The 54913-nt window shown below is 71.5% G+C and carries 60 protein-coding genes, 1 tRNA gene and 3 pseudogenes (2 of these 64 running past the window's edge); 28 read left to right on the plus strand and 36 right to left on the minus strand.

Features of this window, described 5'->3' with window-relative positions:
• On the minus strand, positions 1-465 hold the 5' portion of the coding sequence (locus tag ENC19_RS08340; protein ID WP_164446544.1) for a UbiX family flavin prenyltransferase. The gene continues 165 nt to the left of window position 1, outside the view; 465 of the gene's 630 nt are visible here — the first part of the coding sequence; the start codon lies at positions 463-465; its stop codon lies beyond the left edge, outside the window.
• 158 nt (positions 466-623) lie between these two features.
• On the opposite strand from ENC19_RS08340, the gene ENC19_RS08345 reads away from it, so the two are divergent.
• Positions 624-1664 (plus strand): terpene synthase family protein, encoded by a 1041-nt coding sequence (locus ENC19_RS08345; RefSeq protein ID WP_328824182.1) that lies wholly within the window; start codon positions 624-626, stop codon positions 1662-1664.
• Between the two features lie 40 nt (positions 1665-1704).
• Here ENC19_RS08345 and mqnP read toward each other — a convergent pair whose 3' ends face one another.
• Positions 1705-2622 carry a menaquinone biosynthesis prenyltransferase MqnP gene (mqnP, locus tag ENC19_RS08350; RefSeq protein ID WP_164446545.1) on the minus strand — a complete coding sequence of 306 codons (918 nt, stop codon included), beginning with the start codon at positions 2620-2622 and terminating at the stop codon, positions 1705-1707.
• Complete coding sequence (locus ENC19_RS08355) at positions 2622-4082, minus strand: menaquinone biosynthesis decarboxylase (RefSeq protein WP_164446546.1); 1461 nt, start codon at positions 4080-4082, stop codon at positions 2622-2624. The genes mqnP and ENC19_RS08355 overlap by 1 nt, the downstream gene beginning before the upstream one ends.
• A 178-nt stretch (positions 4083-4260) precedes the next feature.
• Between ENC19_RS08355 and ENC19_RS08360 the strand changes: the two genes are divergently transcribed.
• A complete protein-coding gene (locus ENC19_RS08360) occupies positions 4261-5673 on the plus strand; it encodes a hypothetical protein (RefSeq protein WP_164446548.1) in 1413 nt (470 codons plus the stop codon).
• Between the two features lie 177 nt (positions 5674-5850).
• Here ENC19_RS08360 and ENC19_RS08365 read toward each other — a convergent pair whose 3' ends face one another.
• A complete protein-coding gene (locus ENC19_RS08365) occupies positions 5851-6411 on the minus strand; it encodes a carboxymuconolactone decarboxylase family protein (RefSeq protein WP_164446549.1) in 561 nt (186 codons plus the stop codon).
• A gap of 64 nt (positions 6412-6475) precedes the next feature.
• On the opposite strand from ENC19_RS08365, the gene ENC19_RS08370 reads away from it, so the two are divergent.
• Positions 6476-6952: a MarR family winged helix-turn-helix transcriptional regulator gene (locus ENC19_RS08370; protein WP_164446550.1), complete on the plus strand. Its 477-nt coding sequence runs from the start codon at positions 6476-6478 to the stop codon at positions 6950-6952.
• Here the strand turns inward: ENC19_RS08370 and ENC19_RS08375 are convergent.
• Together ENC19_RS08375 and ENC19_RS08380 are read right to left on the minus strand one after the other, a co-directional pair.
• Complete coding sequence (locus tag ENC19_RS08375; RefSeq protein ID WP_164446551.1) at positions 6942-7136, minus strand: DUF397 domain-containing protein; 195 nt, start codon at positions 7134-7136, stop codon at positions 6942-6944. The two genes, ENC19_RS08370 and ENC19_RS08375, sit on opposite strands and share 11 nt — an antisense overlap.
• A complete protein-coding gene (locus ENC19_RS08380) occupies positions 7124-7915 on the minus strand; it encodes a helix-turn-helix domain-containing protein (RefSeq protein ID WP_309246231.1) in 792 nt (263 codons plus the stop codon). The genes ENC19_RS08375 and ENC19_RS08380 overlap by 13 nt, the downstream gene beginning before the upstream one ends.
• 222 nt (positions 7916-8137) lie before the next feature.
• On the opposite strand from ENC19_RS08380, the gene ENC19_RS08385 reads away from it, so the two are divergent.
• The 3 genes from ENC19_RS08385 to ENC19_RS08395 all read left to right on the plus strand — a co-directional run bounded on the left by ENC19_RS08385 (position 8138) and on the right by ENC19_RS08395 (position 9531).
• Positions 8138-8410 (plus strand): hypothetical protein, encoded by a 273-nt coding sequence (locus tag ENC19_RS08385; protein WP_164446552.1) that lies wholly within the window; start codon positions 8138-8140, stop codon positions 8408-8410.
• 220 nt (positions 8411-8630) lie between these two features.
• Entirely contained in the window at positions 8631-9236 is a 606-nt protein-coding gene (locus tag ENC19_RS08390) for an endonuclease V (protein ID WP_235944622.1), read from the plus strand.
• An 85-nt stretch (positions 9237-9321) separates the two neighbouring features.
• Complete coding sequence (locus ENC19_RS08395; RefSeq protein ID WP_164446553.1) at positions 9322-9531, plus strand: hypothetical protein; 210 nt, start codon at positions 9322-9324, stop codon at positions 9529-9531.
• A gap of 74 nt (positions 9532-9605) precedes the next feature.
• Here ENC19_RS08395 and ENC19_RS08400 read toward each other — a convergent pair whose 3' ends face one another.
• The 7 genes from ENC19_RS08400 to hemL all read right to left on the minus strand — a co-directional run bounded on the left by ENC19_RS08400 (position 9606) and on the right by hemL (position 17173).
• Positions 9606-11087, minus strand: coding sequence for an AAA family ATPase (locus ENC19_RS08400; RefSeq protein WP_281602413.1), 1482 nt, complete (start codon positions 11085-11087; stop codon positions 9606-9608).
• A 62-nt stretch (positions 11088-11149) separates the two neighbouring features.
• On the minus strand, positions 11150-12130 hold the full coding sequence (gene ccsB, locus ENC19_RS08405; protein ID WP_164446555.1) for a c-type cytochrome biogenesis protein CcsB: 981 nt from the start codon (positions 12128-12130) through the stop codon (positions 11150-11152).
• Positions 12130-13776, minus strand: coding sequence for a cytochrome c biogenesis protein ResB (gene resB, locus ENC19_RS08410; RefSeq protein ID WP_164446556.1), 1647 nt, complete (start codon positions 13774-13776; stop codon positions 12130-12132). Before resB ends, ccsB begins: the two co-directional genes overlap by 1 nt.
• On the minus strand, positions 13776-14609 hold the full coding sequence (locus ENC19_RS08415) for a cytochrome c biogenesis CcdA family protein (protein WP_164446557.1): 834 nt from the start codon (positions 14607-14609) through the stop codon (positions 13776-13778). Before ENC19_RS08415 ends, resB begins: the two co-directional genes overlap by 1 nt.
• Positions 14609-15184, minus strand: a complete 576-nt coding sequence (locus tag ENC19_RS08420) for a TlpA family protein disulfide reductase (RefSeq protein WP_164446558.1) — start codon at positions 15182-15184, stop codon at positions 14609-14611. Before ENC19_RS08420 ends, ENC19_RS08415 begins: the two co-directional genes overlap by 1 nt.
• A gap of 1 nt (position 15185) precedes the next feature.
• Positions 15186-15833, minus strand: a complete 648-nt coding sequence (locus tag ENC19_RS08425; RefSeq protein ID WP_164446559.1) for a histidine phosphatase family protein — start codon at positions 15831-15833, stop codon at positions 15186-15188.
• Between the two features lie 2 nt (positions 15834-15835).
• Positions 15836-17173 carry a glutamate-1-semialdehyde 2,1-aminomutase gene (gene hemL, locus ENC19_RS08430; protein ID WP_164446560.1) on the minus strand — a complete coding sequence of 446 codons (1338 nt, stop codon included), beginning with the start codon at positions 17171-17173 and terminating at the stop codon, positions 15836-15838.
• A 139-nt stretch (positions 17174-17312) separates the two neighbouring features.
• On the opposite strand from hemL, the gene ENC19_RS08435 reads away from it, so the two are divergent.
• A complete protein-coding gene (locus ENC19_RS08435; RefSeq protein ID WP_164446561.1) occupies positions 17313-17648 on the plus strand; it encodes an STAS domain-containing protein in 336 nt (111 codons plus the stop codon).
• A 115-nt stretch (positions 17649-17763) separates the two neighbouring features.
• On the opposite strand, the gene ENC19_RS08440 is transcribed toward ENC19_RS08435, so the two are convergent.
• Entirely contained in the window at positions 17764-18324 is a 561-nt protein-coding gene (locus tag ENC19_RS08440) for a response regulator (protein ID WP_164446563.1), read from the minus strand.
• Positions 18321-22691: a hybrid sensor histidine kinase/response regulator gene (locus ENC19_RS08445; protein WP_164446564.1), complete on the minus strand. Its 4371-nt coding sequence runs from the start codon at positions 22689-22691 to the stop codon at positions 18321-18323. The genes ENC19_RS08440 and ENC19_RS08445 overlap by 4 nt, the downstream gene beginning before the upstream one ends.
• 154 nt (positions 22692-22845) lie before the next feature.
• Here ENC19_RS08445 and ENC19_RS08450 point away from each other — a divergent pair, with 154 nt between their 5' ends.
• Positions 22846-24927: a SpoIIE family protein phosphatase gene (locus ENC19_RS08450; protein ID WP_164446565.1), complete on the plus strand. Its 2082-nt coding sequence runs from the start codon at positions 22846-22848 to the stop codon at positions 24925-24927.
• Between the two features lie 6 nt (positions 24928-24933).
• Here the strand turns inward: ENC19_RS08450 and ENC19_RS31750 are convergent, their stop codons facing one another.
• The 3 genes from ENC19_RS31750 to ENC19_RS31760 are packed head-to-tail and all read right to left on the minus strand — an operon-like array spanning position 24934 to position 26277.
• The gene (locus ENC19_RS31750; RefSeq protein ID WP_408058060.1) at positions 24934-25260 is read right to left on the minus strand and encodes an FAD-binding oxidoreductase; all 327 of its coding nucleotides are present in this window, start codon (positions 25258-25260) and stop codon (positions 24934-24936) included.
• Entirely contained in the window at positions 25257-25850 is a 594-nt protein-coding gene (locus ENC19_RS31755; RefSeq protein ID WP_408058061.1) for an FAD-binding oxidoreductase, read from the minus strand. The genes ENC19_RS31750 and ENC19_RS31755 overlap by 4 nt, the downstream gene beginning before the upstream one ends.
• Positions 25756-26277, minus strand: coding sequence for an FAD-binding oxidoreductase (locus tag ENC19_RS31760; protein ID WP_408058062.1), 522 nt, complete (start codon positions 26275-26277; stop codon positions 25756-25758). Before ENC19_RS31760 ends, ENC19_RS31755 begins: the two co-directional genes overlap by 95 nt.
• A gap of 82 nt (positions 26278-26359) precedes the next feature.
• On the opposite strand from ENC19_RS31760, the gene ENC19_RS08460 reads away from it, so the two are divergent.
• Entirely contained in the window at positions 26360-28456 is a 2097-nt protein-coding gene (locus ENC19_RS08460; RefSeq protein WP_164446566.1) for a S9 family peptidase, read from the plus strand.
• A 20-nt stretch (positions 28457-28476) separates the two neighbouring features.
• On the opposite strand, the gene ENC19_RS08465 is transcribed toward ENC19_RS08460, so the two are convergent.
• The gene (locus ENC19_RS08465) at positions 28477-29157 is read right to left on the minus strand and encodes a DUF998 domain-containing protein (RefSeq protein WP_164446568.1); all 681 of its coding nucleotides are present in this window, start codon (positions 29155-29157) and stop codon (positions 28477-28479) included.
• Between the two features lie 133 nt (positions 29158-29290).
• On the opposite strand from ENC19_RS08465, the gene ENC19_RS08470 reads away from it, so the two are divergent.
• Positions 29291-30580 carry a sensor histidine kinase gene (locus tag ENC19_RS08470; RefSeq protein WP_164446569.1) on the plus strand — a complete coding sequence of 430 codons (1290 nt, stop codon included), beginning with the start codon at positions 29291-29293 and terminating at the stop codon, positions 30578-30580.
• Positions 30568-31230 carry a response regulator transcription factor gene (locus tag ENC19_RS08475; RefSeq protein WP_164446570.1) on the plus strand — a complete coding sequence of 221 codons (663 nt, stop codon included), beginning with the start codon at positions 30568-30570 and terminating at the stop codon, positions 31228-31230. The genes ENC19_RS08470 and ENC19_RS08475 overlap by 13 nt, the downstream gene beginning before the upstream one ends.
• 4 nt (positions 31231-31234) lie before the next feature.
• Here the strand turns inward: ENC19_RS08475 and ENC19_RS08480 are convergent, their stop codons facing one another.
• From ENC19_RS08480 to ENC19_RS08495, 5 genes are read right to left on the minus strand one after another with little or no spacing between them, the layout of a single operon-like run.
• Positions 31235-32302 carry an FtsX-like permease family protein gene (locus tag ENC19_RS08480; protein ID WP_328824191.1) on the minus strand — a complete coding sequence of 356 codons (1068 nt, stop codon included), beginning with the start codon at positions 32300-32302 and terminating at the stop codon, positions 31235-31237.
• 11 nt (positions 32303-32313) lie between these two features.
• Positions 32314-32658 carry a hypothetical protein gene (locus ENC19_RS29980; protein ID WP_235944547.1) on the minus strand — a complete coding sequence of 115 codons (345 nt, stop codon included), beginning with the start codon at positions 32656-32658 and terminating at the stop codon, positions 32314-32316.
• Complete coding sequence (locus ENC19_RS08485; RefSeq protein WP_164446571.1) at positions 32655-33356, minus strand: ABC transporter ATP-binding protein; 702 nt, start codon at positions 33354-33356, stop codon at positions 32655-32657. Before ENC19_RS08485 ends, ENC19_RS29980 begins: the two co-directional genes overlap by 4 nt.
• Positions 33353-33889, minus strand: coding sequence for a PadR family transcriptional regulator (locus ENC19_RS08490; protein ID WP_164446572.1), 537 nt, complete (start codon positions 33887-33889; stop codon positions 33353-33355). Before ENC19_RS08490 ends, ENC19_RS08485 begins: the two co-directional genes overlap by 4 nt.
• A gap of 58 nt (positions 33890-33947) precedes the next feature.
• Positions 33948-34520: a TIGR03086 family metal-binding protein gene (locus tag ENC19_RS08495; RefSeq protein ID WP_164446573.1), complete on the minus strand. Its 573-nt coding sequence runs from the start codon at positions 34518-34520 to the stop codon at positions 33948-33950.
• A gap of 31 nt (positions 34521-34551) precedes the next feature.
• Here ENC19_RS08495 and ENC19_RS08500 point away from each other — a divergent pair, with 31 nt between their 5' ends.
• Positions 34552-35340: a helix-turn-helix domain-containing protein gene (locus ENC19_RS08500; RefSeq protein ID WP_164446574.1), complete on the plus strand. Its 789-nt coding sequence runs from the start codon at positions 34552-34554 to the stop codon at positions 35338-35340.
• 38 nt (positions 35341-35378) lie between these two features.
• Here ENC19_RS08500 and ENC19_RS08505 read toward each other — a convergent pair whose 3' ends face one another.
• Genes ENC19_RS08505 through ENC19_RS08530 form a run of 6 tightly spaced genes read right to left on the minus strand, consistent with a single transcriptional unit; the run spans position 35379 to position 40961 of the window.
• The gene (locus tag ENC19_RS08505) at positions 35379-36914 is read right to left on the minus strand and encodes a SpoIIE family protein phosphatase (protein WP_164446575.1); all 1536 of its coding nucleotides are present in this window, start codon (positions 36912-36914) and stop codon (positions 35379-35381) included.
• 1 nt (position 36915) lies between these two features.
• Positions 36916-38265 (minus strand): sensor histidine kinase, encoded by a 1350-nt coding sequence (locus ENC19_RS08510; RefSeq protein WP_164446576.1) that lies wholly within the window; start codon positions 38263-38265, stop codon positions 36916-36918.
• On the minus strand, positions 38262-39275 hold the full coding sequence (locus ENC19_RS08515; protein ID WP_164446577.1) for a SpoIIE family protein phosphatase: 1014 nt from the start codon (positions 39273-39275) through the stop codon (positions 38262-38264). The genes ENC19_RS08510 and ENC19_RS08515 overlap by 4 nt, the downstream gene beginning before the upstream one ends.
• The gene (locus ENC19_RS08520; protein WP_164446578.1) at positions 39272-39691 is read right to left on the minus strand and encodes an ATP-binding protein; all 420 of its coding nucleotides are present in this window, start codon (positions 39689-39691) and stop codon (positions 39272-39274) included. The genes ENC19_RS08515 and ENC19_RS08520 overlap by 4 nt, the downstream gene beginning before the upstream one ends.
• Entirely contained in the window at positions 39688-40101 is a 414-nt protein-coding gene (locus ENC19_RS08525; protein ID WP_164446579.1) for an STAS domain-containing protein, read from the minus strand. The genes ENC19_RS08520 and ENC19_RS08525 overlap by 4 nt, the downstream gene beginning before the upstream one ends.
• The gene (locus ENC19_RS08530) at positions 40101-40961 is read right to left on the minus strand and encodes an STAS domain-containing protein (RefSeq protein ID WP_164446581.1); all 861 of its coding nucleotides are present in this window, start codon (positions 40959-40961) and stop codon (positions 40101-40103) included. The genes ENC19_RS08525 and ENC19_RS08530 overlap by 1 nt, the downstream gene beginning before the upstream one ends.
• Before the next feature lie 165 nt (positions 40962-41126).
• On the opposite strand from ENC19_RS08530, the gene ENC19_RS08535 reads away from it, so the two are divergent.
• A complete protein-coding gene (locus tag ENC19_RS08535) occupies positions 41127-41483 on the plus strand; it encodes an STAS domain-containing protein (protein ID WP_093403921.1) in 357 nt (118 codons plus the stop codon).
• A 10-nt stretch (positions 41484-41493) separates the two neighbouring features.
• Here the strand turns inward: ENC19_RS08535 and ENC19_RS08540 are convergent, their stop codons facing one another.
• Entirely contained in the window at positions 41494-42840 is a 1347-nt protein-coding gene (locus ENC19_RS08540; RefSeq protein WP_235944548.1) for a CynX/NimT family MFS transporter, read from the minus strand.
• A 50-nt stretch (positions 42841-42890) separates the two neighbouring features.
• Between ENC19_RS08540 and ENC19_RS08545 the strand changes: the two are divergent.
• From ENC19_RS08545 to ENC19_RS08560, 4 genes and pseudogenes are all read left to right on the plus strand, one after another.
• Positions 42891-43573: pseudogene (locus ENC19_RS08545) on the plus strand (FadR/GntR family transcriptional regulator).
• A 38-nt stretch (positions 43574-43611) separates the two neighbouring features.
• Complete coding sequence (gene mscL, locus ENC19_RS08550) at positions 43612-44073, plus strand: large conductance mechanosensitive channel protein MscL (RefSeq protein WP_164446582.1); 462 nt, start codon at positions 43612-43614, stop codon at positions 44071-44073.
• An 82-nt stretch (positions 44074-44155) separates the two neighbouring features.
• Entirely contained in the window at positions 44156-44389 is a 234-nt protein-coding gene (locus tag ENC19_RS08555) for a hypothetical protein (RefSeq protein WP_164446583.1), read from the plus strand.
• A 184-nt stretch (positions 44390-44573) separates the two neighbouring features.
• Positions 44574-44933, plus strand: a complete 360-nt coding sequence (locus ENC19_RS08560) for a hypothetical protein (RefSeq protein WP_216592757.1) — start codon at positions 44574-44576, stop codon at positions 44931-44933.
• 42 nt (positions 44934-44975) lie between these two features.
• Here ENC19_RS08560 and ENC19_RS08565 read toward each other — a convergent pair whose 3' ends face one another.
• A complete protein-coding gene (locus tag ENC19_RS08565) occupies positions 44976-45791 on the minus strand; it encodes a LuxR C-terminal-related transcriptional regulator (RefSeq protein WP_328824184.1) in 816 nt (271 codons plus the stop codon).
• Between the two features lie 116 nt (positions 45792-45907).
• Positions 45908-46150 (minus strand): annotated as a pseudogene (locus ENC19_RS29985) (ATP-binding protein); the annotation flags it as partial.
• A gap of 62 nt (positions 46151-46212) precedes the next feature.
• Between ENC19_RS29985 and ENC19_RS08570 the strand changes: the two are divergent.
• From ENC19_RS08570 to ENC19_RS08590, 5 genes are all read left to right on the plus strand, one after another.
• Entirely contained in the window at positions 46213-46932 is a 720-nt protein-coding gene (locus ENC19_RS08570) for a PP2C family protein-serine/threonine phosphatase (protein WP_164446585.1), read from the plus strand.
• An 83-nt stretch (positions 46933-47015) separates the two neighbouring features.
• Entirely contained in the window at positions 47016-47354 is a 339-nt protein-coding gene (locus ENC19_RS08575) for a PadR family transcriptional regulator (protein WP_093403911.1), read from the plus strand.
• Positions 47351-48169 (plus strand): ATP-binding cassette domain-containing protein, encoded by an 819-nt coding sequence (locus ENC19_RS08580; RefSeq protein ID WP_164446587.1) that lies wholly within the window; start codon positions 47351-47353, stop codon positions 48167-48169. The genes ENC19_RS08575 and ENC19_RS08580 overlap by 4 nt, the downstream gene beginning before the upstream one ends.
• Positions 48166-48858 (plus strand): ABC transporter permease, encoded by a 693-nt coding sequence (locus ENC19_RS08585; RefSeq protein ID WP_164446588.1) that lies wholly within the window; start codon positions 48166-48168, stop codon positions 48856-48858. The genes ENC19_RS08580 and ENC19_RS08585 overlap by 4 nt, the downstream gene beginning before the upstream one ends.
• A 117-nt stretch (positions 48859-48975) precedes the next feature.
• Positions 48976-50127 carry a hypothetical protein gene (locus ENC19_RS08590; protein ID WP_164446589.1) on the plus strand — a complete coding sequence of 384 codons (1152 nt, stop codon included), beginning with the start codon at positions 48976-48978 and terminating at the stop codon, positions 50125-50127.
• Between the two features lie 94 nt (positions 50128-50221).
• Here the strand turns inward: ENC19_RS08590 and ENC19_RS08595 are convergent, their stop codons facing one another.
• Both ENC19_RS08595 and ENC19_RS08600 read right to left on the minus strand, forming a co-directional pair.
• Complete coding sequence (locus tag ENC19_RS08595; RefSeq protein ID WP_164446792.1) at positions 50222-51271, minus strand: NAD-dependent epimerase/dehydratase family protein; 1050 nt, start codon at positions 51269-51271, stop codon at positions 50222-50224.
• 121 nt (positions 51272-51392) lie between these two features.
• Entirely contained in the window at positions 51393-51878 is a 486-nt protein-coding gene (locus tag ENC19_RS08600) for an anthrone oxygenase family protein (protein WP_164446590.1), read from the minus strand.
• A 172-nt stretch (positions 51879-52050) separates the two neighbouring features.
• On the opposite strand from ENC19_RS08600, the gene ENC19_RS08605 reads away from it, so the two are divergent.
• The 6 genes and pseudogenes from ENC19_RS08605 (at position 52051) to ENC19_RS08630 (ending at position 54430) form a co-directional block, all read left to right on the plus strand.
• Positions 52051-52122: transfer RNA gene (locus tag ENC19_RS08605), tRNA-Lys, on the plus strand.
• 111 nt (positions 52123-52233) lie between these two features.
• Entirely contained in the window at positions 52234-52488 is a 255-nt protein-coding gene (locus ENC19_RS08610) for a FitA-like ribbon-helix-helix domain-containing protein (protein ID WP_164446592.1), read from the plus strand.
• A complete protein-coding gene (locus ENC19_RS08615; RefSeq protein ID WP_164446593.1) occupies positions 52470-52886 on the plus strand; it encodes a type II toxin-antitoxin system VapC family toxin in 417 nt (138 codons plus the stop codon). The genes ENC19_RS08610 and ENC19_RS08615 overlap by 19 nt, the downstream gene beginning before the upstream one ends.
• Before the next feature lie 43 nt (positions 52887-52929).
• Positions 52930-53172: pseudogene (locus tag ENC19_RS08620) on the plus strand (type II toxin-antitoxin system Phd/YefM family antitoxin); the annotation flags it as partial.
• Entirely contained in the window at positions 53169-53423 is a 255-nt protein-coding gene (locus tag ENC19_RS08625; protein WP_164446594.1) for a Txe/YoeB family addiction module toxin, read from the plus strand. The pseudogene ENC19_RS08620 and the gene ENC19_RS08625, both read left to right, overlap by 4 nt.
• Before the next feature lie 404 nt (positions 53424-53827).
• Positions 53828-54430, plus strand: a complete 603-nt coding sequence (locus ENC19_RS08630; protein WP_164446595.1) for a hypothetical protein — start codon at positions 53828-53830, stop codon at positions 54428-54430.
• Between the two features lie 218 nt (positions 54431-54648).
• Here ENC19_RS08630 and ENC19_RS08635 read toward each other — a convergent pair whose 3' ends face one another.
• Positions 54649-54913 carry the end of a sodium:calcium antiporter gene (locus ENC19_RS08635; protein WP_281602435.1) on the minus strand. 761 nt of this gene lie beyond the right edge of the window, so the window shows 265 of its 1026 coding nt (coding positions 762-1026); its start codon lies off the right edge, out of view; its stop codon occupies positions 54649-54651.

The raw sequence follows: 54913 nt of genomic DNA on the forward strand, positions 1-54913 counted from the left end.
GGCGTCATGCAGCGCGATCAGGTGTTCCAGGTGGCTGCGGGTCACCGGCGTCTCCCGGGGCACCACGACCACCCGCCGACGTTCCTTGAGGTTCACCTCGGCGGCCCGCTGCAACAGGTCCTTGGACAGACCGATCGCGATGCCGGCGCAGGCCGCCGTGCTGGCCGGCACCACCACCATCCCGCGTACCGGGTAGGAGCCGCTGCTCGGGCCGGCGGCAAGGTCACCGGCAGGCCAGTGGCGCAGGTCCGCTGTGGCCACCTCCCGCCCCAGCCAGGCGGCCAGGTCTTCGGCCCAGTGAGCGTCCCGGAACGGCCGTCCGGTCTCGTCCAGCACGGTCAGCCGGGCGGCCCGGGAGACGATCAGGTCCACCGGCTCCCCGGCGTCGAGCAACCCGCGTACGACTGCGGCCGCGTACGGCGTGCCGGATGCCCCGGACACCCCGACCACCCATGGTTCGCGCATGCCATCAGCCTGCCTGGTCACCGCGGGCGCCGGACGGGCACCCCGGGAAGCGTGTCCGAGGTGCCCATGATCGTCGAGGCTGCGCCGTTACGCCACCGATGCCCGGCCGGTCTGCGCGGGCCATCGGGAGCTGGCATGCTGCCGGGGACGGAAGCACCGTGGGGGCCGACCGGAAGGATGTGGAGATCATCTCGTCGTCGGCCGGCTCCACCCACCACATCCTGCCGTCGCTGCGTGCCGCCTGCCCGATCGCGCCGCAGCTCTCCCCGTACGCCGATGACGTGCAGGAGTGGCTGGTGTCCGAGCTGCCGCTGGACGCGCCGACGCGGGAGCGGCTGGGGCGGGCCGGTTTCGCCCGCTACGCGGGGCGGCTCTATCCCGATGCCACCGAAGCCGACCTGCGCACCCTGACCGCGCTGTTCACCTGGTTCTTCCTGGTCGACGACGCCTGCGACGGGCCCGAGCGGGTCAGCCTGGACGAGATCCGGGCCTTGCGCGACGGCGCGGTCACGCTGCTGCGCGGCGGTCCCCGGCTGCGGCACCCGGGGTTGGCCGGTCCGCTGCGCCGGCTGCTGGTCGGTGCCTGGCGGGAGCCGCACCGCCGGATGCCGGCCCGCTGGCGGTTACGCTTCGCCGACGCGGTCGCCCACCACCTCGACGGCACCTGGCAGGAGGCGGTCAACAAGGCGACCGGCCACGCGCCCGCCGTCGAGGAGTACGTCGAGCTGCGCCGGGCGACCTCGGCGGCGTACGTGTCGTATCCGCTCGTGGAGTTCGTCGCCGGCCGGTCGCTGCCCGAGCCGGTCTACCACCACCCACGGCTGAGTCAGCTTCGCGACGTCGGCAACGACCTGCTCTCCTGGTACAACGACATCGCGTCGCTGGACCGGGACGTGGCCACCTCCGGCGGGCACAACCTGGTGCTGGCGCTGGCCACGGCACACCGCGTGCCGCTACCCGCCGCCGTCGAGCTGGCGGCGCGGCATTGGCACGAGTCGATGCGCCGCTTCGTCGCCCTGCGCGCCACGATGCCCTCGTTCGGCCCGGCGCTGGACCCTGCCGTCGCCGCCCACCTCGACGGGGTGGCCCGGGCCGTCCGCGGCACCATCGACTGGACCATGGAGAGCGCCCGCTACGCCGTGTCGGGCGGCAGGTCGTCGGGCGCCCACGCCGAGCCGGCCGGCTGCTCCGGCGCGTAGGCCGAGCCGGTCGGCCCGGCGCGTGAGCCGAGCCGGTCGGTCAGGCGCGCAGGCCGAGCCGGACGACCAGGTCGAGCAGGGCGAAGGCGAACAACGCGATGCCGACGAAGCCGTTCGCGGTGAAGAACGCCCGGTTGACCCGGCTCAGGTCGGTCGGCGTGACCACCAGGTGCTGGTAGCCGAAGGCGACCGCGGTGAGGGCCAGTCCGATCCACCAGAGCCAGCCGAAGCCGATGAGCACGCCGAACCAGCCGAACAACGCGAAGGTGACCACGTGCGCGACGGTGGAGGCGTGCAGGGCGAAGCGCAGGCCGTAGCGGGCCGGCACGCTGCGCACGCCGATCTCGCGGTCGACCTCGGCGTCCTGGCAGGCGTAGATCAGGTCGAATCCACCGATCCACAGGCCGACGGCGGCACCGAGCAGCCAGGCCGGTCCCGAGCCGGCGAAGGTGCCGGTCACCGCGAGCCAGGCGCCGACCGGGCCGACCATCTGTGCGACGGCCAGGATGGCGTGCGGCCAGTTGGTGAACCGCTTGCCGTACGGGTAGACCACAAGCGGCACCACGGCCAGCGGCGCGAGCGCCAGGACGAGCGGGTTGAGCAGGGCGGCGGCGACCAGGAAGACCACCAGCGCCACGCCCGCGCCGGTCCAGGCCGTCCTCAGGCTCACCGCCCCGGTCACCAGTTCCCGGTTCGCGGTACGTGGATTCCGCGCGTCGATCCGGCGATCCAGGATCCGGTTCGCGGCCATCGCGAACGTCCGCGCCCCCACCATCGCCACGGTGATCAGCAGCAGGTCCAGCCACCGCACCCGCCCTCCGTTGACCTGCATCGCGGCCAACGCCGACAGGTACGCGAACGGCAGCGCGAACACCGAGTGCTCGATCGCCACGAGCTTGAGGAAGGACTTCACGCGCCCGGGGCGCTCGGTCGGCTGCGCAGCGGCGGCGGTCGCCATCAGATGCCGTACTCCTTCCAGCGCTTGTCGACCAGGGAGACGACCTCGGGGGCCATGGTCATCTCCTCGGGCCAGCCCCGGTGGTAACCCTCCTCCGGGAGCTTGCGGGTGGCGTCGATGCCGGCCTTGCCACCCCAGAACTGCTGGTACGACGAATGATCCAGGTGGTCCACCGGGCCCTCGGTGAGCAGCAGGTCCCGGGCGTAGTCGACGTTGCCGAACGCGCGGAAGGCGACCTCGCGGTAGTCGTGCACGTCGCAGTCCTCGTCGACGATCACGATCAGCTTGGTCAGCGACATCATGTGCGCGCCCCAGATCGCGTTCATCACCTTCTGGGCGTGCTTCGGGTAGCGCTTGCGGATCGACACGATCGCGCAGTTGTGGAAGACACCGGCGGCCGGCAGGTCGTAGTCGACGATGTCCGGGATCAGGAACCGCAGCAGCGGCGCGAAGATCCGCTCGGTGGCCTTACCGAGGCCGTGGTCCTCCTGCGGCGGCTTCGAGGTGACGATCGAGTGGTAGACCGGGTCGCGTTGCGTGGTCATCGCCTCGACGTGCAGCACCGGGAACGGCTCGACCGGGGTGTAGAAGCCGGTGTGGTCGCCGAACGGGCCCTCCGGCAGCCGCTCACCCGGCTCCAGGTAGCCCTCCAGCACCACCTGGGCGTGCGCCGGCACCTGCAACGGCACGGTCAGGCAGTCGACCATCTCCACCCGTTCGCCGCGCAGGAAGCCGGCGAACAGGTACTCGTCGATGTCGGCCGGCAGCGGCGCGCTGGAGGCGTAGCTGACCACCGGGTCGCAGCCGATGGCGATGGCGACCGGCAGCCGCTGGCCGAGCCGCTCGGCGACGGCGTGGTGCGCGGTGGAGTTCTTGTGGATCTGCCAGTGCATGCCGAGCGTGTTGTGGCTGTGCTGCTGGAGCCGGTAGAGGCCCAGGTTCCGCTTGCCGGTCTCCGGATGCTTGGTGTGGGTCAGCCCGAAGTTGTGGAAGGTCCCACCGTCGCCCGGCCACACCTGGAGCCCGGGCAGCCGGTTCAGGTCGACGTCGTCACCCCGGTAGACCACCTGCTGGCAGGGGGCGGTCCTGACCTTCTTCGGCGGCATCGAAGTGAGCTGCATGACCTTGCCCAGGCCGCCCATCATGCCGGAGAAGCCCACCGGCAGTTCCGGCTTGAGCATCTCACCGATCCGGTTGCCGATCTCGTCCAGCGACTCGACGCCGAGCGCCATCGCGGTGCGCTTCTCGGTGCCGAACAGGTTGATCGCCACCGGCATCTCACCCCGGGTGGGCTGCTCGAACAGCAGCGCCGGCCCGTCGGCCCGCACCGTCCGGGTGACGATCTCGCTGATCTCCAGCGTCGGGTCGACCGGGACGCCGACGCGCCGCAGTTCACCCGCGCGCTCCAGCGCCGCGAGGAAGTCCTTCAGATCGGTGTACGGGAAGCCACGAGCCGCCATGCCCGCAAGTCTCCCGCACCGCCCGACCGGCCTGCCAAGCGCGGGCGGACTTTCGGTCGGGGATCACCTCGCACGGGGCATCGGGTGTCGCACTCCAGATCTAAGCTCATGACTCCCGACCGGCCTGGCGCGCAGGGCGCCGGTGTGCCGTCGCGGGTCCCTCGGTTGAAGGAGTCAGATGCGATCTGTGCGTAGTCCGCGCGTCCGGGCGGGGCGGTCCGCCGTGGCGCTGGCGGTCGCCGCCTCGGCCATGGCGTTCGGAGCCCCGGCCCACGCCGAGACCGGGTCCGGTTGGTTCCAGGCCCAGCTCGACGATGTGGTGATCGGGGCCTCCGGGGCTCCGGGCAAGGTCAAGCCCCTCTACGTGTACGCGCAGGACACGGTGAACCCCCGGGTCGTGGTCGACCTGAGCGATCTGGCCGGCGTCGCCACCGCCGAGTTCCCTGCCTGGTGCACCGCCGCCGGCACCCAGATCACCTGCCCGCTCCCGCCGGATGTCGACCCGACCGCCAGCCTCCAGGCCGGCAGCATCCCGGTGCTGTTCCGGCCAGCGGACGGCGCCACCCGGGGCGACAGCGCCAGCGTCGTCTACCAGGCGTTGGCCGACAACGCCGAGCCCTCGGTGGCGACGGCGACGGTCTCCGTCAGCAACGGAGCGGATCTGGTCAACCTGGGCGACGGCCGGGTGGACAGCGCCGCCGTCGGCGACCGGTTGGCCGCACCGATCCGGCTCACCAACCTCGGCAACCGGACCAGCCGGGGAGTCCGGGTCACCTTCACCCTCTCCTCCGGGCTGACCCCGTCCACCTGGTCGAACTGCTGGTACGCGCCGCTCACCGGGCACCGCACCTCGGTCGTCTGCGACCTCACCGGGCGGGTCCGGCCGGGGACGACGATGGAGGTGCCGGGCGGCTTCGGCTTCGAGATCGGCAGCTCGGCGTACGCCGGGGAGAGCCTCGACCAGTTCGTCGAGCCGCTGGCCGGTGCCGCGCCGCTGCCGGAGCAGCTCGGCTACCACCGTCCGGAGGGCGGCACCGAGCTGAAGCTACGACCCAGCCGGACCACGTCCACGGCGGCCCGCGCCCTGACCAGGGAGATCGATCCGAGCGACAACTGGGCGTCCTTCTACGTCGACGACGTGCCGAACAGCCTGGACCTGGCCGCTCTGGCCGAGCCGGTCGTCGGCCCGGTCGACGGTTCGGCGGTCCTGCGGGCCGGAGTTCGCAACAACGGTGCCGGCAGCCTCGACGACTTCCGCAGCGGCGGAGGCGAGGTGGCGCCCTTCTACCTGAAGGTGCCGGCCGGGGTGACCGTGGAGTCGGTGCCCGCGTCCTGTTTCGCCCTGTACGAGTCGGAGGACGGTTGGTACGGCGGCGAGCCGCTGCTCGGTGCCACCCGGTACCGCTGCGCGGTGCCCAGCTCGGTATTCGCCGCCGGCGAGACCTACCAGGTGGACTTCGGTGTCCGGATCACCGCCGCGGGCGGCGAGGCCGGCGCGGTGAGCCTGAACGCCCCCGGGCCGTACCGGTCCTGGTGGGATGACGACGCCGACAACGACGAGGCCCCGGTCGTCGTGTACGCCCAGTCCTGAACGTGCTGGTTCGCGCCCCGCGACCGGGCCGCGGCGGACCCGGCCCAGGCGAGGCTCGCCTGGGCTGGGTCCGGGCCTGTCGAGCTGAGAGCGTGAACGGATCGCGGGGGCACCGCCATCCGGCAGATTTCGCGATGCTTGCTCCGCCCAGCCGGGCGCACCCCCGTCCCGCCCCGGTCAGGCAGCCGGCTGCCACGCGTACGCGGTCAGGGGCGGGTCGATCGGTGCCCGGGTGAGGCGGTTGGCGAAGGTGGAGATGGTGTACGTGCCGACGCCGAGCACCACGTCCAGGGCGTGCCGGGGCTGGTAGCCGGCGGCCAGGAAGGCGGCCAGCTCCTCGTCGGGCACCGCACCCCGGTTGTCGAGCACGGCCAGGGTGAAGCACCGCAGCGCCTCCAGCCGCTCGTCGGGCAGCGTCGCTCCCACGCGCAGCGCGTCGATCAGCTCGGCGGCGGCGCCGTGCCGGACGAGGGTGGCGGTGTGCATGACCACGCAGAGGTGGCATTCGTTGCGGCCGGCGACCGTGAGCACCACGACCTCCCGCTGGATCGGGTCCAGCCCGCAGCTCTCGAAGCTGGCGTTCGCGGTCAGGAAGCCGGTGAGCAGTTCGGGCGACTCGGCCATCAGGCCGACCGCGCCGGGCAGGTAACCGATCCTGCGGTGCACCCCGGCCATGGTGGGCCGGGCGGCCTCCGGAGCGGTGTCGACGGTGTGGGTGGTGAAGGCGTACGTGGACATGGTGACACCCCTTGCCGTAGTTTGGTCAACGTGGTTGACCAAACCGTAAACCAGGTTGTCGAAATTGCCAACGCCTGATCCCCCGCGCCCCGGCTTCGTGCTGCCGCTGCTGCTGCTTGCCGGTTTCCGGACGCTCATCGACGACCTGCACGCCGAGCTGGCCCGGCAGGGCCATCCGGAGTTGCGTCCGCTGCACGGTTTCGTGCTCCAGGCCGTCGGCACCGACGGCACCACCGCCTCCGAACTGGGCAACCGACTGGGCGTCTCCAAGCAGGCCGCCGGCAAGACCGTCGACCGACTGGTCGCCCTCGGCTACCTGGAACGCGCCGACGACCCCCGCGACGCCCGGCGCAAGCTGGTCCGGCTGACCCCGTACGGGCTCGACGGGCTGCGCCGGTCGGCGGTCGTCTTCGACGAGCTGCGGCAGCGCTGGACGGAAGCGCTCGGCGCGGATCGGGTGGCCGCCATCGAGGACGACCTGCGGAGAGTCACCCCCGCCAACTGGTTCCGGCTCGACATCCCGGGGTGGTTCACCGGCTGACCGGGAGCACCTCCAGGAACGCCCGCCAGGCCGCCGGGCCGAAGGTCAGCACCGCGCCGTCGCGGTCCTTGCTGTCCCGGACCGCGACCAGGCCGGGCAGGTTGTCGGCCACCTCGACGCAGTCTCCGCCGTTGGTGCTGCTCCGGGTGCTGGTGCGCCACCGGGCGTCGGTCAGCTCCGCCATGACTCCGCCACCTCCGTCAACAACTCGATCGACTGCCGGGGCGGCAACGCCTCGCCCTGGATCGCCTCCCAGGAGGCCCGGATCGCCAGCACGTCCTCGGTGTGGTCGATCACCTGCCCCTTGAGCTGATCGTCCAGATAGGCCACATCCTCCCCACCCGGAAGGGTAGCCAGCACGAACGCCCCGGCGACACCCGGATACGCGCCGACCGAGGCGGGCACCACGTGCAGCCGTACCCGGGCGTGCTCGGTGGCCAGCTTGACCAGCCGCCACAGTTGCTCGCGCATCACCACCGGCCCACCGACCGGCCGGCGCAGCACGTGCTCGTCGAGCACGGTGACCAGTTGCGGCGGTCGCTCGCCGGCGAGCACCGCCTGCCGGGCCAGTCGCGCCTCCACCCGCCGCTCCACCTCCGCGTCGTCGTAGAGGCCGACGCTGCGGAACAGCGCGCGGGCGTACGCCGAGGTTTGCAGCAGCCCCGGCACCACCGTGTTCTGGAACGAGCGCAGCACGGTGGCCTGCCGCTCGTTGGCCTCCCACTCCCGCATCCACTGCGGCGAACCGAGCCGGGCCAGCATCCGGACGAACGCGCCACCGGTGTCGAGCGCCGCGTCCGCCCGCTCCCAGAAGTCGGGTGGCGGCTTGCGCGCCTCGGTCTCCACCATGGCCACCGTGGACGGCGAGTAGTTGATCGCCCGAGCCAGCTCCTCCTGGGTCACCTTGCGCGCCGCCCGCATGTGCCGTAGCTCCTCGATCAGCACCCGCGACCGCTCGTCCACCCGCACCACTCCTCACCCACGTGTCCCGCGTTCTCACCGCCCTCACCGGCGGCCACGCCAGGCACACAGGGCGATCGATTGCCTTCCGAGCGTAGTCGGCATCTGGCCAGACTGTCCCCATCGGAACCGCCCGGATCCGACCCGAAAAGGACGGGCGCGACCGAAGCGGGGCCGTCCGGCACGTCGGCGACGGACGGCCCCGCCTCCAGAGGAGGTAGGCAGATGACCGCGCGGTTCCACGTACCGCTCCGGCCGCTCTGGCTGTGTCGAGCCTGCGCCGCACCGTGGCCCTGCGCCACCGCCCGGCTGGCCCTTCTCGCCGAGTACCGGGACAGCCACGTGGCCCTGTCGATCTACCTGGCCGGGATGCTGTACGACGCCGTCGACGACCTGTACCGCCTCAACCCGCACGACGCACCGAAGCCGGCCGCGCTGCACGACCGATTCCTCGGCTGGGCCGCGCCCCGCGCACCCCGCCCACAACCCACCGACTGACCGCCCGGCCGCCCGGCCGTCGGGCCGTCGGCGACGACCTGTCAGGTACCGATTGGTCGTACGCTCGCACCTCATGACGACCGTCCCCGCCGACCGGCCTTGCTCCGACGACGAGCCGGCGGTGGTCGAGGAACTGGGCGCAGCGGCCACCGCCGAGGAACTGGGCGCAGCGGCCACCTCCCCGGAGTCTGTGGCGGAGGCGGAGCGGATCCAGCAGGAGTTGCGGCAGCGCCTCGACCTGGATGACTGCGTGGACGTCGCGCCGAGGCTGGTCGCGGGTGTGGACGTGTCGTACCACAAGGACTCGCCCCGGATCGTCGCCGCCGCTGTGGTCATCGACCTGGCCGACGGTGCCGAGGTGGAGTCAGCCGTGGTACCCGGCCAGGTGAGCTTCCCGTACGTGCCGGGGCTGCTGGCCTTCCGGGAGGTGCCGATCCTGTTGACGGCGCTGGGCCGGCTCGACCACCAGCCCGAGGTGGTGGTCTGCGACGGGTACGGCGTCGCCCATCCCCGGCGGTTCGGGCTCGCCTGCCACCTGGGCGTGCTGACCGGGCTGCCCACCTTCGGGGTGGCGAAGACGCCCTTCGTCGGTGCGTACGACGAGCCGGGCACCCGGCGGGGCGACTGGTCGCCGCTGCGCGAGGGCGACGAGGTGCTGGGTCGGGTGCTGCGTACCCAGACCGACGTCAAGCCGGTGTTCGTCTCGGTCGGTCACCGCACCAGCCTCGACCTGGCGACCACGATCACGCTCGATCTGAGCCGCCGCTACCGCCTGCCCGAGGTGATCCGCCGAGCCGACTTCCTCTCCCGCCAAGCCCTCCGCTGACCGGGAAATGTCCAAGATCTCGACGCACCTGGGGGAAATCTCACCAGCAGTGGACCGGGACGGCGGGCGACGACAGCATTACGGCATGTCGGATGCGTACGTCGTGGGCCAGCCGGACGGGCTGTCGCCGCTACAGGTCGAGCTGCGCGACGCCATCGCCCGCGAGTTGCACGCACAGCTCGCACTGCGGTCCGAGCGCATCGAGCTGTCCGATGTACCGGAGGTCGCCTACCAGGTCACCCTGCGGGTGAGCGACACCCTGCACCGGCCGCTGTCGGCCCTAGATCCAAGCTGAGACGGCAGCATGGTGGCCATGGGTGCGCGCCTCACCGCAGCATCGGCGGAACATCGACAGATCCAGGTCACGGGTCAGTCTGCGGTGTAGAGACGCGTGGGGTCGGCGAGGATCACGTCGGACCGGTGGCGGCTGGCCGCCCACAGGTCATCGGTGAACCCCGCGCCACTGGCCAGCAGCAACCGGGTGTCCCGGGCGTCCAGACCAGGACGAGCGACGAGCAGGTCTCGCGCCCGGGCGAGCCGGTCCAGGTCAGCCAGGCCCAACATCCGCCCCCACTTGACTTCGCCGACGGCGAGCAGCGGGCGTGGCCCGTCGCCGAGTGGCGGCTCGCCGAGCGCGACGAGGTCCAGTTCCAGACTGGTCCGGCTGACCTGATCGACGAGAACGGCGGGACTCGCCTCGGCGGCGATGCCGCCAAACGTCTCGGGAGCGGCGAAACGTACTGCCCACTGCCGGACCACCTCTTCGAACGACGGACCGAGCACCGCGCTGGCGTACCGCCGCTGGGAACGTCGCCAGACCTCCGGGCCCCGCCGCTGCTCCAAGGCCGTCCAGGCCGGCCGCATGACCGCCTGATAGAAGGTAATCAAGGGCTCGTTGATGCGGTAACGGCTACGGCCGCTACGCAGCGGGTCCGGCTCCCGAACCAGGAGACCGGCATCCTCCAGCACGGTGAGCGGGTGGTGCAGGTCAGTGCTCTTGCGCCCGATGAAGCCAGCGATCCCGCCGCGCGTGCCGTTCCCCTCGGCCACCGCCGCGAGAACGGAGTGATAGAGCGCCGCGTCCCGCAGATCCGGATCCTCAGCGAGGAGGTACCGCGCCTCGCGGAAGAGCGGCCGGGCGGGATTCAGCACGGCACGCACCACCCAGTCATCGAAGTCGTCAGGCCCTTCCGGTGCGTCGTCCTGGACGTACTCCCGGCGATAGGCCGGTGTGCCACCCACGATTGCGAACACCTTGGCCGCGAGCAACGGATCACTGACCTCCCAGAAGGCCGCGGCCGCCCGATAGTCGAGGGGAGCGACCGGCAGTTCGAGCCCGGCCCGCCCCCGGAGCGGCGCGGAGCCGGCCAGCAACCCGCCCATGAAGGAAAGCGCGGAGCCGCACAGTAGAAGGCGGGTATGCGAGCCGGTCCGCTCGGGTCGGCCCGGCGTGAACGCATGCTGGATCACCGACGGCAGGTCGCGACTCGCCCGAGCCAGGTAGGGGAATTCGTCGATCACCACCGGGACCGGCCGAGACCGGCCCAGGGCCAACAGCGCGTCGACAGCACTCGACCAGTCCGCCAGGTGCACCGGACCTGGACTGTCCGTGTACCGGCCAAGCGCCTCCCCGAGCCGCCGAAGCGATTCCGTCGAAGTCGCCTCGGTAGCCCCGAAGTAGAAGCCGCCCGTGGCGCGAGCCAACTCGTACAGCAGGAGGGTCTTCCCTTGCCGGCGGCGTCCGCTGACCACGCCCAACGTGGCGCCGGGCCGTTCGTCGGTGGCGAACCGGGCCAACTCGGCCCACTCGACTTCTCGATCGAAGATCTCTGGAGGCTTGATGAGGCTCACGACCACCATCCTGCAAGATGTATAACCACAGTTATTATAAGTGCAGTTATACGTCTTGCGGGTCAGAGGCCGCCGTAGGAGTGCAGGCCCTCGAAGAAGATGTTCACGCCGAAGAGGTTCATCAGCACGGTCAGGAAGCCGAGGATGGCCAGCCAGGTGGCCGTGCTCCGGCGCACGCTCGGCGTGGCCCGGGCGTGCAGGTAGCCGGCGTACACCACCCAGGAGATGAACGCCCAGGTCTCCTTCGGGTCCCAGGCCCACGGGCGGCCCCAGGCCGCTTCGGCCCAGATCGCCCCGGCGATGACCGCGAAGGTGAAGATCGGGAACGAGAAGGCGTGCAGCACGAAGGTGAGCCGTTCCAGCCCGGCTGCCGCCGGCAGCCGCTTCGCCAGGGTGTACGGGAAGCTGCGCCTGCCGTCCTCGTAACCCGCCCGCATCAGGTACGCCGCCGCCGGCACCACGCCCAGCAGGAACAGACCGGACGCGAAGACGATCGTCGACACGTGCACGACGAACCAGTACGAGTTGAGCGCCGGCACCAGCGGCACGATCGGGGTGTAGAGCACCAGTTCGGCGGTGGCCACCAGCAGCACCATCACCAGCGTCAGGAACAGCCCGAGGCGGCGCAGGAACGGCCACTTCACCAGCACGGTCAGCCAGGCGGCGACCCCGATGAACGAGACCGTCAGCACGAACTCGTACATGTTGCCCCACGGCATCCGGTCGGCGGCGAGGCCGCGGGTGACCAGGGCCGCCAGGTGCAGCGCGGCGGCCACGGCGGTCAACCCGACCGCGATCCGACCGCCCAGCTCCGCCCGCCGCGCGGCGCGTCCGGCTCGACCGGCCGGGCCCACCACAGCGCCACCAGCCGTCACCGCAACGGTCGGGCCCGCGCCCACCCCCGCACCGACCAGCTCGCGGGACGGTGCCGCGACCGCCCTGGCGCGCGAGTTGCCCAGGGCGTACTCGACGGCGTGACTGATCATCGCCAGCAGGTACACCAGCGTGGCGATCGACACCAGCTGATCGGAGAGTGCGGACATCACTCGGCTCCTTCCCGTGCCCGGGCCGGCGCGCCCGGGTCGGTGCCGGCGTCACCGGATCGTCCACCGATCGCGGTGACCAGTTGGGCGAACTCGGCGGCGAACCCGGGATGCTCGGTACGCGGCAGACCAGCCACCTCGACCAAACTACTACCGCCCGTCGGAGATCCACCGCCGGGGTCACCCGGCGCAGCCGGCAGCAGCCGGACGAACACCCGCCGACGCCTGACGAACAGCGAACCCATCAGCCCCAGCACCAGCCCGATGGAGCTGACCAGCAGCAGCATCATGCCCGGGTCGTGCCGTACCGACAGCACGATGTACCGCTGCGTGCCCACGAACTCGACGGTGGTGCCGTCGTCCAGCGTCCAGCTCTCCCCGATCCGCAGTTGCTTCGCGCCGATCTCGGTGAGCCGGCCGTTGCGTACCTGACGCTGGTCGAGCTGGTAGACCGAGCCGGGGATGCCGGCGTCGAGTCCCAGGTTCCCCCGGTACGCCACCAGGTCGAGCAGCGGATTCTGCTCGGTCGGATGCTCCGAGCGGACGAACGGCGGTTGCTGCGGTGCGGTCGGCAGGTAGAGCCCGGAGAAGGCCACCTGGAGGTCCGGGTTCCGCTCGCCGGTCTCCGGGTCGACGTTGGCGTCCGGGAAGGCGGCCAGTCCCTCACCGGTCAGCCCGATGTCACCGGTGGTGAGGAACGGCACGGCGCTGGTCTGCGTACGGCCGAACCGGTCGGTGTACCGGATCACCGGGGCGTAGCCGTGCCCGAGCAGGTAGACGTTCGCGCCGTCGAGGCGCAACGGTGAGTTGACCGAGAACTCGGCCTGGCGCGGCGCGCCGCCGTCCTCGTCCACGGTCACCTTCGCGTTGAACGAGGACGCCTGGCCGTTCGGCAGGAACTGCGCGTCGAACTCGTCCAACTGCATGCAGAACCGGGGCAGGTCGTCACCGACGCGCGGTCCGAACTTGGCCTCGGCGTACTGCTGGCGGGTGTTGCAGAAGACCTGGTCCGCTCCGGCGACCAGCAGCCGGTTGCCGTGCCAGCCGTACCAGGAACCGAGCGCGACACCGACCAGCACCAGCACCATCGAGCTGTGGAAGATCAGGTTGCCGGTCTCCTTGAGGTAGCCCTTCTCGGCGGAGACCTCGTCGCCGCGTACCGCCACCCGCCACCGCCGTCGCCGCAGCGTCTCCGCGACCGCCGCCGCGCCGCCCGCGGGCGCGGGCACCACCGCGTGCTGCGGCAGTCGCTCCAACCGCTTCGGTACGGCCGGCGGCCGGGCCCGCAGCGCCCGGACGTGGTCGCGCAACCGGGGCGTGATACACCCGATCAACGAGGTGAACAGCAGCAGGTAGATCGCGGAGAACCAGACCGAGCTGAACGCCTCGAACGCGCCCACCCGGTCGAGCAGCGGAGCCAGGTCGGGGTTGGCGGTGTAGAAGTCGCGTACGTCCTCCGGGTTGACCCCACGCTGCGGCAGCACCGACCCGGGGATCGCGGCGATGGCGAGCAGGAAGAGCAGCACCAGCGCCGTACGCATGCTGGTCAGCTGCCGCCACGAGTTGCGCAGCAGAGCGAGCAGCGGGTTGGGGCGGCGTCGGGGTGCCTCGGCCGGGGTGGCGGGCCGGTCATCCACGGCGGTCATCAGATGCCCACCTCGAAGTTGCCCACCCCGACGGTGGTCTGCAACCAGATCACCACGTTGGTCCAGCCGCCGGTGACCAGCGCCAGCCCGATCAGGATCAGCAGCGCCCCGCCGATCCGGGTGACCCAGCGGCTGTGCCGACGCACCGTCCGGAAGACCCCCAGCAGGCGGTTGAAGCCCAACCCGAAGACGACGAACGGCAGGCCCAGCCCGAGGCAGTACGCCACCGCCAGCACCACCGCCCGGTCGGTCTGCCCACTGGTGGTGGCCATGCCGAGCACCGCGGCCAGGGTGGGACCGGTGCACGGCACCCAGCTCAGCGCGAACACGGCACCGAGCACGGGCGCGCCGAGCAGCCCGGCGGCGGGTAGCCGGTTGATCCGGAACTCACGCTGGAACCCGGGCAGCGCACCGAGGTAGCCCAGACCGAGCACGACGATGAGCCCGCCGACGATGATCTCCAGCGTCCGTTCGTGGTCGAAGAAGACCCGGCCGACCCCGCTGAACAGGACCGCGGTGGCGGTGAACACGACGGTGAAGCCGGCGATGAACAGCAGCGTCCCGGCCAGCACCCGGCCCTTCACCGCTGGGACGACCCGGCTGCGCTCCCGTACGGCCGCGCCGACGCCACCGCCACCTGGTGACTCCGCTGGCGTCGGCTCCTGCCGACCTTCGAGGTCCGTGCCGGCCAGGCCGGTGACGTACGAGAGGTAGCCGGGCATCAGCGGCAGCACGCACGGCGACAGGAAGCTGACCAGACCGGCCAGCGCCGCCGCGCCCAACGCCAGCAGCAACGGGCCGGACTCGGCGAGCTGACCGAATGTCCCGCCCATCAGCGCTGACCGGCCGGGGCGGGTGTCTCGGCGGCGATCCGCTCGACGATGGGTTGCAGCCCCTCCTGCCGGACCGCCGCCCGGATCACCGTGGCGATGCGGCCCTCCCGGTCCAGCACGACGGTGGCCGGGATGGTGTTCGGCGGGATGTCCATGTCGAGGGCGAGCCGGCTGCCCGGGTCGAAGATGCTCGGGTAGCTGACCCGGCCCTCCTCGAAGGCGATGGCCTTGTCCCGGCTGTCCTGCACGTTGATGCCGAGGAAGGTCACCCCGGAGTCCTTCGTCGCCTGGTAGGTGTTCTCCAGGTCGTCGGCCTCGGCCCGGCACGGCGCACACCAGGAGCCCCAGAAGTTGACCACCACGACGTTGCCCCGCTGGTCGGCCACGTCGTAGGAACCACCGGCCAGCAGCTCACCGGCGATCTTCGGGGCGGCGGAGCGCTGCTCCGGGGCGCACTCGACGATGCCGCCAGCGCTGTCGCAGGCGGACTCCCTACCGTCGGCCGTGCAGCCGGTCAGGACCACCGCGGCGGTCGCGGTGGCGAGCAGGCCAGCGGCCAGCCTCCCGGCACCCATCTCAGGCCCCCTTGGCCGTCCGCGCGGTCGGCGACATCGCCACCAGGTGCGCGGCCGGCTCGGAGTAGCCGATGCCGACGATCTTGGCGCCGTCGAAGTGGAACGTGGTGAGCGAGGCCAGTCCGCACTGCCGGCGACGTGGGTCGTGCCACAGCCGCTTGCGCTCCACGTAGCGGCGCAGCGTCCAGATCGGCAGCTGGTGGGAGACCAGGACGGCCTCCCGGCCCTCGGCGGCGATCCGGGCGGCGTGCAGCGCGGCGAACATCCGCTCGGCGATCGCCCGGTACGCCTCGCCCCACGACGGGGTCACCGGGTCACGCAGCACCCACCAGTTGCGCGGGTCGCGGAAGGAACCGTCGCCGGGCGAGACCTTCTTGCCCTCGAACCAGTTGGCGCTCTCGATCAGTCGCTCGTCCACCCCGACCGGCAGCCGGAACTGGGCGGCGATCGGCTCGGCGGTCTGCTGGGCGCGTTCCAGCGGGCTGGCCGCCACGTGCACGACCTCGCGTTCGGCGAGCCCCTGCGCGGCGGCCTTGGCCATCTGGACGCCCAGTTCGCTGAGGCGGAAACCAGGCAGGCGGCCGTAGAGGATGCCCTCCGGGTTGTACACCTCGCCGTGCCGAAGCACATGGACCACCGTCTTGCCCATTGCTACCCCCCGTGACCTGCCGCTGCCGCCGCGTTGGCCGCCGTCGGCAGCGCGCCGGCGAGCTGTTCCAGGGCGGCATCGTCGATCGCCGCCGAGACGAACCAGGACTCGAACGCGCTCGGCGGCAGGTAGACCCCGGCGGCGAGCATCGCGTGGAAGAACGCCTTGAACGCCGGCACCTGCTGGGTGCGGGCGCTGTCGTAGTCGACCACGTCGGCGTCGGTGAAGAAGATCGAGAACATGTTGCCCGCGTACGACAGTCGGTGGGGGACCCCGGCGGCGGCCAGCGCGTCGCTGGCGAGCCTGCCCACTGTGGCGGCGGTGTCGTCCAGCCTGCGGTAGAGCGCGTCGTCGGCGAGCCGCAGCGTGGTCAGCCCGGCCGCGCAGGCGAGCGGGTTCCCGGAGAGGGTGCCGGCCTGGTAGACGGGGCCGGCCGGCGCCAGTCGCGACATGATCTCCGCGCGCCCGCCGAACGCCGCGGCGGGCAGCCCACCGCCCATGACCTTGCCGTACGTCCACAGGTCCGCCTCGACCGGGTCGAGTCCGTGCCAGCCGGCGCGGGAGACCCGGAACCCGGTCATCACCTCGTCGACGATCAGCAGTGCGCCGTGCGCGTGGGCGATCCGGGCCAACTGGGCGTTGAACCCGTCGCGGGGAGCGACCACACCCATGTTGCCCGGCGCGGCCTCGGTGATCACGGCGGCGATGTGCTGGCCCTCGGCGGCGAAGGCCGCCTCGACGGCGGTCACGTCGTTGTAGGGCAGCACGATCGTCTCACCGGCCGCCGCGCCGGTGACTCCCGGCGAATCGGGCAGGCCCAGGGTGGCCACGCCGGAGCCGGCGGCGGCCAGCAGCGCGTCGACGTGCCCGTGGTAGCAGCCGGCGAACTTGATGATCTTCGAACGGCCGGTGTGACCACGGGCCAGGCGGATCGCCGACATGGTCGCCTCGGTGCCCGAGTTGACCAGCCGGACCTGCTCGACCGGGGTACGCGCGACGATCTCGTCGGCCAGCTCGACCTCGCCGGGGGTGGGCGTACCGAAACTGGTGCCGTTGGCGGCGGCGGCCTGCACGGCCGCGACCACCTCGGGGTGGGCGTGGCCCAGGATCAGCGGGCCCCAGGAGCAGACCAGGTCGACGTAACGGCGACCGTCCGCGTCATGGAGCCACGGGCCCTCACCCCGGACCATGAAGCGTGGGGTGCCGCCGACCGCCCGGAAGGCGCGCACAGGTGAGTTCACCCCGCCCGGCACGATGGCGCAGGCGCGGTCGAACAGGGCCGCTGAGGCCGGCGCGTCGACCGGGTAGCGGTCGGATCCGGCGGTAAACACCTCGGTCACGATGCCGCCATTGTGTCAGCGCCCGGCTGCGGATCGGCAGCCACCCCGGCTTGGGGTTACCGGGCTCACCCCCGGCACGCTGCGCCGGGACGGCACGCCTCGACAGGCCGGGCGACGGAGATCGCGATAGGCTGACCCGGTGGATCGTGCCGAACTGTCCATCACCGTACACCGGACGGGCGACGAAGCAGTGCTGCGCCTTGCCGGTGAGATCGACATGCAAACGGCCGCCCAGCTGTCGACCGTCGTCAACGAGGTTCTCACCGAGCCCCCGCCCCGGATCGTGCTGGATCTCGCGGGCGTAACGTTCTGCGATTCGCAGGGTCTGGGCACCCTGGTCGTCCTCAGCCGCAAGGCCAGCCACGCCCAGAGCCTGCTCGTGCTGACGAACGTCGGCGAGTTCCTGCTCCGCGTCCTGGACATCACCGGCCTACGCAGCGCCCTGATGATCCGCAACGACACCCCCACCCCCTAACCCCGTCCCACCCCCGCAGACCCTTGTTGATCATGAGGTTAGCGGCGATCTTGATCTTTGAAAGTGCCGCTAACCTCATGATCAACGCGGTCGGGGGTGGGGTGGGATGGGTGGGTTAGTCGGGGGTGGTGCCCCAGCGGGCTTGTTCCAGGAGGGTTACGGCGCGGGAGTGGGCGTCGGGGGCGTCGGTGTCGCGGAGCAGGGTGGTGGCCTCGTCGACGGCGTTGGTGAGCAACCGCCACTGGGCGTCGCGCTCGCGGACCATCTCGGACTGCGCGGCCAGTTGGCGGGTCTTGGTCCACAGCTCGACGAAGACGGAGACCTTGGCCCGCAGCACCCAGGGGTCGAACGGCTTGGTGAGGTAGTCCACCGCACCGACCGCGTAGCCGCGCAGGGCCAGTTGAGCGTCCCGGTCGGCAGCGGTCAGGAAGATGATCGGGACGTGCCGGGTACGCTCCCGCCGCTTGATGTGGCTGGCCGTCTCGAACCCGTCCATGTCCGGCATCTGGGCGTCCAGCAGGATCACCGCGAAGTCGTCCACGAGCAACTGCTTCAGCGCCGCCTCACCGCTCTCCACGGCGACCGACTGCACCGGCAGCCCCTGGAGGATCGCCTCCAGGGCCATCAGGTTCTCCCGGCGATCATCGACCAGCAGCGCCTTCGCCACCTGCGTCACGAGCCCTCCTCGGTACGGCTGCCACTGATCCAGGTCCCCATCAGCTCGATCAGTTGGTCCAGGTCGACCGGCTTGGTGATGTAATCGCTGGCTCCGGCCGCGATCGCCGACTCCCGGTCGCCCGGCATCGCCTTCGCGGTCAGGAAGACGATCGGCAGGTCCGCGAACCGGTGGTTACGCCTGATCTGCCGGGTTGTCTCGTATCCGTCCTGATCGGGCATCATCGCATCCATCAGGACGATATCGACCTCCGGGTGTTCGGCCAACAGACGAACCCCGTCGGCGCCGTTGTCGGCGTACAGCACGGTCATGCCGTGCAGTTCGAGCGCGCTGGTCAACGCGAAGACGTTACGCACGTCGTCGTCGACGATCAGCACGGTCGCACCGTCCAGCTGACGGGTCTTCGGTGCCTCGGGTGCCTCCGACAGCAGCTCCATCGGCGGCATCAGCAGCGAGGACGGCAGCCCCGCCCGCTGCGGTGACGGCGGGGCGGGTGCCACCACCGCGTCCGGCGCCAGCACGTCGGGCAGGTAGAGCGTAAACGTCGATCCCTGACCGGGTGCCGAGGCGACCGTGATGGTGCCACCGATCAACCGGGCCAGATCGCGACTGATCGACAGGCCCAGCCCGGTACCGCCGTACCGGCGGCTGGTGGTCCCGTCCGCCTGCTGGAACGCCTCGAAGATCAGCGACAGCTTGTCGTCGGAGATCCCGATGCCGGTGTCGATCACCGTGAAGGCGATCACCTGTCGGGCGTTCGTCAGCGCCGGCACGTCGAACACCGCGTGCTCCGGCGCTCGGGAGATGCGCAGGGTCACCGCACCGTTGTCGGTGAACTTCACCGCGTTCGACAGCAGGTTGCGCAGCACCTGCTGGAGCCGCTGCGCGTCGGTCACCACGGCCGGCGGCAGGTCCTTGCCGATGCGTACCTGGAAGTCCAGGCCCTTCTCCTCGGCCTGCGGGGCGAACGCCTGCTCCACGTAGGTGCAGATCTCGGTGAACCGGACCTCGGTCGGCTCGACGTCCATCCGCCCGGCCTCGATCTTGGACAGGTCCAGGATGTCGTCGATCAGGCGTAGCAGGTCCGACCCGGAGCCGTGGATCGTGCGGGCGAACTCGATCTGCTTCGGCGTGAGGTTCTGCTCCGAGTTCTCCATCAGCAGCCGGGCCAGCAGCAGCAGCGAGTTCAGCGGCGTACGCAGCTCGTGGCTCATGTTCGCCAGGAACTCCGACTTGTACGCCGAGGCCCGGGTGAGCTGCTGCGCCTTGTCCTCCAGGCCCAGCCGGGCCAGTTCGATCTCCCGGTTCTGGGTCTCGATGTTCGCCTTCTGCTCCGACAGCAGCTTGGCCTTGTCCTCCAGCTCGGCGTTGGTCCGCTGCAACTCCGCCGACTGCTCCTGCAACTCGTGCGCCAGCCGCTGCGACTGGGCCAGCAGTTCCTCCGTACGCCGGTTCGCCTGGATGGTGTTGACCGCGATGCCGATGGTGGAGACCAGCCGCTCCAGGAACGACAGGTGCAGCTCGGAGAAGGGTGTGACGGTGGCGAACTCGATCACGCCGAGCAGCTCACCCTCGAACAGGACCGGCAGGATGACCAGGTCCGCCGGTGGGGTGTCGGCCAGCCCGGACCGCAGCGTGATCCGGCCGTCCGGTACGGCGCCGACCCGGATGGTGCGCCGGGACAGCGCGGCCTGCCCGACCAGCCCCTCGCCCGGTCCGAAGGTCACGTCGTGCCCCCGGGACACATAGCCGTACGAGGCGGTCAACCGCAGCCGCATCACGCCCTCGGAGTTGTCCACCAGGAAGAACGCGCCGAGCTGCGCGTCGACGAGCGGAGTGACCTCCTGCATGATCATCCGGCAGACCTCGCCGAGATCACGCTGACCCTGGAGCAGCCCGCCGATGCGGGCCAGGTTGGAGTCGAGCCACCCCTGCTCGGCGTTCTTGTGGGTCGTCTCCCGCAGGGTGACGATCATCTGGTTGATGTTGTCCTTCAGCTCGGCGACCTCACCCTGGGCCTTCACCGCGATCCGTTGGGTGAGGTCGCCCCGGGTCACCGAGGTCGAGACCCGGGCGATCGCCCGGAGCTGGGTGGTGAGCGTCGAGGCGAGCTGGTTGACGTTCTCGGTGAGGTCACGCCAGGTGCCGGAGACCCCCTTGACCTGCGCCTGACCACCCAGCTTGCCCTCGGTGCCCACCTCCCGGGCCACCCGGGTCACCTCGTCGGCGAACGACGACAACTGGTCCACCATCGTGTTGACGGTGTTCTTCAGCTCCAGGATCTCGCCCTGCGCGTCGACCGTGATCTTCTGCGACAGGTCACCGTTGGCCACGGCGGTGGTGACCGAGGCGATGTTGCGCACCTGGCTGGTCAGGTTCGACGCCATCGAGTTCACGTTGTCGGTCAGATCCCGCCAGGTGCCGGCGACGCCGCGTACCTGGGCCTGACCGCCCAGCTTGCCCTCGGTGCCCACCTCCCGGGCCACCCGGGTCACCTCGTCGGCGAACGACGACAGCTGATCCACCATCGTGTTCACCGTCGACTTCAACTCCAGGATCTCACCCCGGGCATCCACGGTGATCTTCTGGCTCAGGTCGCCCTTGGCCACCGCCGTGGAGACCTGGGCGATGTTGCGCACCTGGGCGGTCAGGTTCGACGCCATGGAGTTCACGTTGTCGGTCAGATCCCGCCACGTACCGCTGACGCCCTTGACCTGCGCCTGACCGCCGAGGTTGCCCTCGGTGCCCACCTCACGGGCCACCCGGGTCACCTCGTCGGCGAACGACGACAGCTGATCCACCATCGTGTTCACCGTCGACTTCAACTCCAGGATCTCACCCCGGGCATCCACCGTGATCTTCTGCGACAGGTCACCGCGCGCGACGGCCGTGGTCACCGAGGCGATGTTCCGCACCTGGCTGGTCAGGTTCGACGCCATCGAGTTCACGTTGTCGGTCAGATCCCGCCACGTACCGCTGACGCCCTTGACCTGCGCCTGACCGCCCAGCTTGCCCTCGGTACCCACCTCACGGGCCACCCGGGTCACCTCGTCGGCGAACGACGACAACTGGTCCACCATCGTGTTGACGGTGTTCTTCAGCTCCAGGATCTCGCCCCGGGCGTCGACAGTGATCTTCTGGCTCAGGTCGCCCTTGGCGACGGCGGTGGAGACCTGGGAGATGTTGCGGACCTGGCTGGTCAGGTTGCCGGCGAGCTGGTTGACGTTCTCGGTGAGGTCACGCCAGGTGCCGGAGACGCCGCGTACCTGGGCCTGACCGCCCAGCTTGCCCTCGGTACCCACCTCACGGGCCACCCGGGTCACCTCGTCGGCGAACGACGACAACTGGTCCACCATCGTGTTGACGGTGTCCTTGAGTTCCAGGATCTCGCCCTGCGCGGCCACGGTGATCTTCTGCGACAGGTCACCCCGGGCGACCGCCGTGGAGACCTGAGCGATGTTGCGCACCTGGGCGGTCAGGTTCGACGCCATCGAGTTGACGCTGTCGGTCAGGTCCTTCCAGGTGCCCGCGACGCCCGGCACCTCCGCCTGGCCACCCAGCTTGCCCTCGGTACCCACCTCACGAGCCACCCGCGTCACCTGCTCGGCGAAGAGACGCAGCGTGTCGGTCAGCGAGTTCATCGTGTCGGCCAGCTCGGCGACCTCGCCGCGAGCACTGACGGTGATCTTCTGGGAGAGGTCACCCTTGGCCACCGCGGTCGCCACCTGGGAGATCGACCGCACCTGACCGGTCAGGTTCGACGCCATGGTGTTCACCGAGTCGGTGAGGTCCTTCCAGGTGCCGGCGACGCCACGGACGTCGGCCTGGCCACCCAGCTTGCCCTCGGTGCCCACCTCCCGGGCCACCCGGGTCACCTCGTTGGAGAACGACGAGAGCTGGTCGACCATGGTGTTGACCGTGCGGCCGATGCGCAGGTACTCACCACGCAGCGGGCGACCGTCGATCTCCAGCGCCATGTGCTGGGTGAGGTCACCGTCGGCGACCGCCACGATGACCCGGGCGATCTCGGTGGTGGGCCGGCCCAGGTCGTCGATCAGCGAGTTGACCGCCCGCTGACCCTCCGCCCAGGAGCCGTCCAGCCCCTCCTCGTCCAGGCGCTCGGTCAGCCGGCCGTCGCGGCCCACGACCCGACTGATCCGGCGCAGGTCCAGGTGCTGCCGCTCCTGGAGCGACACCACGTCGTTGAAGGCGTCCGCCACCTCACCGGCCGCGCCCGAGCGCCGGGGCAACCGCACCTTGAGGTCACCGCCCCGGACCCGCCGTAGCGCCTCCGCCAGCTCGGTGAGGACCGCATCGTGGTCGGCGGCGGAGGTCTCCGCGGTCACCGACTGTTTCGCCGTGGTCATCATTCCTCGCTCACCTCGGGGTCCACCGGCTCCCACCGGCCACCCCATCATTGTCCCCGTGACCTCGAAAACGCCACGGCACGGCGCCGTCCGACGGCAAAGAGCCGGTGGTGATCGGCTTGGCAGCGGCGGAGTGTCGGTGGAGGATACGAGGGTGTCAGCGGAGGCGGGGCCCGCGACGAGGACGGGCCCAGACGAGCACGTGCGGCGCGTCCGGCTTCCCGCCGACCGCCGTACGCCGGCCGCCGCCCGCGCGGTCGTGCGGTCCGTGCTCGCGGAGGCGGACCTGGACGAACTGCTCAACGAGGCACTCCTGTTGACCACCGAATTGTCCACGAACGCGGTCGAGCACGCCCGCACCGAACTGGACATCGAGGTCACCGCCGACCAGGCGGGGCTGACCGTGACGGTCTCCGACTTCGCCGCCGGCCCGGTCGACGAGCTGACCGTCGGGGTACGCAACCTGGCCACCGACATCGCCGAGGTCGCCGAGCGGGGGCGCGGGCTGCTGCTGGTCGACCACTTCGCCAGCCGCTGGGGCACCACCTATCTGCGCACCGGCAAGGGTGTGTGGTTCCGGCTGGACCGAGCCGATCGCAGGGGGAAGGGGCCCACCACCCCCGCACCACCGGCGAGCGCCACGCAACCGGACGGCGCCGGACAGACCGCCGTACCCAGCGCCGGCGCGATGAACGCGCTGATGCAGACCACCCCCGACCCGTACGCCGAGGATCCGCTGCCGGACTTCGCCGCCGGCCTGCTGACCCGGGTGGCGGAGATGGTCGGTGCCGCCGGTGGCGTGGTGCGGCTGGACCGCGGCGACGGCCAGGGTGCCCAGGTCCTCGCCCGGTACGGCCGTCAGCCCCGGGCCGGCAACGACCTGCTCCGGGTGCCGTTGGCCGTGCACCGCCCGTACGCCGGTGAGCTGGAACTGGACGCCGCGCCCACCGCGTACGCCCAGCCGCTGGCGATGCTGACCGCCGAGCGGCTCTCGCTGCACCTGGAGAACGACCGGCTGCGCCGGGCGGACGTACGCCGGCAGGCCTGGCTGACCTTCCTCGCCGAGGCCAGCGAGCTGCTCGCCCAGTCGCTGGACGTGGAACTGACCATGGCGCTCGTCCCGCAGCTGGTGGTGCCCCGGCTCGGCCAGTGGTGCGCGGTGCACACCACCGACGAGTGGGGCCGGCTCCGGCTCGCGGCGGCCAGCCACGCCGACGAGTCGATGCTGCCGCAGCTGCACGCCTCGCTCCGCGAGGCCGGCCCGGATTCCGTCCTGGCCCGGCTGCGTGAGGCCAGCCGCAACGGCACCCGCACCCCGCTCGGTGCGCCGATGGAGGGCTTCGCCGTACCGTTGATCGCCCGTGGGCAGCGCCTCGGCACGCTGGCGGTCGGACGCCACCAGCGGCACCGGCAGGACCCGGACGAGATCGCCGTGCTGGAGGACGTGGCCCGGCGGGCGGCACTCGCCATCGAGAACGCCCGGATCCACGCCGAGCGCCGCCGGGTCGCCCAGACCCTGCAACAGTCGTTGCTGCCGCCGGTCCTGCCGGTGGTCGAGGGCATCGGCTTCGCCGCCGAGTACGTGCCGACCGGCGGGGACGTCGACGTCGGCGGCGACTTCTACGACGTGGTGCCGCTGCCGGACGGGCGCTGGCTGGTGGTGATCGGCGACGTCTCCGGCAAGGGCGTGCAGGCGGCGGCGGTCACCGGGCTGGTGCGAGACGTGATCCGGGTGCTGGCCGGCGACGGCAAGCCGCTGCCCGAGGTGCTGGCCCGGCTCAACGAGACGCTCGTCGAGCGGGGTGCCGGCCGCTACTGCACGCTGGCGTTGGCGGCGGTCGGGCCGGGCGAGGGCGACCAGCTCGACGTCGGGCTGCACCTGGCCGGGCACGACCGGCCGGTGCTGCTGCGGTCCAGCGGCGGTCCGGCCGCCTTCGTCGGCACCGGTGGCACCGCCCTCGGGCTGCTCGACGCGATCGCCTCGCCCACCGCGCAGCTCAGTCTTGAGCCGGGCGACTGCCTGGTCTTCTACACCGACGGGGTGACCGAGCGTCGCCGGGGTCGGGAACTGTTCGGCACCGGGCGGCTGCGCGACGCCGCCGCGCCGCTGGCCGGCTACTCGGCGGACGTGGTGGCGGCCCGGTTGCGCGCCACCGCGATCAACTTCTCGGTCGAGGAACCCCGCGACGACATCGCCATCCTCGTCCTGCGCAACGACGCGCTGCCGGACCGGTGATTCGGCCTAGAGGCCGCCGGGGAGGCGGCCGGGGGCGAGGCGGTGGGTGGGGTCCAGGTGCTGCTTGACGGCGCGTAGCTGGGCCAGGTCGGCGCGCTCGCCCCACAGGTCGACGGTGCGGCGGACGGCCGGCGGGGCGGCGAGCACCACGCACCGACCCTGTCGGGCGAGCAGCACGCCACGCACCGCGGCCAGGATCGACGCGACCCGGCTCGGGGCCATCGCCCCGGGCAGGGCGGCGTGCACCACGCCGAGCCCGGCCGAGCCGCGTACCGGCACCGGGCCGCCGGCCGCGTCACGCAGGGCGTAGACCGCGGCGTGCAGGTCGATCATCGGCACCTCCAGTCGCAGTGCCGTGTCGCCGGGGCGAAGGGATAGCTGCGCCACCAGGGAGGTGCCGTGCGGGCGACCGTCGCGCGGGAGCCGAGGAGACCGACCAGCCGGTCGGTCCGCTCCGCCACCTCCGCGGGGCCGCCCTCAAGCAGCACCACGAGCGAACCGGTGCCCGCCGGGCCGGTCGGCACGCGCCCGGTCATCGACGGGTGCAGCGCCATCGACTCGGCGCGGCGGTCCCGCCGGGGCCGGCAACCGGACCCGACCGGCAGGTCCAGCTCGATCGCGGCCGGGTCGAGCCGGGCGGCGAGCACCGCCTGGATCAGATCGTGCACCTCCAGTGGGGTCCACACCGGTCGGGTCACCCACACCCGCGCGGCCGGCACCGCCTGCACCCGCAGCGTCGCGCCGACCAGCACGCCGAGCGCGCCCTCCGAGCCGCACAGCAGCCGTGCCTCGGCCAGCCCGGCCGCTCCACCACCCGCCTCGGCCAGCTCACCGTCGGCGGCCAGGTAGCGCAGGCCGACGAGCTGGTCGCAGGCGGTGCCGTGCCGGTGCCGCAGCGGGCCGGCCTCGTCCGCCGCCAGCACCCCGCCGAGGGTGGCGCCCGGTGAGGGCGTCCAGCGCCAGCCGCCGGCCGGTGCGCTCCAGGATGGCCTGAACCGCGCGCAGCGGTGTACCGGCGCCGATCTCGGCCGTGCCCCGGTCCGGGGCCTGATGGCCGATGCCGGCCAGTCTCCCGGTGTCGAGCATGATGTCGACCCGCTCGGGCGGCGCACCCCAGTCGATCTTGGTGCCGGCCCCGCGCGGCACCACGCTCAGGTCGTGCCGGGCGGCCAGCCGGAGCACCTGCGCGGCGGCGTGCGGGCCGCCGGGCACGGCCACCCAGCGGGCGGTGCTGCCGGCCACTTCGTCGGCGGGGCCGGCGAGGCGGGCGAAGCGCGGACCGCAGATCTCGGCCAGTCGGCGGGTGATGTCGCGGACACCGGACGCACCGGCGGGAGGGGGTGGCACCATGCCGGCGATCGTACATGTGTTCGAACGATCAGAGGTGGAATTGCGCCGCGCCACATGTCGCTACGGCCGGTAACGTGACGCCGTGACCACCGAGACCCCCGTTCCCGCGGCCAGGCGGGTGCCGACCGAACGTGTCCACCACGGCGACACCGTCGTCGACGAGTACGCCTGGCTCGCCACCAAGGACGATCCGGAAACGATCAAGTATCTGAACGCCGAGAACGCCTGGACCGAGGCCCGGACGGCACACCTGTCCGGGCTGCGTACGGAGTTGTTCGAGGAGATCCGGCGACGGACCCAGGAGACCGACCTGTCCGTGCCGACCCGCAAGGGCCAGCACTGGTACTACACCCGCACGGTCCAGGGCCAGCAGTACGGCGTGCACTGCCGCCGGGCGGTCCACCCCGACGAGACCACCCCGCCGATCAGCGCCGACGGTGCTCCGCTGGACGGCGAGCAGGTGCTGCTGGACGGCAACCAACTGGCCGAAGGACGCGACTTCTTCTCGCTCGGTGCCTTCGACATCAGCCCCGACGGGCGCTACCTGGCCTACTCCACCGACTTCTCCGGCGACGAGCGGTTCACCCTGCGGGTCAAGGACCTGAGCACCGGTGAGCTGCTGCCCGACGAGATCCCCGGCACCTTCTACGGCACCGCGTGGTCCGCCGACGCCTCGGTGCTGTTCTACGTCACGGTGGACGAGGCGTGGCGACCCAACCGGGTCTGGCGACACGTGATCGGCACCGCCGCCGACGACGACGTGGTGGTGCACGCCGAGGACGACGAGCGGTTCTGGGTCGGGGTGGAGCTGACCCGCTCGGAGCGGTTCGTCCTCATCGACATCGCCAGCAAGCTCACCAGCGAGGTGCGGGTGATCCCGGCCGGCAACCCGACGGGCGAGCCAGCGGTGATCGCGCCCCGCCGGCAGGGTGTCGAGTACTCGGTGGAGCACCATGGTCACCGGTTCCTGATCCTGCACAACGACGACGCCGAGGACTTCGCCCTCGCGTACACCTCGGCCGACGCCCCGGGCGACTGGGTGCCGCTGATCGAGCACTCCCCGGGCACCCGACTGGAGTCGGTCGACGCCTTCGCCGACCACCTGGTCGTCTCGGTACGCAGCAACGGCCTGACCGGGCTGCGGGTGCTGCCCGTCGGCGGCGGCGACGCCCACGACATCGAGTTCCCGGAGCCGCTGCACACGGTCGGCCTGGACGCCAACCCCGAGTACCGCACCGGGCGGCTGCGGCTGCGCTACACCTCGCTCGTCACGCCCGACTCGGTGTACGACTACGACCTGGTCACCCGCGAGATGACGCTGCTGCGCCAGCGACCGGTGCTGCCCGGGCCGGACGGTCAGGTGTACCGGTCGGAGGACTACGAGCAGCAGCGCGACTGGGCGCTCGCCGACGACGGCACCAAGGTGCCGATCTCCCTGGTCTACCGGCGCGGCACCCCCCGGGACGGTTCGGCGCCCTGCGTCATCTACGGCTACGGCTCGTACGAGGCGAGCATGGACCCGTGGTTCTCGGTCGGCCGGCTGTCCCTGCTGGACCGTGGGGTGATCTTCGCGGTGGCGCACATCCGGGGCGGCGGCGAGCTGGGTCGCCGGTGGTACGACCACGGCAAGATGCTCGCCAAGAAGAACACCTTCACCGATTTCGTGGCCTGTGCCCGGCACCTGGCCAAGGCCGGCTGGACGGCACCGGACCGGCTGGTCGCCCGGGGTGGCTCGGCAGGCGGGCTGCTGATGGGCGCGGTGGCGAACCTGGCACCGGACGCCTTCGCCGGCATCGTCGCGCAGGTGCCGTTCGTGGACGCGCTCAACACGATCCTGGACCCGTCGCTGCCGCTGACGGTCACCGAGTGGGAGGAGTGGGGCAACCCGCTGGCCGACCCCGAGGTGTACGCGTACATGAAGTCGTACACGCCGTACGAGAACGTCGCCGCGCTGGACTATCCCGCGATCCTCGCGATGACCAGCCTCAACGACACGCGGGTGCTCTACCACGAGCCGGCGAAGTGGATCGCCCGGCTGCGGGCGGTCGCCCCGCAGGGTGACTACCTGCTCAAGACCGAGATGGAGGCGGGCCACGGCGGGCCGAGCGGGCGCTACGACGCCTGGCGGGAGGAGGCGTTCATCAACGCCTGGACCCTGGACCGCCTCGGCCGCGCCTGACCGTCGACCGGCCTGGTGTCTCAGTGACGCGATCGCGTCGCCGGGGCATCAGGCCGGGCCGTCTGCTCCGCCTCGGGACGAGGACCGAGTCCGCTGCCGATCACGACCGTCCAGAGCAGGAACGGGAGCACGGCCACCCGTTCCATCCCGCCAACGCCGAAGCCGAGATCCACCTGCCCGAGAAAGAGCAGCGTTCCGGCGACCCCGGTCAGGCCGAGCAGGAGATTGACCCGACGGGCCGGACCGATCACCGCTGACCGCTGGGGCAGCGCCGCGAGCAGCAGCGCGCCGTTGCCCGCACCGAACACCAGCAACGCGGCCAGGAAGTGCAGATTCTCGTCGACGTCCGCCGGGTGAACGCCGGCCAGCACATACCCGCCGGCAGCGGTCAGCGCCGCGAGCTGCACGGCCCGTACGGCCGCACCACGACCGAGCGTCGACCAACTGAGCAGCAGACCGGCGACGATGAGGAGCCCGGTGGCGATCATCGCGCCGTTCATCAGCGGATGCCAGGGCGAGCAGACCGGACGCGGCCGGCTGCTGTCCCAGACGCCACAGGCGACGTTCCCGAGGTCACTGATGTTGTGGGTACGCCAGTCGTATGGCGGCTGCCGCCATCCCCGCGCGGTCACCGCGATCCCGGCGGCGAACAGCGGCGCGGCGAGCAGCAGGGCGTAGGAACCCAGGCGATGCACAGGCATGCGTCCACTTCAGCCGATGCCGTGGCGCGGGCGCACTACCGCTGCGCCGAGGACCGAGGTAGTGCTGGCCATACCCGGGACACGGTGTCCAGCGGGCTGGGACAGCCCTGGTCGGATCACTAGCGTCGGCGGCATGACATCAGCCGCGCCGACCCATCTCGCCCAGGCCCTGCGGCAGCCTCGTTACGCGCTCACCGGCTGGCCGTGGCGTGCGCTGGCGTACCTGCTCACCAGCGTGCCGCTGGCCGGCGTGCTCTCACTCGGGCTGCTCGTCCTGCTGGCACCACTTGTCGCCGCCACGAACGCGGCACGGCAGGGCCGGCCCGTGCCGCTGGCGCTCACCGTCTTCCTGACCGTCGGCGCGCTGCTGATCGTGGCGCTGGCACCGCTGCTCAGCGTGCCGGTGGCGGCGTTCGAACGTTACCGGCTCGGTCTGGTCGACGATCGGCACCTGCCCGCGGTGCCCTGGCTTGGTCTCGTCGCCCGCTATACCACCGGCACCGCCTGGCGGGAGGCTGCCTACCTGTTCTTCCTCGGCGGCCTGGTCCCGGCCGTGTACTGGCTGTTCACCATGCTGGTGCTGTTGGACGCCGTGTTGATCGTCAGCCCGTTCCTGGTCGCCAACGGCGACCAGGTGGTCCTGCTCTGGGCCACCCCTGACACGGCTGTCGAGGCGGTCCCGCACGCGATCGTCGGGGTGCTGCTCGTGCCGGTCCTGTGGTACGCGGCCGGGGCCCTCGCCACCGCGCAGGGCACCGTCGCGCGGTGGCTGCTCCGGGGCGCTCCGGACGGGCTCGCGCTGCGCGAAGTGACCCGGTCGCGCGCCCGGTTGGTCGACGCGTACGAGGCGGAGCGCCGACGCATCGAACGTGACCTGCACGACGGTGCGCATCCCCGGCTGACCAGCCTCAGCCTCCAGATCGGTCTGGCCCGGCTGGACGTACCGCAGGACTCTCCGGCGGCTCGGCCCCTCGCCGTGGCGCACGAGCAGGCGAAGGGACTGATGGTGTTGCTCCGGCAGATCGTCCAGGGCATCCGTCCGCAGAGCCTCACCGACCTGGGGTTGGCCGGTGCGGTCCGGGAACTCGCCGACGAGGTGACCATTCCCGTCGAGGTGTACGCCGACCTGCGCCGCCCGGTACCGGAGACGGTCGAGACCACTGCGTACTTCGTGGTGTCGGAGGCACTCGGCAACGTCGCCCGACACGCCGAGGCGACCCGCGCCGAGGTCCGGCTCACCGACACCGGCACCGGGCTGGTCATCGAGATCAGCGACGACGGACGGGGCGGCGCGGACCCGGCGCGGGGCACCGGGTTGACCGGGCTCGCCGACCGGGTGGCCGCGGCCGAGGGTCGGTTGCTGCTGGCCAGCCCGCCGGGCGGACCCACGGTCGTCCGGGTGGAGCTACCGTGCAACGCGTGACCCGGGTCGTGCTCGCCGAGGACGAGGTGCTGCTGCGGGAGGGGTTGGTGGCCCTGCTCGCCCGCTTCGGCTTCGACGTGCTCGACGCAGTCGGTACCGCCCCCGCGCTCGTGGACGCCGTCCGGACGCACCGGCCGGACCTGGTGGTGACCGACATCCGGATGCCGCCCCGGCACCGCGACGACGGGCTACGCGCGGCGGTGGACCTGCGCGCCGAGCAGCCTGGTCTGGCCGTGGTGGTGCTCAGCCAGCACGTGCAGCCCGAGTACGCCGCCGCGCTGCTCGCCAGCGCCGACGGTCGGCGGGTCGGCTACCTGCTCAAGGACCGGGTCGCCGAGGTCACCGAGTTCGTCGACAACCTGCGTACCGTCGTCGGCGGCGGCACTGTTGTCGATCCGGACGTGGTCCGCCGGTTGCTGCACCGCCCCCGCGACCCGCTCGCCGACCTCTCTGCCCGCGAGCGCGAGGTGCTGGTGCTGGTCGCCGAGGGGCGGTCCAACGCGTCGATCGCCGGCCGCCTGCACGTCACCGAGGCGGCGGTCGGCAAGCACATCGGCAACATCCTGGCCAAGCTGGGCCTGCCGCCGGACGACGACACCAACCGCCGGGTGCTGGCGACGCTCACCTACCTGCGAGCCGGCGGCAGCTGACCGGTCAGGTAGCGCGCAGCTCCTCCAACGCCGTGTTGGACCGCAGGAAGAGCACTCCCAGCCCGACCACGGCCAGCACCGCGGCGGTCGCGCCGGCACCCTGCAACGCCAGTTGCTCCAGCGGTACGTCCGACCGGCGAGCGCCCGGGCTGAGGTCGCCGGTGAGCAGTCGGCCGATGGCGTACCCGACGCCGAGCGCGACAAGTACGGCGGGCACCACGGGAGCCAGCACCTGCCAGGCGATCGAGGTGCCGATGGTGGCCCGGGGCACGCCGGTCGCCACCAGGGCGGCGTAGGTCCGGCGGCGGGAGACGATCCCCTCCACCAGCGTGACGAGCAGACCGGTGGCGGCGATGGCCACCGCCACGGCCACGGCGAGGTCGACCAGATCCATGGTGTTCAGGTAGAAGGAGTCGGGCGAGCCGTCGCCACCGAAGCCGGCCAGCCGGTTCTGCTCCTGTTCCAGTTCGGCCCGGAGCTGGAACGAGGCTCGGAAGGCCGCCGCGCCGCCAGCGATGATCAGGGCGGCCAGCAGGGCGGCGAAGGTGCGGCTGCTGGCCCACGGGTCGTCGGTCAGCCGGCGGGCCGCCAGCAGGGCGGCCGGACGCCGGGCATGACGGTGCAGCGTCCGTCCGGCCAGGTGCGAGATCCAGCCGGCCCCGAAGATCACCCCCATCACCGCGCCGAAGATCCCGAGCATGACGACCAGGGCCAACCATTCGACGGCGGTGCCCTGGAACGCCCACTGGATCGGTTCGACCATCGCCGCCGCCAGCACGCCGAGCCCGATCAGCAGCGCCGGCCACGGCCGGGGCGACCCGGTGCGACCGGTCCGGCGGACCACGCCGAGCGGCGTGGTGGCGACCCGACGCAGCAGGACGGCGGTGGCCGCCGCGGCGAGCACCGGCAGACCGAGCACCACGATCGTCATCGCCGGCACCGGCGGCAACACGTCCGTGGGCAGGGCCAACTGACCGTTGGCGTCGGGACGGTGCAGCACCGACCGCCCGACGAGGTAGCCGGCCAGTCCGACGAGGGTGCCGACCAGGCCGGCGAGCCCGGTCTCCAGCATCGCCACCCGGGTCACCTGGCCGGGGTCGCGCCGGCCAGCCGGAGCGCGGCGAGCCGGCGGTCCCGCGCCGGCGCACCCAGCCGGGCGCTCTGCCCGGCCAGGGCGAGTACCGGGATGGTCAGCAGCACCAGCGCGAACGCCGTCCCACCGCGCAGCCCTGGCTCGCGCAGCAGCGCGTTCGCGTACTGCTCGGACTGCTGCCACGGGTCACCCGGCGGTTTCTGAATGGCCAGCACCGTCAGGGCGGCGAGCCCGGCGAGGCTGGCCAGCAGGGCGCTCAGCGCGGTCAACGCCACCCGGGCGGCGTCGGTGCGGTTGCCGGCCAGCGCCAGCCTGGTCAGGGTCGCGAGGCTCACCGGGAGCCGCCGGCGAGCGGCGCGTCGAGGCCCAGCCCGGTGTGGTCGATCACGCCGTCGCGCAGGACCACCTCACGATCGGCGTACGCGGCGATCCGTGGCTCGTGGGTGACCAGGACGACGCTAGTGTGCTGCTCCCGGGCCAACCTGACCAGTTGGGTGAGCACCTGCTCCCCGGCGAGGGTGTCCAGCGAACCGGTCGGCTCGTCGGCGAAGAGCACCCGTGGTTCGGTGACCAGTGCCCGGGCGGTGGCGCAGCGCTGCTGCTGACCGCCGGACATCTCGCCGGGGCGCACGTCGGCGCACTCCGCCACACCCAGCCGATCCAACCAGGTGAGCGCCGCCGTCCGTGCCGCTCGCCGCCCCGTGCCGGCGAGCAACAACGGAAGGGCGACGTTCTCCGCCGCGGTCAGCTCGGCGACGAGCTGACCGAACTGGAACAGCACCCCGAACTCGGTACGTCGCAGCCGGGACCGGGCCGCCTCGGACCAGGTGTCCAGCCGGTGCCCACGCCAGTGCACCTCGCCGGCGTCCGGCCGCAGGATGCCGGCGAGGCAGTGCAGCAGGGTGGACTTGCCGCAGCCGCTCGCCCCGGTCACCGCGACGATCTCCCCCTCGTCGATGTCGAGGGTGATGCCCCGCAGTGCGGGTGTGGGTCCGTACGACTTCACCAGTCCGCGAGCCTGAAGTTGCGTCACGAGTGCACCTCCCGGTGCCAGTCGGCGACCCGGTCCAGGGTGGTGTGCAACCACCGCAGGTCGGCGTCGAGATGGGCGATGGCGAAGTCGGCCGCCACGACGTCGTCGACGCTTGCCGACGGGGCCGTCTTCAGCGCGGTCAGCTCACGCAGCCGCTCGGTGTGGGCACGCCGCTGCGCGACTAGGTACGCCCGCGCCCGGTCCACGTCGGCCACCAGCAGCGCCACCACGACCTTCGCGAACAGCGGACTGTTCACGTACGGCATCGGTGGCTCGACGCTGCTGAGCCACCGGTCCAGCGTGACCCGCCCCTGCTCGGTGAGCGTGTACGCAGTCCGGTCCGGGCCGGCGAGGCGCTCCGGGCCGGTGGACGCCACCAACCCGTCCCGCAGCAGCCGACCCAGCGTCGCGTAGACCTGCCCGAACGCCAACGGGCGGGCCTGCGGCAGCCGGGTGTCGTGGGCCCGCTTCAACTCGTAACCGTGCATGGTGCCGGTGGCGAGCAGGCCCAACAGCAGGTGCGGTGTGGACACCAGGCCACTATTCACTGAGTGAATAGTGGCGTCAAGGTCGCTACGGGCGGGTCGCCGTTCAGCCGACCGGGGACCAGGCCGGGTCGCGGCCGGTCATGCCGAGCAGCCGAGGCAGGTCCGGCGGGCCGGCCTCGACCGGCACCGCCTCGGCGAACACGCCCATCTGCCGCGCCGTCGGACCGAGCTGGCCGGCCAACTCGTGCAGCGCGGGCAGCACCTCGGCCGCCGCCCCGTACGCCTGACCCGTGGCGACCGCGAGGTCCCAGCCGTGCACTGTCAGGTCGAGCAGCGCCATCGCACCCACCACCTGCTGCGGCATCCCCATCCCCGGCGAGACGCCCTGCTCGCTGGCCGGGTCCGACCACGCCTCGACCAGTCGGCGGGTCTCGGCCCCGAACCGGTCTCGCCAGCCCTCGGTGATGTGGTCGGGCTTGTCGGCCCAGGTCACCGGCGAGCGACGGGCGAGGCTCTGAAAGTTGACCACCACCTCGTACAGGTGGTTGATCAGGTCACGGACCCGATAGTCCCGACAGGGAGTCGGCAGGTCGAGCTGGTCATCGGTGATCTGCCGAACCACCGCCACGGTCCGCGGCGCCGCAGCGGCCAGCAGGTCGCTAGTGTGAGTGGCCATAGGGCCAGCGTATGAGGGTGGTCTTGAACAAATGCGACAGCCGCGCGCGGATGACCGGGGCATCCTCGACCCGGCCCGGTTGAGGCGGCGGGTGCGGTTCCGACGGCACCTGCCCGCAGTTGCGTTACGCCACTGGGTGGAGCACTACTGGCTGATCGACTGGGACCTCACCGAACCGTTCGAGCAGCGGATCGTCCCGCATCCGGCGGTCAACGTGGTGTTCCAGCGCGACGGTGACGGCCCGGAGCGCGCGGAGGTGGCCGGCGTCGGCACCGAACTCTTCTCGATCACCCTGACCGGTTCCGGACGGGTCAGCGGGGTGCAGTTCCGGCCCGGCGGGTTCCATCCGTTCTGGCGGCGGTCGGTCGCCGAGCTGACCGGCCGGCGACGTCCGCTCGTCGACCGGGCAGACCTCGACGTGACCCCGGTCTGTGCCGGCACGGACGCCGAACGCGGCCAGGCGCTGGACACCCTGCTGACCGGCTGGGCACCCCGACCGGATCCGGTGAACGACGAGGTGATGCGCCTGGTCGAGACGATCCGGACCGACCGGAACGTACGCCGGGTCGACGAGTTCGCCCGCGAGCACGCGGTGTCCGTCCGCCGGTTGCAGCGGCTCTTCCTCACCCACGTCGGAGTCGGTCCCAAGTGGGTGATCCGCCGCTACCGGCTGCACGAGGCGATCGAGCGGGCGACGGACGGGCTCGACTGGGCCGGACTCGCCGCCGAACTCGGCTACAGCGATCAGGCCCACCTGGTACGCGACTTCACCGCGACGACCGGCGTCTCCCCCGCCGCGTACGCCCAGAGCCGCCGGTAGGTCCGTGCTGGCGTCGCGGAGGGGCGCCGCCCGGCACCTCAGCGGCGGCGAAGGGCGACCACGGCCACGTCGTCCTGGATCTCGTCCGGGGCCAGTTCGACGAGCAGCCGCTCGCAGAACCGGTCGAGGTCGTCGTCGACCTGGCTGGCGCAGGCCGAGAGGGCAGTCAGCCCCTCGTCGATGGTGGCGTCCCGTCGTTCGATCAGACCGTCGGTGTAGAAGACCATCGTCGCACCGGCCGGCAGCACGAACTCCAGGTCGGCGGGGCGGGGCGCGCGTACCCCGAGCAGCGGCGCGGCGTGCTGCACGTACTCGGCCTTGCCGTCCTGCACGATCAACGGCGGCAGGTGACCGGCGCTGGCCAGCCGGACGTGACCGGTCGTCGGTTCCACCAGCAGTACGCAGATCGTCGCCAGCTCGTCGGGCAGCAGCGTACGCATCAGCTCGTTGACCCGGTGCAGGATCTCGCCCGGCTGGTGCCCCTCCACCGCGTACGCCCGCAGCGCGTGTCGCAGCTCGGCCATGATGGTGGCGGCGTGCAGCGAGTGACCGGCCACGTCCCCGATGGCCAGCAGCAGGTGGCCGTCGAGCATCACCAGTTCGTAGAAGTCGCCGCCCACCTCGGTCTGGGCGCTGGCCGGCTCGTAACGCACGGCCAGGTCCAGGCCGGTGATCCGCGGGATCTTCCGGGGCAGCAGGCTGCGTTGCAACGTCACCGCGATCCGGTGCTCCTCGTCAAAGGAGCGTTGCGCCTCCACGGCGGAGGCCACCGCCTGGGCGAGCTGGACCAGCACCGGGGTACGCGCCGTCTGCGTCGCGGTGGGCACCACGACGTAGAGCGGCGCGCGGTCCTCGCGCAGCCGGGCGGCGGCGACGGTGACCGTGTCGCCGGCCGGCCAGTCGACAAGCGACCAACCGTCCGGCTCCTGCACCACGACGGTGGCGCCGGTGGGCACGCCGGTGTCGTCGACGATCCAGGGCACCACGCGGGGCCCGGCGCCGGGCCCGGCGCAGACCCCGGCGAGGCAGTCGCCGTCGAAGGTCTCGGCGATCACCGCCGCGGGGCTCTTGAAGATCTCCGCGGCGCCGGCCGCCGCCACCTGCAGCAGCTTGGTGAAGCTCGGCGCGGCGTGCACCGCGACGGTGGTGTCCGCCAGCCCGGTGAGCCGCTCGGCGAGCAGCTCGGCTCGCCGACGGGCCTGGTAGTACCGCAGCACCGACTGGGCGGTGGCGACCAGTTCCTCCGGTTCGATCGGCTCGGCCAGGTACGCGTCCGCGCCCCGGGTCAGGCCCTGGGTCCGGTTGTTCGTGTCGATCGCGTGCGCGGACACGTGGATCACCGGCAGCGCCGGGTGCGCCGACTTGATCCGCTCGCACACCTCGAAGCCACTGAGGTCCGGCAGCCGGACGTCGAGCACGACCAGGTCGATCGGGTCGACCCCGACCCGGCTGAGCGCCTCGCCACCCGTCTCCGCCTCCAGCACCGTGAAGCCGGCCCGGGTCAGCCAGTTCACCAGGAGGTAGCGCTTGGTCCGACTGTCGTCGACCACCAGCACTGTCGCCGCGCCGTCCACGTCACGTCCCGTCCGTGGGCAGCCACACCGTGAAGGTGCTGCCGCGACCCGGCTCGCTGGCCAGGTCGAGAGTGCCGCCGAGCAGGTTCACCAGCCGCCTGGCGTACGGCAGGCCGAGGCCGGTGCCGCCGACCCGAGCCGGGCCGGGCGCCTGGTAGAACTCCTCGAACACCCGGTCGTGCAGCTCTCCCGGAATGCCCGGCCCGGTGTCGGAGACGGTCAGCCGCCAACCGTCACCGTGCCGCTCGGCGCGCAGCCGGACCTCGCCCGCGGTGGTGAACTTGAGGCCGTTGTGCAGCAGGTTGCGCAGCACCTGGGCGAGCAGCACCTCGTCGGTGCGTACCGTGGCCGGCGTGGCCGGCTCCTCCACCACCAGGTCGACGCCGTCGGCGGCCGGCAGTGCCCGCAGCGTGCCGCGCAACTGGCCGAAGACGGCGCGCAGGTCCACCTCGGACCATTCGGGCTCGATCCGCCCCGACTCCGCCTTGGCCAGGTCGAGCAGCTCATTGACCAACGTGAGCAGATCTGACGCCGAGGCACGGATGAGCCCGACCTGGCGTTCCTGCTCGGTGGTCAGCGGGTCGGACGCGGAGTCGCCGAGCAGACGGGCCAACCCGATGATCGCAGTCACCGGTGCCCGTAGCTCATGGCTGACGTTCGCCAGGAAACGGCTCTTGGACTCGCTCGCCGCGCGCAGCTGGGCCGATTTCTCGTCCAGCTCCGCGTAGAGGGCCACCACACCCTGGTTGGTCGCCTCCAACTCGTCGGTGAGCTGCTGGTAGAGCGCCATCACGCCCTGGTTGGTCTGCTCCAGCTCCTCGTTGAGCCGAGCCAACTCGTCGCGCTGGTTGCGTACCTCGTCCAGGGCGTTGATCAGTTGGAGGTTCTGAGTGGCGAGTTCCTCCTCGGCGGTGCCCGGAGCGCTTTCGGCGAGTTGGGCGCGCAACTCCGCCAGGCGCTCGGGGGTGAGCGCCCGGGCGGTGGCCGGAACCCGTCGTGACATCCTGATGACCGTATCCCGCTCGACCGTCAACACGCTCAATGTGTCCACCAGGCGTGCCACCGCGCCCGACTCCGGCTCGTACCGCCCACCTTGCAGGGGTGCCACCGGGGTGAGATCGACCCGCAGGTGACCGCGCCCGTCCGGCGCGTCGGCGACGGCGAAGACCACATCGGCCCCGCCGACCGCCCGTAACAGGTCACGAGCGACCTCACTCAACGCGGTGGCGATCCGGACCTGGTCCTGATGCTCCAGGCCGACCGCTGCGGCGACCTCCCGACCGCGCTGGCGGACCACGAAGATGTCCTGCTCCACCCGCAGTGTCATCTTCAGCAACGGCGTCGTGGTCATGACCAGAGCCTCGCCACCAGCACCCCGGCGTCGTCGCGCCGGATGCCGGCGTCGCGCAGCAGGGTGGCGGCCACCACCAGGGGTGCCCGCCCGGCCAGGCCCGGGTAGTCCGCCAGTCGCCACCTGTCGACCACGCCGTCGGTGTGCATGACCAGCAGGCTGCCCGCCTCGAAGGGATAGTCGTACTGCCGGATCACCGGTCGTTGATGCCCGGCGATGCCGGGCAGCGAGACCAGGCCGCGACGCCGGCCGTCGCCGGTGGCCACGACGCCGGTGATGTTGCCCAGCCCGGCGTAGCGCAGCATGCCGGCCGCCGGATCCGGCTCGGCCACGGCGAGGGCCGCACCACGGGTGTGCGACATCGCCCGGTGCAGGTGACCGACCACCTCCGCCGGTGAGCCCGCCGGGGCGTCCCGGAAGGCGGCGAGCGCCGCGTCGGTGGCCGCCGCGGCCAGCGGCCCGTGCCCCAGACCGTCGGTGACCAGCACCTGACGGCGGTCGCCCACGATCCGGACCGCGTACCCGTCCCCACTGACCGTCTCTCCGGTCAGCGGTCGGGTCAGTCCGCCGACCCAGGACGCCGCCGGGTCCGGGGCGGCGAACACCCGCACGGCGATGACCGTCCCCCGGCCCGGCCGGGAGTACGCGTCGAACCAGCTCGCCTGCCGCACGATCGCGCCCAGGCCGATGCCGAGGGTGCCGGCGGTGGAGTGCCCGTCACGGGCGGAGTCGGCGAGGTCGACCATGCCCGGACCGCTGTCGACCGCGATCATCTCCACGCCGGCGTCCAGCTCCCGGCGTACCGGGCGGAGCAGCAGCAACCCGTCGTCGGCATGCTTGATGAGGTTGCTGGTCAGCTCGGCAGCGACGATGGCCAGGTCGGCGATCCGCCCAGCGGGCAGACCCAATTGGCTGCCCAGCCGCTCGGCGGCCCGCCGCACGGCGCTGCCGGCGCTGCCGTTCTCCACCCGGAACCAGGTGCCCCGGTCGGTGACCGGTTCGACGGTCACCGGGACCACTTCGTGATCGTGATCCGGGTGCCCTGACCGGGCGCGGTCTGCACGTCGAACTCGTCGACCAGCCGGCGGGCGCCGCTCAGGCCGAGGCCGAGGCCACCACCGGTGGTGTAGCCGTCGGTCAGCGCGAGATCCAGGTCGGCGATGCCGGGACCGGAGTCGGCGAAGACGATCCTGATGCCGGGTCGCCGACCGTTGTCGATGGCGGTCACCTCGACCGTCCCGCCGCCGCCGTAGACGAGCGTGTTGCGGGCGAGTTCACTGGCCGCGGTGACCACCTTCGTCTGGTCGACCAGGGAGAGCCGGACCGCCACGGCCACGGTACGCACCAGCTGGCGGACGCGTACGACGTCCTCGTCGCTGCCGACCGACTGCGTCTGGGGGCGGCCCAGGTCGACCCCGCTGGTCACGGTGACGCCGTCGGCTCTGGGACCAGATCGTCGTCCGGGTCGTCATGGTCGTCGTCAGCCCGGTCGATCGCGATGAGTTCCATTCCGCGCTCGACGTTGAGGGCGGTACGGATGCCGTTGAGTGACAGCCCCAGTTCGACCAGGGTGATGGCGACGGCCGGGCGCATCCCCACGACCACCGTCTCCGCGTCGAGCACCCGCGAGATCGAGGCGATGGTGGAGAGCATCCGACCGACGAAGGAATCGACGATGTCCAGTGCGGTGATGTCGATGATCACCCCGTGGCAGCCGGTCGCGACGATCCGCTCGGCCAGGTCTTCCTGAAGTGCGACCGCCGTCTGGTCGGACATGTCCACCTGGATGGAGACCAGCAGGATGTTGCCGATCTTGAGGATCGGCACCCGCTCCATCACGCCTCCCGACGCGACTGGCGGCGGGAGGCCTCGACCCCGGTGAGCCGCAGCACGTGCCGCAGCGCGTCGGCGAGACTCGCCTTGGTGGCGATGTCGCCGAACTCGATGCCGAGCGCGACGATGGTCTGCGCGATCTGTGGCCGGATGCCGGAGATGATGCAGTCGGCACCCATCAGCCGGGCGGCCACCACGGTCTTCAGGATGTGCTGGGCCACCTGCGTGTCCACCGCCGGCACGCCGGTGATGTCGATGATCGCGTACGGCGAGCCGGTGTCGACCAGGGTCTGCAGCAGCCGTTCCATCACCACCTGGGCGCGGGCCGAGTCGAGCGTGCCGACCAGCGGCACCGCCACCACGCCCTCCCAGAGCTTGACCACCGGGGTGGAGAGCTCCAGCAGTTGCTCGGCCTGATCGGCGATCAGGCTCTCCCGGGTGCGGACGAAGGTCTCGAAGGTGAACAGGCCCATCTGGTCGACGAGCGCCGAGAAGGAGACGTAGTCACGCAGCGTCCCGGCATCCTGGTCGGCCTGAAGAACGCTGAGCAGCGCCTCCTTGAGGGCGAACACGCCGGTGGCGGTCTCGGTGGCGGAGAAGCCCTGCCGGGCCTGGCCGCGGGAGAACTCGGCGAGCACGGCCCGCAACTCGGTGGCGTCCTCGGCGTTCAGGTCCACCGCGCCCTTGCTGAGGGCGTCGACCAGGGCGCGGTGCAGCTCCTGCACCTGCCGGACCAGTTCGGCCTGACTGAGCCGGCCCCGCAACTGCCCGGCGATGATCTCCGTCCACCGCTGGGTGACCAGCTCGGCCCGGCTGGTCAGCAGCTCGCCCAACCGGCCGCTCTCGTCAGCGCTGAGCGCCATGGCAATACCCCCCTAGACCTGGACCGGCCGGACTCTATCACCGGGGCCCGACGAACTACTTGTCGCAGAGCAACGGAATGACGGTGACCACCTGATACTGCTCCCGTTCTGCGTACCACGGTCCGGGTGGGATACCGTTCCACCGATAAACAGGAGGTCTGGCGAATGTCCTTGACGGTGCACACGGAACAGCGCGGTGACGTGGTCGTCGTGTCGGTCGCGGGCGAGTTGGACATGGCCACCGCACCGCAGTTGCAGGACCAGATCACCGACCTGCTCGACAAGGGGCGCAGTCGCCTCGTGTTCGACCTGTCGGACGTCTCGTTCTGCGACTCTACCGGTCTGTCGGTCTTCGTCCGCGCGAAGAACAGCTGCGACGAGGCCGGCGGCGTGGTCCGACTCGCCGCGCCCCAGCGCGGCGTGCTGCGGATCCTGGAGGTGAGTGGCCTGGTCGAGGTGCTGCACACGTACCCCACCGTCGAGCAGGCGGTCGCCGGCGATCCGACGCCGGCCTCCTCCTGACCGTGACGCCTCAACGCTCGTCCTCGATGTAGCGGGGGCGAGCGATCAGCACGCCCGCGCAGGTCTGTACGGCCAGGGCGACCAGCAGGAAGCCGATCGGCGCCAGCCATCCCCCGGTCGCGTCGTGCAGGATCCCGACCAGCAGCGGGCCCAACGCCGCGATGACGTAGCCCGTGCTCTGCGCGAAGGCCGACAGCGCCACCGTGCCGTCGGCGGTGCGGGCCCGCAGCCCGATGGTGGCCAGGATGAGCGGGAAGGCACCCTGCCCGAACGCCAGCAGCACCACCCACACCAGCGCCCCGCCGCGCGGCGCGAACGCCAGACCCAGGTACGCCAGACTGGAGGCGGCGGTCAGTGCGAAGACCAACGGCCGCAGGCTGCCCAGTCGGCCGGCAAGCGTCGGCATCAGCAACGCGATCGGCACCCCGAGCGCGGTCACTCCAGCGAGCAGCAGGCCGGCGTCCTGCGGGCGGAAACCCGCGTCCCGGAACATCTGGGCCAACCAGCCCATGATCGCGTAACCACTCAGCGACTGCGCCCCGAAGTAGACCGCCATCGCCCAGCCGAGCCGGGTGCGTCCGGGCCGCACTCCCGAACGGCGGGCGGTGCCACCTCGCCGTGCGGCGGTCCGGCCGCGCAGCGCCGCCGGCAGCCACGGCAGTACGGCCACCGCCGCCAGCCCGGCCCAGACCCCCAGCCCGGCCCGCCAACTGCCGAAGGCGTGCGCCACCGGCACCGCGGAGGCGGCAGCCACCGTCGTGCCCACCGTCAGCGCCATCGTGTACGCCCCGGTGACCAGCCCGGTGCGATGCGGGAAGTGCTGCTTGACGAGCATCGGCAGGAGGATGTTCGCCACCGCGATCCCGGCCAGCGCGAGCGCGCTGGTGGCCAGGAACACCACGGCGGAGCCGGTGACCGCCCGCAACACCTGCCCGACGGTGAGGGCCAGCATCGCCAGCACCAGCAGCCGGGCCGGGGAGAACCGGCGGACCAGCCACGGGGTTGCCGCGCCGAGCCCGGCGAACGCGATGGTGGGCAGGGTGGTGACGAATCCGGCCATCGTCCCGGAGAGGGCCAGACCGACGCGTACCTCGTCGAGCAGCGCGCCGAGGCTGGTGACGGCGGCCCGCAGGTTGAGCGCCACCAGCAGCATCCCGGCCAGCACCAGCCATGCCGGGTTGACCCGCGACGTGGTCGCAGCCGCGCCGCCGGCCGGGCCGACCGCGCCCGGGAACCTCTCAGCCGTCCCAACGTCGCCGGTCGGGACGCCCTGACCGGTGACCGCACGCGTCGGGGCGGCCTGGCGGGTGACCGCGTCCGTCGGGACGGCGGGGACGGCAGAGGGTGACGGGGGCATGACCTCGAACCTACAATCATGGGATGAATTTCGGCGAGAGGTTGTAACCAGTGCCACCGGCAGTCGACGTCACCCCGGTGCCGCCGCGCGGCCGGCGGGTCCGGGAGACCATCGCCCAGCTCCGGCAGCGAATCATGGACGGCGAGTGGCCGGTGGGCGGGCGGATCCCTACCGAACCGCAACTGGTCGAGACCCTCGGCGTGGGGCGCAACACGGTGCGTGAGGCCGTCCGCGCGCTGGCCCACGCCGGGGTGCTGGAGTGCCGCCAGGGCTCCGGCACCTACGTCCTCTCCACCGACGAACTCGCTCCGGTGGTGGCCCGCCGGCTCACCGACGACCGGATGACCGAGGTGATCGAGGTACGCCGTGCCTTCGAGGTGGAGGCCGCCCGGCTCGCCGCTCGGCGGCGTACCCCGAGGACCTGGCCGCCCTCGACGACGCGCTCGCCGCCCGCGAGGCGGCCTGGCGCGGCGGCCGGGTCGCCGAGTTCGTGGCGGCCGACGCCGCGCTGCACACCGCGGTGGTCGCGGCGGCGCACAACGCCATGCTCGCCGAGTTGTACGCCTCGGTCGGCACCGCGATGCGCAGCACGCTCACCCAGGCCATGGGCGACGCGCTGACGCCGGACCGGCACGTCGACCACACCCGGCTGGTGGCCGCCATCCGGGCCGGCGATCCGGAGCTGGCCGCCCGGGAGGCCGGCACTTTTCTGGAGCCCCCGCCCGGGGCATAGGTTGTCCCCGACATAGACGGGACACCTCGGGAGTACGGATGCTCAAGGGCTTCAAAGACTTCATCATGCGCGGCAACGTCATCGACCTCGCGGTCGGCGTCGTGATCGGCGCCGCGTTCACCGGGCTGGTCACGGCGTTCACCAACTCGTTTCTCCAGCCGATCATCAAGATGGTCGGCGCCTCGCCCGCCGGGCCGGGAGCCCGCGTCAAGCTCGGCACCGGGAACTACATCGAGTGGGGACAGTTCCTCAACGCCCTGATCACTTTCGTACTGACCGCCGCGGTGCTGTACTTCCTGGTGGTGTTTCCGATGAACCGGCTGGCGGAGCGTCGCCAGCGGGGCGAGGAGCCGCCGCCGGCCGCGCCGAGCGAGGAGATCAAGTTGCTCACCGAGATCCGGGACGCACTCGTCGCCGCCGGCCGGACCACCCCGGCCCAGCAGCGCGGGGCCCTGGACGACGCGCTCGGCCGGCGGGACGAACCGCCCGCCGCGCGCTGAATCCGGCAACCGCACATCGACCCCTGCGGGAATCCCGCAGGAGTCGCCTTGTGTCGAACAGATGTTCGATAGAGTCCGGGCCATGGAGCAGCGGAAACACCTGTGGAACGGGAAGTGGGGGCGACTGGCCCGGCGGGACGTCTTCCTCCGGACGGATGCCGACCGATGGTTCGTCGAGCAACGCGCCGGCGGCGCCGAGGGCGTCTCCCGGTTCTACGAGTACGACACCGTCGACGAGGCCGAGGACACCATCCGCGCGCTGCTCCAAGGCACCGACACCTGGCGGGAACTAACCCCCCGCCCCCCAACCCCCTGACCCACCCCCACCCCCACCCCCACCCCCGCTCCCACTCGCGTTGATCAAGAAGTTTTGGTCGGGATTCGCGGCGCTGCCGACCGGAACTTCTTGATCAATCGGGTGGGGTGAGGGGGAGGGCGGGGGTGGGGTGGGTTTAGGGGGTGGGGAGGGTGGGAACCGCGCGGGGATGGAGCAGCAGGGCATCGATCAGCGGACAACCCTCTCGCGGGTCACCACCGGCATGCGGGTGGTCGACTCGGCCGGCGTCGACGTGGGCACCGTGGACCTCGTGCAGCGCGGCGACCCGAACGCGGTGACCGTGCAGGCACCGACCACCGACCCCGGGAGCAGCCTGGACGAACTGATCGAATCCGCGACCGTGGAGGAACCGGACGTGCCGGCGGACCTGGCCGCCCGACTGCTACGCACCGGCTACCTCAAGGTCTCCACCGAGCTGGTACCCACCGGCGCCGTCTACGTCCTCGCCGACCAGATCTCCACCGTCACCCCCACCGAGGTAACCCTCAACACCCCCGCCACCACCCTCCCCCCAGAGTCCTAACCCACCCCCACCCACCCCCGGACCACTCCGTCGATCATGAAGTTATTGCCGTGGGTAGGCGCTTGCCGGGGCAACAACTTCATGATCGACGCTCTGGGTCCGGGTGGGTCGCTGGCGGACCGCCCAGAGGGCCACCTCGGTGCGGGAGGCGGTGCCGGTCTTGCGCAGCAGGTTGGAGACGTGCACGGTGACGGTGCGTACCGAGATGCCCAGGGCGCGGGCCGCCTGTTTGTTGGACATGCCGGCGACCAGGCAGTCGAGCACCTCCACCTCCCGGCCGGTCAGGCAGATCGGCGGCGGGACCGCCGACCCGGGGGCGGACCCGGACTCCGGCGCGGCACGGCGGTGCGTCGACCGGCCAGGAGTTGACTCCGGCACGGCAGCCCGGGACGCGGGCACGGGCGGAGGGAACGGGGAGGACGCAGGATCGGACTCGGGCGGCACGGGCGAGCCGGCCGGGGCCAGCAGGGTGTCGGGATCCTGCCCGGCGTGCGCGGCGAGCAGTTCGGTGAGCGCGTACGGGTTGCCGTCGGTGCACCGCCAGACCTCGTGCACCAGTTCGGGGCGTGGGTCCGGGTACACCTGGGTCAGCACCTCGGCGACCTCGGCCGGGCGCAGCGGGCCGAGGTGCTGGCGCACGACGCCGCGTACCCCGCAGAGGCGGGCCAGGGTGCGGCCGGCGAGTTCCGGTGAGACCGCGTGCGCGGCGGGCCTGGTCGCCACCACCAGCAGGGCCGGCAGCCCGTCGGCGGTGGCCAGTTCGCCGACCAGGTTGAGGCTGGCCGGGTCGAGGGCGTGCAGATCCTCCACCACGAGCACCGCCGGACCGGCACCGACCAGCACCCAGACCGTACGCACGGCCAGCCGGAGCAGGGTGCCGGGGCGTAACGCTCGCGCGGCGCGGTGGGCTGCTGGGCCAGCCAGGCCAGCGCGTCGGCCGGCAGGTCGAGCCGGGCGGTGTCGCGTCCGCTCAACACCGCGGCCAACCAGTCGTACGGGGCGGGGCTGTGCACCCGGGCGGCGCCGCTGAGCACCACCGCCGGTCGCGGGGTGAAGGCGTCGAGCGCGGCGGCGACCAGCAGGCTCTTGCCCACGCCCGGTCCCCCGGTGACGACCGCGACGGCCGGGGAGCGGCGGCGGCCCAGGACCACGCTGGACCAGGCCCGGTCCAGTTCAGCCAGCTCACCGGCGCGCCCAACCATGGACACCGGCAACATTCCTCAACCCTACGCAGTAGTGCGTAGAGACGCGGGAAGGGTCTTCTTGGCAAGCTTGTCCCATGACGCTGATCCTCCGCTCGGCCATCCTCAACGACATCGGTCTGGTCCGGACCAACAACGAGGACTCCGCCCTCGCCGGCGAGCGCCTCGTCGCGGTGGCCGACGGCATGGGTGGCCTGCCCGCCGGTGAGGTGGCCAGCGAGATCGTCATCCGGATCCTCGACGAACTGGTCCCGCCGACCGCGCCGGACGCCGCCGCCGAGGCGCTGCGTGCCGTGGTGAGCACCGCCAACCAGCGCATCCACGCCGCGATCACCGCCGACCCCGCCCGGGACGGCATGGGTACGACGCTGACCGCGGCCCTGCTGGCCGGGGAGACGCTGGTGCTGGCGCAGGTCGGCGATTCCCGCTGCTACCTGCTCCGCGACGGTCAACTGCGCCAGCTGACCCGGGACGACACGTTCGTGCAGGCGCTCGTGGACCAGGGCGCCCTCTCCCCCGAGCAGGCCCGCCACCACCCGCAACGCTCGCTTGTCACCCGGGCGGTGCAGGGCGCCGACGCGCCACCGACGATGGGCGCGGTGACCCTGGCCGCGGGTGACCGGCTGCTGCTGTGCAGCGACGGGCTCTCCGACTATGTGGCCGACGACGCGATCGCCGCCACGCTTGGCATGCACGCCGACCGCCACCAGTGCGGCGAGCAGTTGGTGAAGCTCGCCCACCAGGCCGGTGCGCCCGACAACGTCACCGTGGTGATCTCCGATGTGGTGACCGGCTGAGCTACGCCGGCACCGGCCGGTCGGACCGCCGTACCCGCACTAGGTAGTTGTGCCATCTAGATAGCGGCACTAGGGTTCGGCGGGTGGATTCCGACCGTCGGGGGCAGTGGCTGCGTGGGGTGCTCGACCTCTGCGTACTCGCCCTGCTGCGCGACGGCGAGTCCTACGGCTACCAGCTCGCCCAGTCACTCGACGCCGCGGGCGTCGGACCGATCCAGGGCGGCACGCTCTACCCGGTGCTGCTGCGGCTGCAACGCACCGGTCTGGTCACCGCGCGGTGGCGGGAGGGCGATTCCGGTCCGGCCCGCAAGTACTACCAACTGACCGACGACGGGCGAGCGGCGCTGCGGCACGGCGGCAACGCCTGGTTGGCGTTCGTGGCCCCGGTGACCGGCATCGTCACGAAGGGGGTCGACGGGTGAACGCCGACGACTGGCTGCGCGCGTTCGCAGCCGAGCTGTACCAGCGCCGGGTGGGCGGCGACACCGCCCGGCACGTGGTCGCCGAGGCGGCCACCCACCTGCGTGAGGGCGGCGGTGATCCGTGGCTGGTCTTCGGCTCGCCGCAGGCGTACGCGGCCGCCATCGTGGAGAGCATCGGCACCGCGCCCGGCCCGCGCCCGGGCCCCGTCCGGCTGCACGCCCGGGGCATCACCAAGCGGTACGGCCGGCAGGTGGTGCTCCGCGACGCGTCGCTGACCGTACGGGCCGGACAGATCGCCGCCGTGGTCGGCGCGAACGGTTGCGGCAAGAGCACCTTCCTGCGGATCTGCGCCGGCCTGGTCTCGCCCGACGCCGGGGAGGTGACCGTCTCGGGCCGGCTGGGCTACTGCCCGCAGCAGGGCGGCACGGCCGACTTCCTGCTGCCCGACGAACATTTCGTGCTGGTGGGCGCCGGTCAGGGCGTGGCACGGGGGCTGGCCCGGCAGGCCGGCCGGGCGGCGGCCCGACAGCTCGGCTGGGACGCCGAGAACGCCGTGCTCGCCCGGCACCTCTCCGGCGGCACGCGGCAGAAGCTGAACCTCACCATGTCCACTCTGGCGCAGCCGGACGTGCTGCTGCTCGACGAGCCGTACCAGGGCTTCGACCAGGGCAGCTACGTCAACCTCTGGGACCAGCTGACCCGGCTGCGCGACGAGGGACGGGCCATCGTCGTGGTGACCCACCTGCTCAACCAACTCGACCGGGTCGACATGGTCCTCGACCTGACCCCCGCCCACCAGGGAGGCCGTTCGTGAACCGGCTGGTCACCGTGGCCGAGATGACGCTGCGGGAGCTGGCGCGCCGCCGGGGAGTACTCCTGCTCCTGCTGTTGATGCCGTTGACCTTCTGGTTGATCCGGCGGGACTCCTACGTCGGGCAGTCCGTGCGCGCGCTGCTGCTCGGCATCAGCTGGGCGGTCAGCACCGCAGCCCTGTTCGCCACGAGCGCGGCCCGTGAACTGGAACCCCGGCTCCGGCTCGCCGGCTACCGGCCGCACCACCTCTACCTCGGCCGGATGCTCGGCCTGTGGGCGCTCGGACTGGCCATCTCGGTGCCGTTCTTCCTGCTCACCGTCGTCGACGCGAACAACCTGCGGTACGGCGGCATCGCCGTGGCGATGCTGTGCTGCGTGGCCGTGGCGGCACCGTTCGGCATGGTGATCGGTGTGCTGCTGCCCCGCGAACTGGAGGGGACGCTGCTGCTGCTCACCGTGGTGGCGATGCAGATGCTGCTCGACCCGGCCGACGCGGGCGCGAAGCTGACGCCGTTCTGGTCCAGCCGGGAGATCGGCACCTGGGCGGTGGACCACACCGACGACGGTTACCTGACCCGGGGCGTCCTGCACGGGCTGGTGGTCACCGTGCTGCTGATCGTCACGGTGGCGGCCGTCTTCGCCGTCCGGCTACGTCGACGGCGGCACCTGCACCACGTGCCGCTCGCCTGAGACTCGCGCCCACGGCGGGGCCCAGGTTCGTTGACACAGGCCCTAGCATCACGGGGTGCGCCTCAGACCCTCCACCGCCGCGGTCGCGTTCGGCGTCGCCATCGCCACCCTGACCGCGTGCAGCCCGTCCGTGCCGAGCGCCGACCCGCGCGGCGCGCAGGCCCCGGGAGCGACACGTCCGCGACGCCGAGCGCGGGGCAGGCGCCGGGCGCGCAGGCCACCCGGCGGCTCCAGACCGGGCTGGGCAGCAGCCCGCCCGCAAGTGCCAGTCCGACCCCGCCTGGTGCCTCCAAGGGTGCACGTGGCACCGGCAACGCCAGCGGACGGGTGACCGTACCGGCGGCCGGGCGGGCGGTCGACACGTCGAAGCCGACCCGTACCGTCGGCAACGGCAGCCCCGACAGCTGCACCTCCGCCGCCGTCATCCGGGCGGTCGCGGCCGGCGGCATCATCACCTTCGACTGCGGTCCCGACCCGGTGACCATCCGGATGACCGCCACCGCCAAGGTACGCAACGCCAACGGCCCACAGGTGGTTCTCGACGGTGGCGGCAAGGTCACGCTCAGCGGGCAGGGCAAACGGCGCATCCTCTACATGAACACCTGCGACGCGTTGCAGGGCTGGACCACCTCGCACTGCGACGACCAGGATCACCCGCGTCTGACCGTGCAGAACCTCACCTTCGCCGACGGCGACGCCACCGGCCAGCGCACCGACGGTGGGGGCGGTGGGGCGATCTTCGTCCGGGGTGGCCGGTTCAAGGTGGTCAACTCACGCTTCGTCGACAACCGCTGCGACCGGACCGGCCCGGACCTCGGCGGTGCCGCGATCCGGGTGCTCGACCAGCACGACGACCAGCCGGTGTACGTGGTCAACAGCACCTTCACCGGCGGCTCCTGCGCCAACGGCGGCGCGTTGAGCAGCATCGGCGTGTCCTGGGTGGTCCTCAACAGCGTGCTGCGGGACAACGAGGCGGTCGGCGAGGGCGCCAACCCGGCCCGCTCCGGCACGCCTGGCGGCGGCAGCGGCGGGGCGATCTACTGCGACGGCAACAACTTCTCCGTACGCCTCGCCGGCACGGTCGTCGAGGACAACGACGCCCGGGAGGGCGGCGGGGCGATCTTCTTCGTCAGCAACGACCGCACCGGCACGCTGCGCATCGAGAACTCGACCCTGCGCCGCAACCCCAGCCACGGCTTCGAGAACCACCCCGGCATCTTCTACCTGGGCTCCGGCAAGCCCACCTTCACCGCCTCCACCGTCCGCTGACCCGCCGATCGTTCCCGGTTGATCAAGAAGTTTGCGTCACCGTCGAGGCGGTTCCTCGACGCGAAGCTCTTGGTCGACAGCGGCGGAGGCGGGGTCAGTAGGGGTTGCCCTCGCCTGCCGGGAAGGTGGGTGAGATGGACATGGGTGGGCTGGCGGTACGGGATTGCGCGGCCAGGCCGGCGAAGAGTTCCCGCAGCGCGGTGACCGAGTCGACGCTCGGGCGCCAGCCGAGCTCGGTCTCGGCCCGCTCGCTGGACATCAGCGGCGCGTTGAGCGCCAACTCGATCCAGCCGGCGTCGACCGGTTGCAGCCGGGCCCACCAGGTGAGCGTCGCGGCGGCCCGCAGCACCGGGGCGGCCACCGGTACCGTCCAGCCGTGGAAGTGCCGGGCCACCAGCTCGGGAGTCAGCACCGGGTCCGACGCGACGTTGAACGCACCGCGCGCGTCGCCCATGATCGCCCGGGCGTACGCGTCCGCCACGTCGTCGGCGTGCACCACCTGCATCCGCAGCCGCCGGTTGGTCGGCACCAGCGGCAGCCGGCCGAACCGCAGCAGCCGAACCGGTGCCAGCGGACCGAGGAAGTAGCGGCTGATCTCGGTCCCGGCCTCCCGCTGGAAGATCAACCCAGGACGCATCCGCACCAGGCGCAGCTCCGGATGGCTCCGCTCGATCCCGTCGAGCATCTCCTCCACCGTCGCCTTGTCCCGGCTGTACGACGACCCGGACACCCCGGTGGCCGGCCAGCGCTCGCTGACCGGCACATCCTTGGGACCTGGCGCGTAGGTGCCGACCGACGAGGCGTACACCAGGGCCGGCACCCGCGCACGCAGCACCGCGTCGACCACCGCCCGGCTGCCACCGACATTGGTCCGGTGCAACACGTGCTGGTCGTGGCTGGGCTGGATCTGCCAGGCCAGGTGCACCACCACATCGGCACCGGCGAAGACACCGGTCAACTCGTCCGCCGCGCCGGCCAGGCCGATGTCGCAGGAGTGCCACCGCACCCCGTCGTACGGTTCACCCGCACCCGGAGGCGGCAACCGCCGCGCCACCCCGACGATCTCCACGTCGGGCTCACGCCGTAACCGACGCAGCACCGCCGAACCGACGTTCCCGCTCGCACCCACGACCACGATCCGCATGCCCGGTCCGTACCCGGTCAGCCGCTTTCCAAGCGCAGCCATCGGGCCGTCGTCCTGCGCGCGCCGGCCGGCATCGAGTCGCGGCGCCCCGCCGGCCTCGGGGAACCCCCGCACCGGTCGCTCATCGGGCGAGCAGTGCGCCGATCAGGCACGCGAAGGCGGCGACCGAGCTGACGGTACGGATCAGGTTCCACCGCACCCAGGGCGTCTCGAACCACTGCCGTACCCCCGCCAGATCGTCGATCCCGTCGACCGGCCCGGCGGCCTCCAGCCGGTTGTTGAGCGGCACGTTGCACCGGCCCGTGACACCGAGCGTGACCAGGTGGCCGACCAGCGCGGCGACGAGCCAGCCGAGCACCGCGCCGCCGCTGCCGACATACCCCACCACGGCCACCGCCACGAGCAGCGGCCCACCGAGAAACGCCGACAGGAACCAACCGTTGATGATCTTCCGATTGATCGACTGCATAGTGCCGACCATGGTCCGACCGTCGGTCGCGGCCAGACCCGGCATCACCGAGCATGCGTACGCGAAGAACAGCCCCGCCACCAGCCCGGTGGTGAGCGTGGCCCCGGCCAGCACGGTGAGGCGGATCGGCTCCGACATGGCGGCACCTCCAGGAAGCGGGCAGCCCGGCCAACGACGAGACCCGCAGGCCGGCACAGCCGATCCTGCCAACCGACGTCCACCCCGATCCGGCCGGAGCCGCCCCACGCATCGACGGCGGGCGGGAAGCCGCGAGCCCGCCCCCGCCGGTGTCCGGTAACCTGAGCCACGCGGGCCGCTAGCTCAATGGCAGAGCTGTGGACTTTTAATCCATAGGTTCAGGGTTCGAGTCCCTGGCGGCCCACGCACTTCTCCGACCTGCGGCTCTTGGCTGTACCACCGGCGTCATGCGATCAGCTGTTCGAGGGGGCGAGCCTCGCTAGCAAGTGAGCAATGCTGCATGCATAATGAATGCATGGTTGCCCTCCAGATTCGTGACGTGCCGGAGGAAGTGCGAGACGCGTTGGCGGCCCAAGCCAAGGCGCGCGGGCAGTCCCTCCAGGCATACCTGCTGGAACTGGTGGAGACGCAGGCTCGCCGGCTGCGTAACACGGCGGTCCTTGATCGCTTCGCCGGCCGATCGGACGGTGCTCGCTCCCTGCCGGGGGAGAGCGCGGCCGAGTTGAATGACCAGCGGGAGCAGCGCGGATCGTGGGGAAGCGCCGCGTGATCGTGGTGGATGCGTCGGTTCTGGCTGATGCCCTGGTTGATGACGGGCCGGTTGGCGACGCAGCGCGGGCGGCACTGACCGGAGATCCGCACTGGGTCGCTCCGGGTCATCTTTTGGTCGAGGTCATGTCCGTGGTCAGAGGCAAGGTCCTCGGCGGGAAGCTCGGTCTCGCTCGGGCAGAGGAGGCGGTCGACACCCTGCCCTCGTTGGTCATCGATGAGGTTGGTGTTCCTATGCTGCTTGACCGGATGTGGCAGTTGCGGGGCAATGTCACGTCGTACGACGCGGCTTACGTCGCGGCGGCGGAGTTGATGGCCTGCCCACTCGTGACCAGTGACGGTCGGCTCGCCAAGGCCAGCGGTATCCGCTGCGAGATTCGACTTCTCGCCGCGTCCTGACGGCGGGGCCGCCCGAGGATCATCGGCCTGACAGCTACGCCAGAACCTGGCCGCCGAACTCGACAGGGTCATCGACGACGCCGAGGAAGTGGTGGTGACCCGGTCTGGCCACGAGCCGGTGGTGATCGTGTCGCTCGCCGAATTCGAGTCGATGAAGGAAACCGAGTACCTCCTGCGCAGCCCCAGCAACGCCGCAGCCCTACGCCGGTCGATCGCCGAGCTTGAGCAGGGCGACACGACCGAGCGGAAGCTGACCGACCCGGACACCGCGCGGAACGTCGCGTGAGGCTGGTCTTCACCGCGACCGCATGGAGCCAGTGCCTCCGCCACACCGACCGCAAGCTCATCAAGCGCATCAACGACCTGATCGCGGACGTGATGCGCAATGGGTACGAGGGCATCGGCAAGCCGGAGCCCCTGAGGGGCGAGCTGTCCGGCTTCTGGTCCCGCCGGATCGACCGCGAACACCGGCTGGTGTACCGAATCACCAAAGACGACGTCGAGATCGTCGCCTGCCGCTACCACTACGGCGACTGATAGCAAATCGGTGTGGCACCAGCAGCGCAGGGCGGTCATCGGTCGAGCGTCTGACCGAGCCGCTTGAGCGCGTCGCGGGTGGCTGTCGAGCACACCACCGGTCGTCCAGGTGCCGGCTCCGCAGCCGCGCACGGTCAGGTCAACTGCGCCACTGTGGCGTTGTCCGCCGGGGGTACGCTCCGTGACGCCGAGAGCCGGCCCAGTCTGTTCCGGCAGCGCCCGCACGAGCCGTCAAGGCCCGCTTGACATGGGGGCCGAGCGGCGGCCCGCTACCCTGCGGCATGTCTCGAACCCGCTACGGTGGCTTGGCTCAACCGGGACCGTGGCACTGCTGGATGGACCTCCGGCCTTTCTCGGACGAGAGGCTGAGCAGGTCTGATCAACGATGTGATGGGGGATCGCTGGTGGGACAGCGGCACGTGCGGAAAATGTTGCGGAAGATGGCCGGCGGGCAGCCGGTGGAGGTCGAGCAGGTGGCCACGTTGCGCTCACTCGCCCTTATGGCCGCTGTTGCCGAGCAATTCGGTTACGCGTACACGGACACACGGCAGCGACACCGCAGCGGACCGCAGCTGTTCTTCGTACCCGACCCCCGTCCGCAGGCCCGCGAGAGGGCCGAGCGGAACCGGGTGCAGTACCCGGATGCTTCCACCGGGGGCGCACTGCCCCCCGTGTCTGCCGACGTGCTGGAGCTGTTCAAGGCCCGTATCAGCTACGACCTCGAGGGCTGGAGCGACGACAAGCAGCGAACGTGGTTCCTCTATGTCGTCCTCACCGTGCTGTGCACGGTCCTCGGTGTGCTGCTCGGACTGGGAGGGACGTCCCCCACCACCGCTGCGGCTGTCGCCGCCGTCGCCTGGGCGGCGCTGATGTCTGTCACCCTGTTGCTGGTCTCCATTCGTCGACGCAGACGGGCTAAGTTCGCTGCGATCCTGGAGGCGGCCGGCTTCACGCAGACGACTGAGCAGAGCGGCCGGGAGCGGTATCTGCCGCTGACGTACCAGTAGGCCGCACAACTGCGGCGAGCACGATGACGGCAGCGGAGTCTTTTACCTGGCGGTGTCCACCGGTCGTCTCGCACCCGGGCAGTACACGATCGGATTCTCGCTGACTGACCAGGCCGGAAACACGAGCAGCTGGGGTTACCCGAACGACGTCGGCAACCCGATACCAAATGGTCCGCTGATTCTGACCGTGGTCGCCGAGTGGGATAGTGGTCCGACCCTCAGCCGGGCCGCAGGAGCAGCAGCGCGACGGTAGCCAGGTAGATGATCGGAATGGCGGCTCCTTCGAAGCCGATGCCCCGGCGTTCTCTGATCAGCAACCCGGCGGTCAGCGTGGCCGTCATCAGCGTGGTCATGCCGGTGAACAGCAGCCCCGACAGGTTCGCCTCGGAGTAGATCGACCCGGGCCGGTAGGCGGCGTCGGCGAGGAAGATCATCAAAGAGTCGAAGGCGTTGCCGCCGAGGATGTTGCCGATGCCGAGGGTC

The organism is Verrucosispora sioxanthis, assembly GCF_010560025.1.
GTDB lineage: Bacteria > Actinomycetota > Actinomycetes > Mycobacteriales > Micromonosporaceae > Micromonospora > Micromonospora palythoicola.

Bases quoted from the DNA above. Each gene is read 5' to 3' on its own strand.
- resB (WP_164446556.1), bottom strand. From the start codon at position 13,776: ATGACCGCCGTGGATGACCGGCCCGCCACCCCGGCCGAGGCACCCCGA.
- ENC19_RS08365 (WP_164446549.1), bottom strand. From the start codon at position 6,411: ATGTCCACGTACGCCTTCACCACCCACACCGTCGACACCGCTCCGGAG.
- ENC19_RS08525 (WP_164446579.1), bottom strand. From the start codon at position 40,101: ATGGAGCGGGTGCCGATCCTCAAGATCGGCAACATCCTGCTGGTCTCC.
- ENC19_RS08445 (WP_164446564.1), bottom strand. From the start codon at position 22,691: ATGACCACGGCGAAACAGTCGGTGACCGCGGAGACCTCCGCCGCCGAC.
- ENC19_RS08420 (WP_164446558.1), bottom strand. From the start codon at position 15,184: ATGGGTGCCGGGAGGCTGGCCGCTGGCCTGCTCGCCACCGCGACCGCC.
- ENC19_RS08415 (WP_164446557.1), bottom strand. From the start codon at position 14,609: ATGGGCGGGACATTCGGTCAGCTCGCCGAGTCCGGCCCGTTGCTGCTG.
- ENC19_RS08425 (WP_164446559.1), bottom strand. From the start codon at position 15,833: ATGGGCAAGACGGTGGTCCATGTGCTTCGGCACGGCGAGGTGTACAAC.
- ENC19_RS08510 (WP_164446576.1), bottom strand. From the start codon at position 38,265: ATGACCACGACGCCGTTGCTGAAGATGACACTGCGGGTGGAGCAGGAC.
- ENC19_RS08375 (WP_164446551.1), bottom strand. From the start codon at position 7,136: ATGGCGGAGCTGACCGACGCCCGGTGGCGCACCAGCACCCGGAGCAGC.
- ENC19_RS08600 (WP_164446590.1), bottom strand. From the start codon at position 51,878: ATGTCGGAGCCGATCCGCCTCACCGTGCTGGCCGGGGCCACGCTCACC.
- ENC19_RS08555 (WP_164446583.1), top strand. From the start codon at position 44,156: ATGGAGCAGCGGAAACACCTGTGGAACGGGAAGTGGGGGCGACTGGCC.
- ENC19_RS08360 (WP_164446548.1), top strand. From the start codon at position 4,261: ATGCGATCTGTGCGTAGTCCGCGCGTCCGGGCGGGGCGGTCCGCCGTG.
- ENC19_RS08535 (WP_093403921.1), top strand. From the start codon at position 41,127: ATGTCCTTGACGGTGCACACGGAACAGCGCGGTGACGTGGTCGTCGTG.
- ENC19_RS08385 (WP_164446552.1), top strand. From the start codon at position 8,138: ATGACCGCGCGGTTCCACGTACCGCTCCGGCCGCTCTGGCTGTGTCGA.
- ENC19_RS08610 (WP_164446592.1), top strand. From the start codon at position 52,234: ATGGTTGCCCTCCAGATTCGTGACGTGCCGGAGGAAGTGCGAGACGCG.
- ENC19_RS08570 (WP_164446585.1), top strand. From the start codon at position 46,213: ATGACGCTGATCCTCCGCTCGGCCATCCTCAACGACATCGGTCTGGTC.
- ENC19_RS31750 (WP_408058060.1), bottom strand. From the start codon at position 25,260: ATGATCGACCTGCACGCCGCGGTCTACGCCCTGCGTGACGCGGCCGGC.
- ENC19_RS08465 (WP_164446568.1), bottom strand. From the start codon at position 29,157: ATGCCTGTGCATCGCCTGGGTTCCTACGCCCTGCTGCTCGCCGCGCCG.
- ENC19_RS08595 (WP_164446792.1), bottom strand. From the start codon at position 51,271: ATGCGGATCGTGGTCGTGGGTGCGAGCGGGAACGTCGGTTCGGCGGTG.
- ENC19_RS08395 (WP_164446553.1), top strand. From the start codon at position 9,322: ATGTCGGATGCGTACGTCGTGGGCCAGCCGGACGGGCTGTCGCCGCTA.
- ENC19_RS08355 (WP_164446546.1), bottom strand. From the start codon at position 4,082: ATGGCGGCTCGTGGCTTCCCGTACACCGATCTGAAGGACTTCCTCGCG.
- ENC19_RS08540 (WP_235944548.1), bottom strand. From the start codon at position 42,840: ATGCCCCCGTCACCCTCTGCCGTCCCCGCCGTCCCGACGGACGCGGTC.
- mqnP (WP_164446545.1), bottom strand. From the start codon at position 2,622: ATGGCGACCGCCGCCGCTGCGCAGCCGACCGAGCGCCCCGGGCGCGTG.
- ENC19_RS08530 (WP_164446581.1), bottom strand. From the start codon at position 40,961: ATGGCGCTCAGCGCTGACGAGAGCGGCCGGTTGGGCGAGCTGCTGACC.
- ENC19_RS31760 (WP_408058062.1), bottom strand. From the start codon at position 26,277: ATGGTGCCACCCCCTCCCGCCGGTGCGTCCGGTGTCCGCGACATCACC.
- ccsB (WP_164446555.1), bottom strand. From the start codon at position 12,130: ATGTCCGCACTCTCCGATCAGCTGGTGTCGATCGCCACGCTGGTGTAC.
- ENC19_RS08470 (WP_164446569.1), top strand. From the start codon at position 29,291: ATGACATCAGCCGCGCCGACCCATCTCGCCCAGGCCCTGCGGCAGCCT.
- mscL (WP_164446582.1), top strand. From the start codon at position 43,612: ATGCTCAAGGGCTTCAAAGACTTCATCATGCGCGGCAACGTCATCGAC.
- ENC19_RS08480 (WP_328824191.1), bottom strand. From the start codon at position 32,302: ATGCTGGAGACCGGGCTCGCCGGCCTGGTCGGCACCCTCGTCGGACTG.
- ENC19_RS08500 (WP_164446574.1), top strand. From the start codon at position 34,552: ATGCGACAGCCGCGCGCGGATGACCGGGGCATCCTCGACCCGGCCCGG.
- ENC19_RS08495 (WP_164446573.1), bottom strand. From the start codon at position 34,520: ATGGCCACTCACACTAGCGACCTGCTGGCCGCTGCGGCGCCGCGGACC.